Source organism: Bradyrhizobium sp. CAR08 (assembly GCF_052871955.1).
The window spans coordinates 1-57,671 of the sequence record NZ_JBIXJX010000031.1; the positions used below are offsets into that span (position 1 = coordinate 1).

The window sequence follows — 57,671 nt, forward strand, 5'->3', positions numbered from 1 at the left end:
TGACGATCACGCTGACCGGCACCAACGACACGCCGGTTGCGGTTGCCGACACCAACAGCGGTCTGGAAGACAGCACCATCACGGGCTCTGTGGCGACCAACGACAGCGACGTGGATGACGGCGCGACGCTGACCTATGCGCAGACCAGCGCGGTCGCCGGCCTGACGATCAACGCGGACGGCAGCTACAGCTTCGAGGCGTCGAATGCGGCCTACCAGCACCTGGCCGAGGGCGCGACGCAGGTCGTGGTTGCGAATTACACGGTCACCGACGAGCATGGCGCCAGCGCCCCCTCGACGCTGACGATCACGCTGACCGGCACCAACGACACGCCGGTTGCGGTTGCCGACACCAACAGCGGTCTGGAAGACAGCACCATCACGGGCTCTGTGGCGACCAACGACAGCGACGTGGATGACGGCGCGACGCTGACCTATGCGCAGACCAGCGCGGTCGCCGGCCTGACGATCAACGCGGACGGCAGCTACAGCTTCGAGGCGTCGAATGCGGCCTACCAGCACCTGGCCGAGGGCGCGACGCAGGTCGTGGTTGCGAATTACACGGTCACCGACGAGCATGGCGCCAGCGCCCCCTCGACGCTGACGATCACGCTGACCGGCACCAACGACACGCCGGTTGCGGTTGCCGGTCATACGCTGAACTACACGGAAAACCACGCCGCCACCGCGATCGACCCGGCGCTGACGGTGTCAGACGTCGACAACGCCAATCTCGTCTCGGCGACGGTGCAGATCACCGGCAATTACGTCAACGGCCAGGATGTGCTGGGCTTTACCAACCAGAACGGCATCACCGGATCGTTCAATGCAGCGACCGGAACGCTCACTTTGACCGGGTCATCCAGCGTCGCGAACTACCAGACCGCGCTGGACTCGGTGACCTACTTCAACACCAGCGACAACCCGTCGGGCCTGGCCCGCACCGTCACCATCATCACCAATGACGGGGCCGCCAACAGCGTGGCCGTGACCGACACGATCAACGTGACGCCGGTCAACGACGCGCCGGTGTTGAACGCTAATGGTGGCACGCTGTCCTATACCGAGAACCAGGCGGCGACGGCCATCGACACCGTGCTGACGGCGTCGGATGTCGACAGCACGAATCTGACCGGGGCGACAGTATCGATCACAACCAACTTCGCCTCAGGCCAGGATGTGCTCGGCTTCACCAACCAGAACGGCATCACGGGCAGCTACAATGCGGGGACCGGCGTGCTGACGCTGACCGGTTCTGCGACTGTGGCGAACTACCAGGCGGCGCTACGTTCGGTGACGTATTCGAGCTCAAGCGATAACCCCTCGGGTGCGACCCGCACCATCAGCTATCAGGTGGACGATGGGGCCGGCGCCAATCACGCCAGCAACATCGCGACCTCGACGGTGGCGGTGACGCCGGTCAACGACGCGCCGGTGTTGAACGCTAATGGTGGCACGCTGTCCTATACCGAGAACCAGGCGGCGACGGCCATCGACACCGTGCTGACGGCATCGGATGTCGACAGCACGAATCTGACCGGGGCGACGGTATCGATCACAACCAACTTCGCCTCAGGCCAGGATGTGCTCGGCTTCACCAACCAGAATGGCATCACGGGCAGCTACAATGCGGGGACCGGCGTGCTGACGCTGACCGGTTCTGCGACTGTGGCGAACTACCAGGCGGCGCTACGTTCGGTGACGTATTCGAACTCAAGCGATAACCCCTCGGGTGCGACCCGCACCATCAGCTATCAGGTGGACGATGGGGCCGGCGCCAATCACGCCAGCAACATCGCGACCTCGACGGTGGCGGTGACGCCGGTCAACGACGCGCCGGTGGCGCAGAATGACGCATATATCCTCGACACTTCAGGCGGAAATATCTTGACGGTTACAACGCCAGGAGTTCTCACCAACGACTCTGATCCAGACAGTGCAATAACTGCGGTCAAAGACACCAACCCGACCCACGGAACGGTGACGCTTAACCCCAATGGCTCATTTACTTACACGCGGACAGACTCTTTCTTAGGCACGGATTCGTTCACCTATCATACTTCAGATGGCTCTCTCTCTTCCAATCCTGTGACCGTCACAATAACGTTGGCCGGTAGCGTCAGTGGACACGTGATCAATTTTGGAAACGGTACTGACATTGCCAATTTCGCCAACAATACTTTTGATGGAAATACGCCGGCCCCTTCAGGCAATTGGTCTGTCTTGATGGGCAATGGCGGCGATACTCTGGTGACAGCATGGAATCACATCAACGGGACAACCACCTATAACGGTGGAAATGGTGCAGACGACATCACCCTGGTGTTCTCCTCCACTCAGCTTGAGCAAGTTCTCTCGAATGCAACGTTCGAAGGAGCGTTACAAAACTACTTTAACGGTTCTCCGACAGGAACTCTCGACCTTTTAGCTTCGAGCTGGCAAGCGAGCGCCACCGCTTTCGAAAACGGAAATCTCGCGCTCGCACTCAATGGAGGTGGCGCTGCGACCTATTCCGCGATCGCCGATGACTTGCCCAATCTCCTTGCGGGGTTAACCGGCAATCCTTCGGATAATACCCTGGTTGGAACTGCCAACGGTGAGACAATCTCGGGTAACGACGGCAACGATATCGTGGTGGGTCTCGGCGGCGACGATACCCTGAATGGCGGAAACGGCTCCGATCTGCTTCTCGGCGGTTCTGGAAACGATACGCTCACCGGCGGGGCCGGCATTGATATTCTGTCAGGCGGCACCGGAAACAATACGTTCAGGTATACGGCCGTTACCGACTCAAACCATGCCGGCTTCGATATTGTCACCGATTTTGCGTCGGGGTCTGACAAAATCGCGGCCACCTCGGGCCTTGCAATCACATCGATCGGCACGTCGTTGGCCACGGCGACGAGCTCAGTTGCGGCCCATACATTTGCCTGGTTTGTCGATACTGCCAACAACCAGACGATCGTCTACGGTAACGCCACGAATGGCGCCCTCAACGGCGGCACCGCCAGCCTGCTGGAAATACACCTCGCAGGGGTGACGTCATTGACTGCCACCGATTTTGCGACGGGAGTAGCTCCGGCCGGCATCGCCGGCGAGCAGATCAACCTTGGTCTGACCGATCCCTCGTCGGACCTGAACGACCTGATAACGGTCACAGTCAGCGGTGTTCCGTTGGGGTGGAGTTTGAACGCGGGGACGAACGAAGGCAACGGCACCTGGACGGTGCAAACAAATGATGTCCGGTCGCTAGCAGTTACCACGCTCACCGACTTCGCGGGTGCGGTTGTCCTGAACGTTGCCGAAACGTGGACGGAGGCAGACGGCAGCACGGGAACCAGGGTTGTTTTCGACAATATTGAAGCTTACGCGGCCGGTTCACCAATCTTCGCCATTTCGGGCGACGACAACCTGACCGCTTCGAGCGGCAACGACTTGCTCGTTTTCGCTCAACCGATTGGCCGGGATACGATCTACAATTTTGACACCGCGCACGACCAGATCGATCTGGTCGGTTATGCCGAGTTCACCGGCTTTGGCGACATTCAGGCGCACACGGCCAATGACAGTAACGGCAACGCGGTGATCTCAGCGGGAGAGGGGCAGTCGATCACGCTGCATGGGGTCGATGCCTCGTCGCTCACGGCAAGCGACTTCATCTTCGATCAAACGCCGGTCACTGAAAACGCCGGCCACATGGTGATCGCCGATGGTGCAATCCTGCCGCTCTCCGGCATCATCGACAATACCGGCACGATCGAGTTGAACTCGAGCGGAAGCGAGACCGATCTCGAACTGATCGAGCACGGCATCACGCTGCAGGGCCACGGGCAGGTCATCCTGTCCGACAGCAGTGAGAACGTGATCACCGGAACGGTTTCCGACGTTACGCTGACGAACGTGGACAACACGATCTCCGGTGCCGGCCACCTCGGGGATGGGATGATGGTGCTGGTCAACGAAGGCACGATCATCGCCACCGGCACCAATGCGCTCGACATCGATACCGGAGCTAACGCCGTCACCAACACCGGCACGATCGAGGCAACAGGAACCGGTGGACTGGAGGTCCACAGCGACCTCGTCAACACCGGCGTGTTGTGGGCCAATGGCGGCAACGTCACAATCGATGGCAATGTCAGCGGTAACGGAACGGCTCAGATTAGCGGTTCGGCCACACTCGAATTCGGAGCGGCCTCATCTGCGCATGTCACGCTTGATGCCCAAGCGACCGGGACAATCGTGCTCCATGACTCCTTCGACTTTAGCGGGGTCGTGTCCGGATTTAACGGGGATGACCACCTTGATCTCCTCGATGTGGCATTCGGGGCCGGCACGACCGCGAGCTATGTCGCAAATCAGGCTGGTGCTGGAGGAACCCTGTCGGTGACCGACGGAGTCCATACCGCCAATATTACCCTGTTGGGCCAGTACGACCCCGCGGGCTTCCAAACCGAGGCAGACAAGAACACGGGAACGCTCATCAGCTACCACGACCATCTGGCCTGATGCGCGGCGGGGAAATGGGTCGGGGCGAATGTTGCGGCCCTGACTTTGGATTACGGCGTGATTTTGAAGAGGGGCGGATTTTCCGCTGATCTGTGTGAGTACTCCGTTCAAAAGACCCGACGAACTCCGGCGTTTGCTGCAAAGCTGCCGGGGCTATTTCGTCACTGCCGCGATCTTCAGCTTGGCGATCAATCTGCTTTACCTGGCCGGACCGCTCTACATGCTGCAGGTCTATGACCGGGTGATCGCAAGCGCCAGCGAGATCACGCTGCTGATGCTCACGATCGCGCTGTTGATGGCGTTGCTGGCGCTGGCAGGGCTGGATGCCGTACGCGCCCGCGTGCTGACCCGCGCCAGCATTCGCCTCGACCAGACGATCGCGGCGCGCGTGATGACGGCGATCATTCATCGCTCCGCTGGCGCCGGCGGCGCGCGCAGCCAGCTGCTGCGCGATTTCGACACCTTCCGCCAGTTCGTCACCGGCATGGGGATCCATGCGATCTTCGATCTGCCCTGGGCGCCGATCTACATTGCCGTGATTTTTGTGCTGCACCCGTTCCTGGGGGCGTTCGCATTGGGCTGCTCCATCCTGCTGATTCTTATGGCCCTGTTTAACGAGTGGCGGGTCAAGCTGCCGTTGACGGAGGCCGGCGAGGCGGCTTCCCGGAGCTACAGCTTTACAGAGATGAGCCTGCGCAATACCGAAGTGGTGCGGGCGATGGGCATGACCGAAGGGCTGCTGAGGCGTTGGGCCCGTGATCGCACCCGTATGCTTGAACGGCAGGTCTCTGCGAGCGATCGCGCCGCCACCATGCAGAGCATCATCCGTTTTCTGCGGCTTGCCATGCAGTCGATGATACTTGGCCTCGGCGCCTATCTCGTGATCGAGCGACTTGCAACTGTCGGCGCCATGTTCGCCGCGAGCATTCTGCTCGGAAGAGCCCTGCAGCCGGTAGAGCAGATCGTTGGATCCTGGCGCAATCTTGTATCTGCTCGTGGAGCATTCCTGCGCATCCGCGAGCTCTTGAAAGCCGATCCCCAACGGGAGGTCGGTTTGACGCTGCCGCGCCCGCAGGGCCGACTCTCGGTCGAGGGGCTCTCCTATGTGCCGCCGTTTGGTTCGAAGCCCATCCTGCGCGGGGTATCGTTCGCAATCGAGCCGGGCGAAGTACTAGGCATCATTGGTCCTTCGGGCGCCGGGAAATCCACGCTTTCGCGTCATCTGGTCGGTGTGCTTGCGCCATCTGCAGGCGCGGTGCGACTGGACGGGGCGGACGTCTCGAGCTGGATCAAGACGTCACTCGGCCAGCATATCGGTTATCTCCCCCAGGATATTGAGCTGTTTGCTGACACTGTTGCCGTCAACATCAGCCGATTCCAGGAGGGCGAAGACAGGGAGGTGATTCTGGCGGCGCGGATGGCGGACGTGCACGAGATGATCCTGCGCCTGCCGGATGGCTATGATACGCAGGTGGGAGAAGGCGGCGCCATACTCTCGGGCGGTTATCGTCAGCGTATTGGTCTTGCCCGCGCCATCTTCGCCAATCCGAGCCTTCTCGTGCTCGACGAGCCGAGCTCCAATCTCGACGCCGAAGGAGACGCCGCGCTCGCCGATTGCATTCTTCAACTCAAGAAGCGCGGCACGACGGTGGTGATTATCTCCCATCGGCCGGCCACCATCGGCGTGGCTGACAAGATCCTGGTGCTGCGTGAAGGCGTCGTCGAGATGTTCGGACCGCGCGCCGAGATCCTGGCCCGTCTGACGAGGCCCGTACCGATCCACACGGTCCGCGAGACGACGGGTTAGGACATGGTCATGGCGCTGATGGAGTTTACAAGCTGGTCGAAACCACGCGCATTAGCGCCGAGCTCGACGAGTGATCAACTCAGGAGCGGTGCACCGAGCGACTCGATTCGTCGCGTAGCACTCGCGGGATGGCTGATCATCGCCATCTTTTTCGGCGGATTCGGCACCTGGGCGCTGACGGCACCACTCAACGGCGCCGTGGTTGCAAATGCTATCGTAAAGGTCGACGGCAACCGCAAGAGCGTTCAGCACCTCGATGGCGGCATTGTCAGGGAATTGCATGTCCGGGAAGGGGAGCGGGTGCTGGCAGGCGATCTCCTGATCGTTCTGGACGATACGCAGGTCCGTGCCGAGTATGAGGTGCTCACACAACAATATGCCGTGCTTCGTGCAACGGAAGTACGGCTCCTGACGGAGCTCGATCATGGATCCGAGCTGGCCATGCCGGCCGATTTGAGGGCGCGCTCTGATGACCGCTACTTTAAGAGCGTATGGACCGGTCAGCTCAATCAGTTCGACAGTCGGCGAGCATCGCTTGACGGGCAACGAAGCGTCATTCGCGAGAAGATCAACCAGCTTGGGTCACAGATTGTGGGCGCCGAGGCACAGGTCAAGGCCTTCACCGATCAGATCAACTCGGTCCGCAACGAGGCAAAGGATCTTGCGCCGTTGGTCGAACGGGGCCTGATTGCGCGTCCGCGAATTCTCCAGCTGGAGCGGACGGCGTACGGTTTGGAAGGCCAGATCGCCGATACAAAAGCCGGTATCGCGAAGGCCCGACAGGCCATCGCCGAGCAAGAGCAGCAGATCGCCCAACTCGACAATGATCGGATGACAGATGTCACCAAGGACTTGCGTGACACGCAGGCCAGATTGCTCGAGGTCATTCCGAAGGCGTTGAGTGCAAAGTCGGTCCTGGGTCGCATGGAAATTCGGGCGCCCTATACCGGCCGGGTCGTGGGATTGACCGTGTTCGCCGTCGGCAGCGTCATCCAGCGCGGCGACAAGATCCTCGACATCGTACCGGCCGAGGACGCACTCACCATCGAAGCCCAGGTTGCGGTGGAGGACATCAGCGACGTACATCCCAATATGCGCGCCGAAGTCCATCTCACTGCCTACAAGCAGCGCATCGTCCCGATCATTCACGGCGACGTCATTCAGGTTTCGGCTGACCGCCTCACTGATCCCAAGACAAATGCGCCGTACTACACGGCCTTTGTCCGGATTGATCAGAGTGAGTTGGCGGACATGCCGAACATTCGCCTGTACCCTGGCATGCCGGCGACCGTTATGATCCCGACCGTCCAGCGAACCGCGTTTGATTACATCGTCGGGCCGCTCGCGATGTCATTCAATCAGTCGTTCCGGCAGAAGTAACCGGTCAAGCAACCGATGGACGAGGCAATCCAGTAGCGACGCCGAGCCGGACGACGAAGGATCAAATGGCCTCGTCCCGGAGGCCAACTTCGCTTGACGACGCAAATCGCTGCAAAGCCAGAGGCCGAGGAGGTGCGGTGTGAGAGGCACGAGGCCATCAAGGCATTCATAGCGCTTACCGCACGGGCGATATCAACGGCTTGCAGACGGCGCGCTAGGTCATCCGGCCGACCTCGCGAAATTTGATCCATGCACGCTGGTGTCGTCGCTGCATCCGCCGGTCATATGCGAGTGGATTGAAAGGGTTGGATGCACTCCGACAGCTCATCGGCTTTGCATAAATATCGAATTTCCGAATAATCAAATTATATCGCCGTCCACCCGTAATAATCCGTGATTCTTTAATGACTCTCAGCCAGCGCTCTGCCCAGGATTCCGATTGTTGGCCGGCTATCGTCTTTGTATTACGACGTTTTATCGATTTTTGGGTTGTCACGACGGCGCGTTTTGCGGCGGTTAATTCAGGATGGCATTATATATTAAATATTGACGCTAATAAACATTTAATGGATAGTTTATCGCTGGCGGCCGGATATAATCCGCAGCCGCTGGAAGTTGCCGAGGTGTCTGCAAATTCATCTTGAAAGAAGGGATTCTTCCAATGTTGCAATATTACATCGAGACCAAGGAAGCGTTGAAGCGTCTGCGGACGGACCAGGATGGGGTGGTGTCATTCGAGTACATCATCGTCGCGGTTTGCATCGTTGGCGCAGTGGGTGCTGTGTTCGGTGGCGGAGCCGGTGGACAGATCGGGGCGGCGTTAACGACCGGGATCACCGCAATCACCACCGCTTTCGCCACCGCGATCGCTGGTTGATACGGCCATCTTGGCGCCAGAGGGGGGCAATCCAAGCTGCCCCCCTCCCGCAGGAGTGCTCCCGCTAGTTTGCCTTCCACCTTTTTTGAACCGTGCATTTCATGAGTTGGATTGCTCCCACAGCCTCGATCCTGGAAATCCTGTTGTTGCTCTATGTCGCAACGATGGACGTTGCGACGCGCCTGATCCGAAACGAAATTTGTCTCGCGCTGGCGCTCCTCGGGATCGCCGGTCAATTGCCTAGCCCGATTCAAGTCGCTGTGTCGCTGATCGCAGCCGCGATCCTCTTTCTGCTGCTTTTTGTCCTATACGCGCGCGGAGGAATTGGTGGCGGCGATGTCAAGCTGCTGGTTGCCCTGGCGGTTGGTCTCCCGCCGAGCGGCGTGATGCAGTTGCTAACGGTCACCGTGCTGGCCGGCGGCGTTCTTGCCTTGGGGCATCTGATGATGCGCCACCTGCCATATCCCAGGTTGGCACCCGCCGGATCGTCGCTCGTACGGCGGATCTACGCGATCGAGCGTTGGCGCCATTTGCGACACGCCCCGCTGCCTTACGGAGTTGCTATCGCATGTGGCGGTATCTGGACCATACTGAGCAAAGGATCGTGAAATGTCATCCGCGCTGCGTCTGTCGATCATCGTGGTGCTTTTGCTTGCAACCACAGCGTTCGGACTGATTGCCTATAGCATGAACCTGCCGAAGGCCAGCCCTCCGGTCCCAGTACAGGTGACAGCGACGACCCTCGCGCCGGCGGCGCCGGCGACGGCCGGATACTTTATCGCGGTACGGCCGTTGCCGAGGGGGACGTTGGCCCGCGAAGAGGATTTCGCCGTGCGCGCGGTGCCGCCGGAGCGCGTTCCCCAGGGAGCTATCCTTGAAACCCCCGAGTCCAAGTCCGGACTTCCGGGTTCACTCATCCGCAACTTCGTCGAAGCGGGCAGTCTCGTTACATTGCAGGATATCCTGCGTCCGCGGGACCGCGGTTTCCTCGCCAGTATCCTGGCGCCAGACAGCCGTGCCATCAGCATCAAGGTTGACGAGGAGGCCGGTGTCTCGGGCCTCATCAGGCCGGGCGATCACGTGGACGTCGTGTTGACCCAGGTTTTCGAGAAAGTCGATACCGCGCGTCGCGCCCTGAGCGAAACCGTTCTGCGCAATGTTCGAGTCATCGCGATTGATCAGGAGATCGTGCAGGGCGCGCGACCCATTAGCGGGATGGCAGGTAAGCAAACGCAGACTGTTTCACTGGAGCTTACGCAAGTCCAGGTCAAGAAAGTCACCGTCGCAAAGCAGCTCGGGACGCTCTCCTTGGCCGTACGCGCAGCAGTCGATCAGTGGGACAAGGCAGACACCGGCGCGATGTCGAGCTGTGATGTGTCGCCTGAACTTGCCCGCCAGTATGCAATTTCTGCACAGAGAACGGCAGTAGTCGTTCATTCAGGCGGTGAGGTCAAGCAATACACGGTCAGAAAGCAAGTGGAAGACGCTCTCGTCAGCTGCGACGGTGCATCGGATGCCGTAGGCCCGACTGCAACGGCGGTGGGTTACGATAACAGGTTGTCGGAGAAACGCTGATGAACATTGCCATAGCCACTCCGCCTGAAGAATCGACCTCAATCGTCACGCGTAACCGCATCGTCGGTTTCGTAAATGATGAGCTCAGCGCTGCGGCGTTGCGCAAGGGGCTCGAAGGCGCCAACCTCTCGATCAGGCGCGGCACGATCCGCAATGCCATACGGATGCTTGAAACCGACACCGACCTGTTTGCGCTGGTGGCAGACATCAGTGGCATCGATGATCCTTTTACTGAACTGGAAAGGCTGTCCGGCGTCTGTCCACCCGATGTCCGAGTAGCCGTGATCGGCGATAACAGGGAGATTACCTTCTACCGTGAGCTCCTGGAGCTCGGCTTGACGGAGTATCTGCCGCGGCCGCTCACGCGCGATATGGTCCTGGACAAGCTGCGCCCCAAGCTGCTCGGCGACGTGGCAGCCAACCACATCGATCGTGGCGGGCACGTGGTCTCGATCTGCGGGGCGCAGGGCGGCGCCGGCGCCACGAGCATCGCGATCAATCTGGCGCTGCAACTCGCCGAGACAACCAAGGCCAAAGTGGCGCTGCTTGATCTTCATTTGCAGGGCGGCGAGGCCGCCGTGATGCTGGGTGTTCGTCCCGGGCCGGGGCTGCGCATCGCTCTGGAAAATCCGATGCGGGCGGACACACTCTTCCTCGAGCGCGCGGCAATCGAAGTCAACGAAAGGGTTTGCTTGGTCTCGGCCGACGAGGACCTCGATGCGCAGCTCGAAATTACGGAAGCTGGCATACGACACGTGCTGGGTCTGCTGCGTCAACGGTTCAACTACATCGTCGTGGATGTACCCGTCCCGTTTCCGCCGTCGATCTATCCCGTGATTAAACTTTCCCGTCATGTGATGGTGCTGCTCGAATCCGAGGTGACCGGACTTCGCAATGCCCATGCGCTACGCGCCGCCGTGATCAACATCGCGGGCAAGGACCGGGTCTTTACCTTGCTCAACCGGGCCGGTCGTCCCGGGGGCCTGCCGAGGGCGGCGGTCGTCAAGGCGTTGGGTGCAGAGCCCGACATCGTCATTCCCGATCTCGGCAAGGGCATGACCGAGGCGCTCAATCTGGGCATTCCAGCTCTGAAGCACGTCAGAAAATTGCGGCGCCACCTGGCACCGATCGTACGGGAGATCAGCGGTGTCGCTGCTGAGCGGAGTGGCTGGTGGAGGAGGGTGCTCACAGCACATCTGCGATGAAAAAATTTGGTAGGCGTGAAGACGACGCACCAGCTCACATATCTTCATTGACGACAAGCCTCCCTGCATCTGCGATGGGCTTGCCTTTGCCGCCGCTCAGCACGGCTGTATCCGCACCGAGCGTGCCGTCGCCCGCGCCAAGGCGCGACGAACCGCCGATCGACCAACCCATAATCCCGCCTTCGCTGCGCGAACGGGTAATTGAGCAGATCGAGCCATCGGTGGCCGCAACCGTCTCGCGGGAAGTTCTCCGGCGGCAGATTGAGGAGATCATCCATCAAATTGCCAACCAGGAACGGCTCGAGCTGTCGGGCCGTGAGCAGCTGCAGCTCGCAGACGAAATTGCCGACGACATGACGGGCTACGGGCCGCTCCGTCCGCTACTACTGGACCAATCGATCAACGATATCATGGTGAACGGTCCGAGTAATGTCTACGTGGAGCGAAACGGCAAGCTGGAACGAGTTGCGGTGCGATTCCGGGACAATGGTCACATTGCTTCCGTCGCTCAGAAGATTGCCGCGCAGGTTGGCCGGCGCGTCGACGAGTCCAGTCCGATGGTCGATTGTCGCCTGCTGGATGGCAGCCGGGTCAACATCATCCTCCCGCCGCTGGCGATCCATAGTCCGTGCATTTCCATCCGAAAATTTCCAAGCCGCCGTTTGGACATAGCCGGATTGATTGAAAACGGCTCAATGACCGCGGCCATCGGACGTTTGCTGGAGATCGCCGCCCGCTCGCGGCTCAATGTTCTGGTCTCCGGCGGTACCGGATCCGGCAAGACGACGCTCCTGAACGCTATGAGCCAGTTCATCGATCACACCGAACGCATTGTCACGATCGAGGACGCGGCGGAGTTGCAGCTTCAGCAGCCGCACGTGATCAGCCTGGAGACCCGGCCTCCCAGTCTCGAGGGCACAGGGCAGGTGACACAGCGCGATCTGCTGGTAAATGCCCTGCGCATGCGTCCCGACCGGATCGTCGTTGGCGAGGTGCGCAGTGCCGAAGCATTCGACATGCTGCAGGCGATGAACACCGGCCATGATGGTTCGATCTCCACGGTACACGCGAATAGTACCCGGGATGCCCTGACCCGCATCGAAAACATGGTGCAGATGGGACAGGTCAATCTACCGTCGCGCGCCATTCGAAGTCAGATCGTCGCGGCGCTGGACCTCATCGTGCAGGTCGAACGCATGCGGGACGGACAGCGCCGCATCATTCAGATCAGCGAGGTGATCGGCCTTGAAGGGGAGGTGATCACCACCAATGACATCGCAGCCTTCGAGTATCAAGAGGAGGATGTGAACGGGCGGATATCGGGCAGCTATAAGTCCAACCTTGCAACTCCGAAGTTCAAGAGCCGTCTTGTCTATTTCGGGCTAGATGGTGCTTGGGCCGAGGCCATGAGGCAAGTATGATGCTGGAGTCCGTGATCGTCACTGTTCTGGCCCTCGCGATGTGTGCAGCAGCCATCTCGTTGTGGCTCGACGCTCGGGAAAGACGCATCAATCGCCAGTTGGCGATTGCTCTGCCAACGTCGCATCCGGCTAACCTACCATCCATTCGCCGCTTGGAGACCGGGTCCCAGGCTCAGTTTCTCAATCGGCTGTCCAATTACAATCCCGATATACCCTACGTGTTGCATCCGGCCTATGTGCTGCTCGCCGGTGCATTCGGAGCAGCAGCGATCCTTTATGCGAACAGCCAGCTGGGATATTCCCTGGTCTACGTGTCCATTGTCGCCGCAATCACGGCCATTATTGTGATACGAGGCCTGTTCGGATGGCAGAAACGTCGGTTCGCTCTTCAGCTTTTTCGACAGCTGCCTGACGCGATCCAGCTGGTGACAAGTACCGTGCGATCAGGCCTGCCTGTGCACGAGGCATTTCGTGCCCTCGCGCGCGATATGCCGCAGCCAACGGCTGGGCAGTTTGCCATCGTATGCAGCGAAGTGAATCTGGGTAGACCTCCAGAGGAAGCTGTCCAGGCTGTCTATCGGCGAACTCAGGTGGCGGAGTATGCGATCTTTGCGGTGACACTTGCCGTTCAGATGAAGTCCGGTGGCAGCCTGGCCGAGACCTTGCAGAACCTGGGAGACACTGTCAGGCAACGTGTGGCGCTGGCTGCTCGCGCCAAGGCACTGGCGGGAGAGGTGATCTTTTCCTCACGAGCGCTGACGGTCTCGCCATTGATTGCAGGTGGGGTCCTATACGCAGCCAATCCGCAAACCGTCGATCTGTTGTTCACCGATCCGGTCGGAAACAAGCTGCTGGTCTACGCAGTCGTTTCGGTGCTTGTTGGAGCCCTGGTGATAAGTTGGATGGTCAGAAGGGAAACAGCACTATGACCTCTGGTCTCAGTCTGGTGGCCCTCGCAGTCGTGGCTGGGACTGCGTCCTGCATGTTGATTATCCGCGAAATACACGTTCGTACATTGGACGCCCGGGTGTCGAACGCTGTGATGGGCGTTGCTGGCCAGTCTGCCCCCTTCCAGGATGTGACCGGTTGGTTTTCGTCACTCGGCATGCGGTATCGTCGCTTCTATGCTGAGGAAAATCTGGATCAGCTACGAACCATCCTTCAATCATCAGGTTTCAATCATCATCGAGCCTTGCCGACCTGGATCGGTGTCAAAGCCGTCAGCATGGCCCTCTGCCCGATCATCGCCGGGTGTGTCGCTCAGCTTTTCGGGAAGGCACTGCTGGATGTGCTGGTCTTCACACTTATTGGCGTGGCGATCGGCATTTTAGCGCCGCGATTGATACTGGCGGTGCTGAAGCGGCGGTTTGATGCCGCCATTCGACTGGGCACGCCGGATATGATCGATTTGCTGGTTGTGTGCAGCGAATCGGGAATGGGCCTGGAAAGCGGGCTGGCACGCGTAGCGCAAGAAATGCATGAGACCAATCCTGCTATAGCCCGGGTCATGAGCGGCCTTCTTGATGATCTCCGAATCCTGCCAAGGCGCAGCGACGCATTCGATAAACTGGGATCTACGTCGGATGGGCTCCGGCGGTTCGGACTCATGGTCGCCCAAAGCCTGCAATACGGAACGCCGGTGGGCCAGGCTCTGCGGAGTGTCGCTGTCGACCTCCGGCGCGAACGTATTACCAAGCTTGAAGAAAGAGCACACAAGTTGGGCGCCAAGCTGACTATTCCGATGGTGTTGTTCCTGCTTCCAGCCATGTTCGTCATTTTGGGAGGAAGTCCCATTCTGCACCTCGTGCGTTCGTTCGCCAGCTTCGGTAAGTAGCCATGAGCACGATTGCCCTGTCGAAAACCTCCTCTTACGATCGGACGATGCAACTGTTCGGCGGCATGTGGTTCATGTTGCTGGCGCTTGGCGTCGCCATCAAGATCGGATCGTCGGCTCATGATCCCTGGCCGTCGCTCCTGTCGAGTGTTTGCCTCGCTGTCTTCTACGTGCTCCTGGCGCTGTTGATCATCACGCGGCCTCCGGCGAAGGCGCAAGCGAACGGCCGTCTGCCAAGGATAGCGGCGTTCGTCGGTACCTACATGCCGTGGACGATCGCCTTCTTCGGCGAAACCGACAAGGCGTTACCAAACCTGGCGTCCACCGCGTGCGTGTTGATCGGCATGATCATGATGCTGGTCACCATCCGACATCTTGGCAGGTCGTTCAGTCTGGTGCCACAGGCGCGCAACGTGGTGCAAACGGGCCCGTATCGGTGGATCAAGCACCCGCTCTACCTTGCGGAGGAAATCGCCGTGTTGGGCGTGGTGCTGAGAAGCCCGACGCCGCTGACAGCGGCCTTGCTCGTCTTGCATATCGGCGTTCAGGTTTGCCGCATTTATTACGAAGAGGACCTGCTTCGTCGCAACTGCCCGGAATATTCCGGTTACGAAGCATCGCGCTGGAGAGTGGTCCCTTACGTTTGGTGAGTGCTGTTCCGGTCGACGACCGGATGGGTGACTATCGGTGGAGGTCAACTCATGAGCCGCAAGAAGTCTTTGATCGTGGATCAACGCGGCGCCGTCGCACTTGAGACCATGATCGTCTACATTTTCTTGGTGTCGTTCCTGCTTGTGCCGCTCGCCGACTTAGCCGCCGCGGGCTTCCAGTTTATCTCCGCATGGAGCGCATTGCGCTCCTTCGGGCAGTATGTGCAGTACGCTAATCCGCTCGCCCCTGACGGCACGGTGAGCTGGAAGACAGGGCTACAGACCACAGTCGCAGGTCATGCGATCAGCAACCTTCAGGTTTTGTGCGGCGACGCAGGGGCCACCTGTTCGCCGAGCAATCTTGCTTCTCCGAAGTACATTACATTTTCGACAACCATCACTTTGGCTCCGCTTGGGGCACGCCCGCCTTTTGTGGGTTCGCTGCTGTGTCCCACCACCTGCACGTACACGCTGCGTCACTCAGAACGCTTCCAGTAGGGTGTTTCCATGCGTGATCTACTCCATTCCCAACGAGGCTCCGTCGCATTCGCAACAGTCATCGCTCTCGTGCCACTGATCGGAGTGGTCGCACTCGGGGCCGAGGCTGGATCGTGGTACGTCACCCGCCAGCACGCGCAGAACGCCGCCGACTCAGCGGCCTATTCCGGCGCATTGCGGCTTTCATGTACAATGGCGGGTGCGGCCTGCGAGACGCAGTCAGTGGATTATCGCGGCAAGGAATTCGCGGCTCAGAATGGGTTTTGCAACTACAGTCCCAATGACGCTACCGCCTATCCGGGCAGGAATTGTCCGACGAGCCTTCCGACGAGAACCTCGCGGGTCGTGCAGATCGATATCGGCAACTACAATGCGGGCACGTTCACAACGCCCGTTGCGGGCACGGGCAACGCTGTGCGCGCCAGAGTCAGCCAGCAACAACCGGCGTACCTGGCGGCAGTGCTGGGCTTGACCACCGTCAACATCCCCGCCCAAGCCATTGCAATGGTCCAGCTACCGAGCAAGGTGTGCGCCCTAGCGCTGGGACCTGATCCGAACGGTGGGGGAGCGCTCAAACTCGCTGGTAATCTCAGCAACAACGGAACGGGTTGCCCGCTGATGTCTGATTACAGCGTTCAACTTGGCAGCAGTCCAACTTTTACCCCCCCGGATGCGGGGTGGGCCCTGTTCGGTACAACTGGCTGTAAGCCTGGCGGCACCTGCGCCAACCCCGGCGTAACGCACAACTACTTTATGCCTCCCGCCTTGGATCCACTTCAGGGATTGAACAATCCTACCTCGTCGATCAACACGAGAACCGGAACCACCACCAGTGCATCTACGAAGGTTACATGCCCCGCCATCAACCCAATCACCGGACTACCGTATCCCAATGGCAGCAAGTGCTGGAACGTTGCACCCAACACCAGCAGCGGCGCATATACCGGAAGCTTTAACTGGGGGAACCAAGATTATGTGACGTTTACAGGGTCGGGAACGTATTTTTTCTATAATGCATCGGTGAACATCACCGGCGCAACCGTCACGGGCACAGGTGTCAACATTGTGCTGCTCGGCAGTTCGAGCCTCACGATCAACGGCGGGAATGTCAATCTCTCGGCCCTTTCTAGCAACCCGACATTTCCTGCTTTGAATGGGGTTCTGATTGACGATCAAACGACTGCGAACGTCAACATCGGCGGCAATGGTGTGATCAAGCTTGCAGGCGCGATGTATTTTCCCAAAGCGAATGTGTCGTTCGGCGGGACGACTCAACCTAGCAATACGACCTGCTCGGAAGTGATCGCCAAAACACTCACCATGACCGGTGGCGGCTACCTCAGCACGCAAGGCTGTGCTCCGACCACCATCGTTTACACCCAAGTTGTCGCTTTGGTGCAATGATGAGAAAGCTCGACAATCGCGGTGTCGCGCCGTTTGAATTTATCATGGTGGCCGTGGCGCTTTTCACGTTGATGTTCGTCATATTCGATCTTGGGCGCTATGCCATCACGATGCAATCCTTGCGGACGCTCGCGAGTGCTGGCGCCCGTGCGGTCATGATCAGCTGCTATACGCCTGCCTTGCTTCAAAGCCCGCCGCAGTCGCCGGCCGGCTGCACCGGGGATCCCCTGTCCACCTCCGCAAAGCAGAACGCGGCACCCTTCCTGTTTTTCGGAGGTCTCACGCCAACGCTGACCGTGGGGGCCAACAGCAACAGCTTGAGTGTTACAGCTTCCCAGGCAAGCTTTACCATGCTGATGCCCATATGGGGCACAGCGCTCAATGCGCCGAGCGCCTCCAACCAGATTCCCTTCTAGGGGCGAATATGGCAGCACGCCTGACATGTTTCGCCCGACAGCGCTACGTGGCCACGCCGTCCGGGCGTCCGCTTTTCGATCGGGGATCAAGAAGTTGGTCGAGTTTGGTCAAACGCGCGGGTGCGGAATTTCACCAGAGGGATTTGCACTCGGCCAAGCGAATCTCCGAGCGTGCGACCGAATGTCCTTCGATAGCAAAGCCGCGACGCAAGCGCGCGCCAATTGCACTCGTGCTGCGGGATAGTTCCCCACAGCCAGTGGGAATGATGCGCGCTGGCAACATTGAAGAGTTTTCTTTCCGCTTGCGGCGGTGCGGTAAGTATCTCGTCTTGCAAGCTGCCTGCATCAGGGAGGATGATCTTGGAAACACGAAGTAACGAATTGTAGTGGGACAGATTGTAAGCTCTGCGACGTGGTGCGCAGAGGGGAAATGTTGAGGACGTCGAGCACGTAGATTTGCGGGAATCTTCGTGGATCGCAGTGGGGGACTCGGATGAGTGGCGATGGCGTTTCGGGTAACAAGGTCGGGAGGCTTCTCGCCTTCGGCGTGATGGGTCTGGGCGCGGCGCTCGCCTCGTCTGGGTTCGCTGACCGCGCGGCGGCTGCAGACCGGCGGGGCTCATCCGGCGGCGTCATCGTCAGCGAGATGAACGACGTCCAGCGGGTCAAGCTCGTCCTCAACAAGTCACGTACCTTCAAAGTCGACACGGCCTTTGCGACGATCGTGGCGGGCTCGTCTGACATCGTCGACGTGAAGTCGCTGAGCGATCACCTCATCTACGTGCAGGGCAAGCAGACCGGCACTACCAACGTCATCCTGTTCGACAGCTCGATGAAGCAGATCGGGATTCTCGACGTCGAGGTCGTGATCGATACCGGCAATCTGCAGCAGAACATCCGGACCAGCACCGGCGGGCAAGGTATCCGCGTGTCGGCTTCCGAGGGCCAGGTGGTGCTCAGCGGGGTCGCGGCCGACGCAGTTACGGCCGAGCGGGCCATGGCGATCGCCACCAGCACGGTCGCGAAAGGGGGGGTCGTCGTCAACGCGATGAGCGTCGCGGCCCCGCAACAGGTGATGCTCGAGGTGCGCTTCCTCGAGGTCAACCGAGAAGCCGGCCGCAATCTCGGCGTCAATCTTTATGCGGCCAATGCCAACGGCACGAACGTTGGTAACACCGGGCTGGGTCGTGTGACCGCCGCCGGTCGATCACCGATTGGTGGGATCAATACCGCCAACGGTCCTCTCGGTGCCGGGGGAGGGGATGTCGGCGCTCCCCCGACGGGTAGCCTTCCGGTACTAGGAACTCTGGGAACGCTCGCCGGTACAGCGGGGGGCATCGCGCCGGCCCCGTTCGGAAGCTTGTTGACCAGCATTGTCAGAACCAGCAGCGGCGGCTCGGTGGACCTATTGATCTCGGCGCTGGAAACCAAGGGGTTGGCACGCCGGCTGGCGGAGCCAAATCTGACCACGCTGTCCGGCGATGCCGCGCGCTTTCTTGCCGGCGGTGAGTTTCCGGTACCGATACCGACCCAGACAACAAACGGCTTTCCCACAATCACGATCGACTACAAGAAGTTCGGTGTTGAGCTCGCCTTCGTCCCCACTGTGCTCTCGCGCGGTGTGATCAATCTTCGGGTCGAGCCGTCGGTCAGCGAACTTGATTTCGCCAACGCGGTCACGATTCAGGGGACGACCGTTCCTGCGCTGACCCGTCGCGACGCGCGAACCACGGTGGAGTTGCGCGATGGCCAGAGCTTTGCCATCGCCGGCCTGTTGCAGACCCGCAATCGCCAGGACGTTTCGCAGTTACCTTGGATCGGCTCGGTGCCGGTGATTGGAAGCCTGTTCAGCAGCAAATCTTATCAGCAGGAAGAAACCGATCTGGTGATCATCGTGACGCCGCGCCTGGTCGCGCCGGCGGCGCCCGGTCAGCAATTGGCCTCGCCGCTCGACTCCCGCCTGCCGGCCAACGACGTCGATTTCTTCCTCAATGGTCAGATGGAAGTCCGCAAGCGTTACAATGACTACGTCAATTCCGGAGGCGAAGTGAAGGGACCGTATGGCCACATCATCGCGCCTGAAGTCCGGGCCCCCATCGTCGTCCCGGCCGCTAGTGCCGATCAGACGGTCGTCAAAACTCTAAACTAAAGGACGCGCGAGATGACGATCAGGCATCTGGTTCTGTTTGCGCCCATCCTGCTCGGGGGATGTTACGGCGTCGCCGGTCATGACGAGGTGGACCGCTACTTTCAGCGTTCCAACAGCATCACGATGACCGCCGGCGATGCCAAGCAGGTCAACGCCGTGACCCATACCATCCACCCATGGCCGCGATACGTGGGCGATCGCCGGATCGCGTATGACGCGCGACGTGTGGGCTCGGCCGTGACGCGCTACGGCAACCAGCAACAGCCGGTGGATCAGCTTCCCGATAACGGTGATCCGACGAAACTAATGGGCCAGCGCCCGCCCGTCACGCAGAATGTCAACGTAACTGGATTGGGAGCGGGAGCATCGTCGGGCATATCGGTGCCAGTCGGCGGGGCAGGGGGCAGGTAGCGGCTTTTGGTAGTTGAGTTCAGCGACGGGACATTGAGTGCGGTGCAGTGAGTCCGCTGGGCCGGGCGGGGGACAAAAAATTATGCGACGTGCCATTCTACTGCTGACCTGTTGCTGGCTGGCGCCAGGCCTTGCGGCATGTGACCAGACCACGAGGGTGGCTGCCGTCGTGGCTCCCGTAGACCCACCGGGTGGGGACCCGGTGCAGGAGCCGACCGACGTCAAGTACTACCCGTCGGACGAGCCTGTGCGGCTGGGGCTGGAGCATTACAATCGCGGCAGTTACGGGCTCTCACAGCGCTATTTCAAGGACGCCGTCGAGAAATCACCCAAGGACGTCACCGCCTGGATTGGTCTCGCAGCGAGCTACGACAAGCTGCGTCGTTTCGATCTGGCCGATCAGGCCTATGCGCAAGCGATCCGGCTGGGAGGCGAAACCGTTCAGATTCTGAATGACCAGGGATATTCGTACATGCTGCGCGGCAATCTGAATGCAGCGCGACGGAAATTCGAGAAGGCCTATTCACTCGACCCAGGTAATCCGGTCATCGCCAATAACCTCGAGCTTCTCAATGGCAGCCGGCGGTTCATTGAAAGACCACCAAACAACCAGCCATAAGCAATCGACCGGATACTGCGATCACGGCCAGTTCTCGTCAATTTGGCCCAATCACAGCATCAGCGTTACGGCTGCCGCTGCGGACGATGACAACAACGCCATTGCGAACGGTAAATCGTGCGCCGAGCAGTTTCCGCACCTTCTCCGTGATCGGAGAGGGAAACGGAACGGTGTCTCCCACGACGGGTTCGCCGACCTTGATCGTCTCAGTCGCGGAGCCTGCAACTGGTGCAGGCTTGATATAGTCTCGGATAAGCTGAATCTCTTCACGAGATAGGATGAGCGGAGCCTGGTCAGGACGGGTCTCCGACGGCGGCTTGGATGTTTCACTGCTTGCTTTTTCACGTATCTCATTGGTGCTTGCGATCTGATCGAGCCTGGCTACGCGTAGCTTGAGCGCGATGATGTCACGTTGCAGTGCTGCGATCTCCAATTTGCGCGCGTTGGCCTGCATGAAGACAATGATCGCGCAAACGCAGCCCACGACAAAGCCGACGCTCAGCAATGCGATCAACCACCGCTCAAAGTTTCCCATCGACCGTCCGGCCGTCCGGGGGAGTTGTTCGCGCTGGAGATGGCTCCGCCAGATGCGGCGTGCTCGGTGCATCCAGTCGGTAGAGCCCGTTACGCTTGCCGCCGGCCGGCCTGACCCAAAATGCGCGGGCGACGAGGCGGCTTCCTCTCGGGCCGGATCAACTAACGACGCCGTGTCGACTTGCTCAAGCTCTAGATCCTCGGGGACGCGATCCTCCGTAGTCAGATGAGCGGCAGGGTGGAAGGGATCCATCTGCTTATCGAGCCGGCCCATCTCCATTCTCCGTGGAGCCATCTATCAACTTCAGCAGTTCCGCCGACGCGGATAGAATAGGGTACCCGAAGATTGGATCAATCGGAACGAAAAAGGCGCCAGGCCGCGCCGTGAACCGTTCTGAGGATAGCTTCAGGAGATAGGGCACCAACAGATGCCAAGGTTCGCCCCGCGAATGCACGTTCCGACCACGCGGACCATAGACAGTGCAATGAGGCACCATGTCGTGCGACGAATGCCCAATTTCAGCTGGTTAAGCCCAGGGTGCGACCGGTACGTTATTGGTTGTTCTACCGCTGTGGCTGTCTCTTAATGAGCCGCTTTATCGGGTTCTTCAGACGCTTACGCCAAGGCGCTTGCATGCGTGATAGCGCGCGCCATGACTAAGCGAATCTGAAGGGCAGCTGCGTTGCTCGATCGATCGCTAGCTGCCCCCTTTTCATTTGGAAACACTAGCCAACCTACTGAAATTACTGGAGCGTGTTTCGACCATTTTTTCCAAATGCGCCTTGAAATCACTATATAATCGAGCAGGTTTTGATTCCGCCATTCGGAGGTTCGATCCCTCCCGCCCCAGCCAGCGCTTAGCTCTCGGCGCTTACTCGGTCGCTTCCATATGGTTTTGGTCCACGACCCGCAGCGTCCGTCGCACCATGCCCTCGACAATGACCGCCGATTCGCTTGGACGCAGATGGATCGCCGTGGACCTGAGCAGCCATGGCAACACCGCCTGCTCAAGCCGCTCCTCATAGGCGTGGCGCATCATGTCGAATGCCATCAGGCCTGGACCCGCCAGGATGACATGGTGCGGCCGCAGCACGGATATCGTTGCTGCGACCGCCTCGGCGAGCGCGCGACCCGCCTGCAGGAATAGGTGCTCGAGACGTGGATCGCCGCCCAGCGCGCGCTCGCGCAACAGGGCCATCTGTCCCTCCGATGGCTGCTGCGAGTCCGCCGGCGGCAGATCGAGAAAGGTGCGGGCGTCGCGGTAGAGCGCGTAATCGGCAAGATAAGCCTCGATACAGCCGCGCTGGCCGCAGCGGCATTGCGGCCCGTCCGGCGCCAGCTTGACATGGCCGATCTCGCTGCCGGCGCCCCAGCGTGCTTCACCATCGGCAACGACGCCCATCCCGATGCCGTGACCGACCATGATCGTGGCCGAGAGGCCTTGCGCCAATGCCGGTTCGGCGGCCGTGAGGGCGAGCGCGACCGCGACAGCGTCGTTCGCCATGACGACATCGACGCCGAACGCCTGACGTATCGGCGTCGCCAGATCGACTTCGGTGATCGACAGCGCGGGACTCCACAGTGTCGTGCCGGTGTCGACGTTCACGATGCCTTGCAGCGCAATCCCGATTCCCAACAGCCGATGGCGCGGCGTCGCCGTCGCATCGAGCAGCGCATTGATCTGCGCAATCACGAGATCGCGCAGCGCGCCTGCATCGAGCGCGCGCGTCGACAGTGCAAGTCGCGACTGCGCGACGCCGGAGCCCCGGAAATCCGCGATCAGCGTCTCGATCAGGTTCATGCGCACGGAGACCGCGGCGATGCGCCCGAACTCCGGATTCAGGGTCAGCAGCACGGCCGGCCGGCCGCGGCGGCGGCCATTCAGCCCGTCCGCATCTTCTTCCTCGCCGTCCTCGGACCACGGCGTTGCCGCCGTCTCGCTCTCACAGAGCAGCTCTTCTGCGATCAGCCGCGACGTCAGGCCGGAAACGGCCGGGAAGCTCAGCCCTGTACTCCGGGCGAGCGCCACGCGCGGCAGCGGCCCTTGGCGTCGCAAGACATCGACGAGACGGCCGCGGTTGGATTCACGGGCGGTGTTTGACACGCGTCTGGACGGCTCAATTTGGTCAACCATGCTGCCTCTTTAATTCATCAGGTAAATTTAATTGAGGGGATGGGATGCGTGTGTGACCGGAAAAGCACAATCGGATTCGGTTTTCAGGAGCCATATTTACTATTATCGTACCATCTGTACTATTTAGACTTGAAGAAGGGGCAAGTACATCCTGATCCGGCTGGTTTGCCCTGCGGCATTTGTTCGCGACGTAAATAAAAGATAGCGCATAAGCGCTGTGAAACCCCTGAACGGGGGTGACCCAAGGGAGGTGTACATGAACGAATCGCTGAAGAAACTAATGGTGTCGCTGTTTGCGACCGCAGCTGCGCTGGCCATCGCCACGGGGGCGGCGCAGGCCCAGCAGAAAAAGACCATCGCGCTGGTCACCAATGCCGCGGCCGATTTCTGGACGATCGCCGGCCGCGGGCTCGAAAAGGCTCAGAAGGAGCACCCGGAATACGACATCCAGTTGATCGTCACCAACGAAGCGACGGCGGCGGGCCAGCGGCGCGAGCTGGACGACCTGCTGGTGCGCGGCGTCGCCGGCATCTCCATCTCGGTCGACGATGCGCCGCACGCAACCGAAGAGCTCAACAAGGTTGCGGCCAAGACCGTGTTGATCACGACGGATAGCGACGCGCCGCAGAGCAAGCGTCTCGCCTATATCGGCACCGACAACGTCGCGGCCGGGCGCCAGGCAGGCGAGGAGATCAAGAAGGCGTTGCCGAACGGTGGCAAGATCGCGCTGTTCGTCGGCACGATGGACGCGGACAACGCCCGCGAGCGGGTGCAGGGTATCAAGGACGCGATCGCCGGCACCAAGGTCGAGCTGGTCGACGTGTTCACCGACCAGGTGGACTTCGCCAAGGCCAAGGCGAACATGGAGAACGTGCTGGTCAAATATCCCGACATCGCGCTTTTGTCCGGCCTCTGGAGCTACGAGACTCCGCTGATCTATGACGCAGTCAAGGCGGCTGGCAAGGCCGGCAAGGTGAAGATCGTCGGCTTCGACGAGGATCAGCGCACGCTGCGGGGAATATCCGACGGGACGATCGAGTCCACTGTCGTGCAGCAGCCGTACGAGTTCGGGTATCTCTCCGCCATCAACATCATCAAGACGCTGAACGGCGACAAGTCCTGGATTCCGGCTGATAGCAAGCTGATCGTGCCGACCCAGGTGGTCAGCAAGTCCAACGTTGCGGAGTTTACCGCTCATCTGAAGGAGCTGCTGAAGAAGTGACTTCAGCGTGCTTCACGGCCCGGCCGCCGCGGTGGCCGGGCTTTGGGCGGGAGGGAAGCGGAGACATGGCAGAGACACTGCTGGAGCTCAGCGGGATCAGCAAGACCTATCCCGGGGTCAGGGCGCTCGACGACGTCAATCTGCGCGTCTATCGCGGCGAAGTGTTGGGTTTGATCGGCGAGAACGGCGCCGGCAAATCGACGCTGATGCGCGTGCTGGGTGGCGTGATCGCGCCGAGCGAAGGCGTGATCCGCATCGGCACCAGCGAGTATGCCCGAACCACGGTGACCGAGGCGACGCGGGCCGGCATCGCCTTCGTGCACCAGGAGCTGAACTTGTTCGAGAATCTCGACGTCGCAGCCAACGTGTTCATCGGGCGCGAGAAGCTGATGGGCGGGCCGCTGAAGCTGGTGGACAATGCCGAGATGCGTGCTCGGGTGACCCCGCTGCTGGAGCGGCTGGGTGCCGATTTCGCGCCGGATACGCTGGTCGAAGACCTCTCCATCGCCGAGCGGCAAATGGTGGAGATCGCCAAGGCGCTCTCGATCGACGCCCGCGTGATCATCATGGACGAGCCGACCTCCAGCCTGACGATCTCGGAGACCGAACGGCTGCTGGAGGTGATTGCCGATCTGAAGGCGCACGGCATTTCGGTGATCTATATCTCTCACCGGCTCGGAGAGATCATGACCTGCGCCGACCGCGTCGTGGTGCTGCGTGACGGTCGCACCGTGGGAGAGCTGGCGCGGAACGAGCTAAGCCATGCCGCGATGATCCGGTTGATGATCGGTCGCGACCTCAAAGCGCTGCATACCCCGCCGAAACAGGCGCCGCAGCCGGGCGGCTGCGATATCGTCGGCGTCGTGACGTCGGCCTTTCCCGACCGGCAGGTTGATCTTTCCGTGCGGCATGGCGAGATCCTGGGACTGGCGGGGCTCGTGGGCGCTGGCCGCACTTCTCTTGCCCGCGCCGCCTTCGGCATTGACCCGCTGCTGGGCGGCGAGATCAGGATCGACAACGCACCGGTCGCTGTCGCATCGCCGCGCGACGCGATCAGCCAAGGCATCTATCTGGTGCCGGAGGACCGCAAGAAATCCGGGCTCGTGCTGGAGCTGCCGATCCGCGAGAACATGACGCTGGCGAGCCTGCTGGATCATGCGCGGATGTGGCTGGTCAGCGGCGCGGCCGAGCGCAAGGTCGCGAAACAGCAGGTGAGGCGCCTCTCCATCAAGGCGCCAAGCATCGATATGGAGGCCGTGACGCTCTCCGGCGGCAACCAGCAGAAGGTCGTGCTCGGCAAATGGCTGTCCATGCAGCCGCGCGTGATGTTCTTCGACGAGCCGACCCGCGGCATCGACGTCGGCGCCAAGGGCGAGATCTACGCGTTGATGCGCGAGCTTGCCGACCAGGGCGTCGCGATCGTGATGATCTCCTCGGACATGGAGGAGGTCATCGGCGTCTCCGACCGCGTGGCGGTCATGCATGAAGGCGGCGTCAGCGGCGTGCTCGAGCGGGAGCAGTTCAGCGAATACAACGTGTTGCGACTGGCCATGGGCCAGGCGCTGGAAACCGCGGAAGCGGCCGCGCCATGATCAGGAAAGAGCTCGGTCTGGCATTGCTGCTGGTGGTGATCGCCGCCATCACGGGCGCGATCAATCCCGCCTTCCTGTCGCTGGTGAACCTCTTGAACATGGCCAATCTGATCGGCCTCTTCGGTGTGTTCGCGCTCGGCGAGGGGCTCGTGATCATCACCGGCGGCATCGACCTGTCGCTCGGCTCGATGTTTGCGCTGCTCGGCGTCGTGTTCGTCGATCTTCTGACGACCTACCAGGTGCCGTGGCCCCTGGCGCTGCTGGCAGTGCTGCTGGGCGGGCTGGTGCTCGGCGGCATCCAGGGGTTCCTGATCACCCGCCTGAAGATGCAGCCCTTCATCGTGACGCTGTGTGGGTTGCTGATCTATCGCGGCGCCGCGCGCTATTACACGAGCGATTCGACCCGCGGCTTCGGTTACGGCGACGAGGCGGCGACACTGAGCAACATCGCCTCGGGCAATTTGGCGGGAATCCCGAACACCTTCATCCTCCTGATCATCCTTGCGCTGATCCTTGGCGTGCTGCTGCACCGCTCGGTCTACGGGCGCTGGCTTTATGCCGTCGGCAAGAACGAGGAGGCGGCACGCTTCTCGGGCATCAACACCAATATCGTGATCGCAACCGCCTATATCATCAGCGGCGGGCTCGCCGGAGTTTCGACGGTCTTGTTCGTGTTCTACACGAACTCGGTGTCGCCGAGCTCCTTCGGCAATTTCTACGAGCTCTACGCGATCGCGGCCGCCGTCCTGGGCGGGTGCAGCTTGCGCGGCGGCGAGGGGTCCATTCTCGGTATCGTGCTGGGCACGGCGCTGCTGCAGGTGCTGCAGAACCTGGTGAATATCCTGGGCATCCCGAATTCGCTGAACTTCGCGGTGATGGGCACGGTCATTCTGATCGGCGTGTTGGCGGATCAGCAATTGCAGGCGCGACGGCGGCGCAAGCTGGCACTGGCCGGCGTCGCCCGCACCGCGCCGAAATCGACATTGGCGGAGCAAGTCCAGGGCGCGTCACCGCGCCCCGCGGATGCATTGCCGGCGAGAACGGTTGATCGGGCATGACAGATCCACGCTCCAGTTGACACAAGGCTGCCTGGTCGGCGGCCGCTGGGGGAGGGAGCGCGTTCCAGGCTCGAGGGCTTTGGGCAGGGGCGTGAGGCGAAACAAGCAAAGCCTGAGACGGCGGGAGGACGAGTAAAATGTTGCGCAGGTTTATGAACACCGCAGAGGTGTGCGGTGTGGGGATTGCTTTCTCATCGCTGTTTTGCGGTGGAGTGTATGCGGCCGACTTTTCGACGAAAGCTGCGCCTGTTCCGTATGCTACGGCTGACGACTTCTGGACGAGACCGTATCTGTTCGGCGATCTCGGCAGGACCAGGCTGAAGGAGCAGGGCATCGACATCGGCCTGACGCTCGGCAACGAATCCGTCGGCAACGTCTCGGGTGGAAGCAGGAACACCGCAGCCAACGCCGGCCAGTTGTGGTTCGGCGCGAAGCTGGACATGGGAAAACTCGCCGGCATTCCCGGCGGCACCGTCGGTCTCACGCTGGTCGACCGCTTCGGCAAGAATCTGAATACCGAAGCGGACATTCCCGCCCTGCAGCTGACCAACGAAGTGTTCGGCCGCGGCAATATTCTGCGCCTGACGCAGCTCTATTACTCGCAGAAGCTTTTCGATGACAGCCTTGAACTCAAGGGCGGCCGTCTTCCGGTCGGCTCCGACTTCTTCTTCGGCCTGTGCGAGTTCATCAACCTGACCTTCTGCGGCGGTCAGCCCGGCAACATCCAGGGCGGCTACATCTACAATTGGCCGGTGAGCCAGTGGGCCGGTGTCGTCCACTACAAGATCGCGCCGGAATTCACGGTGTCGGTCGGTGTCTACGATGCCAATCCGGGTTACCTGACGACGTCAGACCCGGGCGTCTACTTCTTGCCCGGCATTCCCGCCTCGAACCCCGCCAGTGGCGTGATGGTGCCGGTGGAGTTGGTCTGGACGCCGAAGGGCCCCTTGACCGGGACCTGGAGACTCGGCGGCTGGTACGACAGCGCCTCGTCCATTGATGGCGGCCTTCCGGGTGTTATCGGCACCATCCCGGGCGTCGGTGGTGTGCCCGATCAAAATATCAGCGATCAACGCGGCCGCTACGGTGTCTACGAATCGATCCTGCAACGATTGACCGTTGACGGTCCCGGTGCGGTAGGTTGGTACACCTTCCTCAATACGACCGTTGCCGATCACCGGACCTCGTACCAGGATTACCAGATCGCCCTGGGCTTCAGGCATACCGGAACGTTCTCCTGGCGTCCCCAGGACGAAGTCGGCTTCGCGGTCGGCACGACGCACGTGAACACGGCTGCCCTCAGTCCGAACGCCGGCGGCAACGAAGTGCCGCTTGAAGTCTGGTACGGATGGCAGGCGACCGGCTGGCTGAACCTCAAGTTCGACGCTCAGTATGTCATCAATCCCGGTGGGCGCGGCTATAACGCGGCGGGCGTGAAGACCGACAACGCCGTGGTTCTTGGCATGCGCACCGAGGTCCACTTCTGACGGGACGCTCACCCGTCTGATGCGAAAGGTGGGGCATGCCCGTCCCACCGGAGCGCACGCAACGTGTGGCGGCTCCACTCAGCGGAGCCGCCCGGGACTTGGTTATCACCTATCCCTCGTATTGATCCGGTCCCATCGCCCAAGACGCCTGATCGTGACCGAACGCGTAATTGCGGTTGTTGATCGCCGGATTGCGATTGACCATCGGCCGCATGAACATCGGGTGGGTGGCGCTGCGCACCTCGTGCTCGACCGTGAACAGCGGCTTGCCGCTGTCGAGATCGACGATGTCGCAGAAGCGGTACTGGTACTGATTGTCCTCGCGCGAGATCAAATCGCGCGCCAGCAGCTTGCGGTAAGGGCCGGAAAAATCGGTGATGTACATCTGCACATGGTGGCCGTCATAGTCGCCTTGCGGCCGATCGGTCTCGCGAAACAACAGATGCTGGTCGCGGCCGGTCTTCACGGCGGCAACCGTACCGTCGCCGTTCCATAACTCGGATGGCATGCCCATGATCTCGGGGTAGAAGGCGCAGATGCGAGCGGCCGATCCCACCGGCACGTCGAACTCGACATAGGGAACGCCGAGCGCGACACGGCCGAAGCGCGCGGCGTCGGGCTCGTAGCAGCGCAGGCGGTTGCCCCACGGACAAATCGCCTCGACATGGTCGTTATGCTCGGCGAAGGCGAACGCGGTGGCCTCGAGCTTTTTGGCGACCGACGCCAATCGCGCCAGCAGCGCCTCGCGGCCCGCGATGACGAGTCCGACATGACCGCGCAGCACCTGCGGCCGGCCGCTCGGCAAATGAAACTGGCTCCGTCCGGCGTTGATCCACATGTTGGTGTCGGACACCATCAGATACGGATCCCGGGTGAGCCCGAGACCTGCGACATAGAACAGCGTGGCGAGGCGCTGGTCCGGGACCTGGATGTTGACGTGCTCGAAATGGATCGCGTTGCCGAGATCTTCTTTGGATCGATCGAATTGTTGCGGCATGGACGGGGCTCTGATGGGGGAGGGACAGGTCCATACTAGAGCACAATTTCCGCCAGTCGAAATGATTCGCCGATCACATCTCGAGGGTGGGGCATGGCGTCCATTGCCACCTTGCCGCAAATGCCAATCCCTGTAAGCTGACAAAAAGCACAAAGGAAAGAGATCGATGGGAGGGGTTCTGGCGGGCGTCCGCGTTCTTGATTTCGGGCGCTATATCGCGGGGCCCTATTGCGCGACCTTGCTGGCCGAATTCGGCGCCGAGGTCATTCGCGTGGAGAAGCGCGACGGCAGCGAGGATCGTTTCGTGGCGCCGGTCGGCGAAACTGGCGAAGGCGCGCTGTTTCTTCAAGTCAACCGCAACAAGAAGTGCCTCACGCTCGATCCGATGAAGCCGGAAGGACAGGAGGTGATGCGCCGCCTGATTGCGACCGCGGACGTGGTCGTCGCCAATTTGCCGCCGCAGACCTTGGGCGCGATGAAGCTCGACTACGATTCGCTCAAGGCGATCAAGCCGGACATCATCCTGACGACGGCCACCGCGTTTGGCGGGCCGGGGCCATGGTCCGACCGTGTCGGCTTCGACGGTGTCGGCCAGGTCATGTCGGGCTCGGTGTACATGACGGGCGCCGGCGATCCACCCTACCGGGCCGCGGTCAACTGGGTCGATTTCGGGACCGCGCTACATTGCGCGTTCGGCACGCTCGCCGCACTGATCGAGCGCGGCAAATCCGGGCGCGGGCAGATCGTCGAGGGCGCGTTGCTCGCAACCGCCTTGTCCTTCACCAACGCGACGCTGATCGAGCAGGCCGTCATCAACGTCAATCGCGTGCCAACAGGCAATCTCGGCCAGACCGCGGCGCCCGCCGACATCTACCGCACCAGGGACGGCTGGGTGCTGTGCCAGGTCACGGGGCATCCGCTGTTCAAGCGCTGGGCGAAACTGATGGGCGAGGAGGAGGTCTGGCTGAACGATCCGCGCTTTGCCGACGACATCAGCCGCGGCAACAATGGCCCTGTCATCAGCGAGCGCATGGCGCGCTGGTGCGCCGAGCGCACCACGCAGGAAGCCGTCGACACCCTGGGCAAGGCCATGATTCCGACCGGCCCCGTGCTGAGCCCGCAGCAGGCGCTGGATCATCCGCACGTCCGCGCCGCCGGATTCATGCAGGACGTCGACTATCCAGGTCTGCCGAAGCCCGCACCGGTGGCACGCGCCGCCGTCCGCCTGTCGGAAACGCCCGGCGAAATCGCGATGCGCCCGCCCACGCTCGGCGAGCATACCGATCTTATCCTGACCGAGCTCGGCTACGACAAGGCCGCGATCGCGGCGCTCCGGCAAGGCGGCATCGTCTAGCGGTGAACAACGGCACCTGCACGGCGGCTTGCCGTCGTGATCGCCGCGCTTTGCCGCACGCTGAGCAATTGCTTCAACGCCTGTGCATCGGCCGGCGCCGCGCTCTTCTGGTCGTTGTCGAAATAGACGTAGACGTCGCAGCCCTGCCGCTTCCAGGATTTGATGCGCCGCGCCCATTGCGCCAGCGTGGGTTTCGTATAGTGCCCGTGATAGCGCCCGCTGGGCCCGTGCCCGCGCACATAGACGAAATCCGCCGTGCGCTTCCATGGCGCGGGCGCGTCGTGATGATCGGACAGGCACAGCGAGATGTTCTCGTCGGCCAGCATCCGCAAGATGCGCGGCTGATACCAGCTCGGATGACGGAATTCGAAACTGTAACGCCGCTTCCGCGACAACAGCTTGAAGAAGCCGGCGAGGCGGTCCGCGTCGGCCTCGAATTGCGGCGGGAGCTGGAACAGGATCGGGCCGGCCTTGCCGCCGAGCCGTGAGATGCGATCCTCCAGCAGTTCGAGGCTGTTCACCGAGCGATCCGACAGGCGCTTCCAGTGCGTGATGAATTTCGAGGCCTTCCAGGCAAAGACGAAATCGCGGCCGGTCTGCTCGCGCCAACCCTCGACGGCCTCCGGCGTCGGGGTGCGGTAGAACACCCCGTTCAGCTCGGTGGTGTCGAACTGTCCGGCGTAGTAGCTCAGCTGCTGCTTCAGCGTCACGCCCTTGGGAAAGAACGGGCCTCGCCAGGAGGCGTAATGCCAGCCGGAAGTTCCGATCAGAACGCGCGCCATGTTCGACGTGTCCATCCATTGCGATTTGCCGGATGGGAACGTCCGTGCGGCCGATACGTTGCTCGTGAGCTTGATCAACGCAGGACCGGAACCGATGTACGCGCTGTTCGAAGGCAACAAGCAGATCGGCGATCCCTTTCCGACGGAGAAGGAGGTGTGGGAAGCCGCCTTGATCGAGGGGCTGGTAACCGACGTACCGGTCGCGGACGAGGAGGGCGGCCGCCTTCTGCCCGCCGGCTATCACGTCGCGCAGGTCGATGAGACGTTCGAGCCGAAGCCCGGCTGGAAGTTGCCGCGCGAGATCTCGTGAGCGGGCCTAGTTCGAGGCCAGCGCCGCCTTGGCGACTTCCGCCATCCAGCTCGATGCCACCGGCAGGATCGCGTCGTTGAAATCATAGCGCGGGCCGTGCAGCTCGGCGCCATCCCGCAATTCGCCGTTGCCGATCCAGACGAAGGCGCCCGGACGCCGCGAGAGATAGTGGGCAAAATCCTCGCCGGCCATGCTGGGCGCGAGGTCGCGCCGCAACTCGGCCCGTACCTTGTCCGCCGCGAGGCGCGCGAGATCCGCTTCTGCCGGCGTGTTGATGACCACGCCGACGCCAATGACGATCTCGGGCGCGACCTTGACGCCGAAGCTCGTGGCAATCCCGGCGCAGATCTGTTCGATCCGCGCCAAAACGGTGTCCTTCACCGCATCGCGATGGTAACGCAGCGTGCCGCCGATCGAGACGCGTCCGGCGATTTGGTTGCGTGCCGTGCCGCCTTCGAGCGTGCAGAGCGAGAGCACGGCGGTGTCGAGCGGATCGACGCTGCGCGAGACGATCGATTGCAGCGCCACGATCAAATGGCCGGCCGCCATCACCGGATCGCGCGTCAGATGCGGCATGCCGGCGTGACCGGCATGGCCATCGATGGTGATGGTGATGCGCCCGCCGGAGGCCATGACGACGCCGTCATGGACCGCGATGGTGCCGGCGGCGAGCCCCGGCCAGTTGTGAAAGCCGAACACCCGTTGCATCGGAAAGCGGTCGAACAGCCCGGCCGCGACCATCGCGCGCGAGCCGCCATAACCTTCCTCGGCCGGCTGGAAGATGAAATCGACCGTCCCGCTCCAGCTGGTGTCGGCGGCGAGCAGCGCGGCCGCGCCGAGCAGCGAAGCGGTATGCCCGTCATGGCCGCAGGCATGCATCACACCGGGGTTTTGCGAAGCGTAAGCTAGCCCCGTATCTTCGGTGATCGGCAGCGCATCCATGTCGGCGCGCAGGCCGACGCGGCCCTGGGCGTGGCCGCGCGTCAGGGTCGCGACGATGCCGTGACCGCCGATGTTGGCCTCGAAGGAAATGCCGAGCTCGGTGAGCTTGCCCTGCACGAAGGCCGCGGTGGCTTTCTCCTGGAGCGACAGTTCGGGATGCGCATGCAAATGCCGGCGCCACGCGGTCAGTTTCTGGTGCAGCTCGGGGGTCAAGGCGGGAATCTCTCGGCTTGTGTGTCGGCGTCGACACCATAGCCGAATAACCGCAGCTTGCATCAAGCCTCAGCGAATGCCTCGCGTGCAGCAACGCGCTCCGTCTACGCCGACAGCTTCGCCAGCCCGTCCCAATCGAAGCTGATGCCGTGGCCGATACGGTCTGGCGCGAGCGCAAGCCCGTCCTGCAGCACCAGTGGATGCTCGATAAATTTGTCGAGCCCAAAACCGTGCGCCTCCAGATACGACCGGTTCGGGCAGGCCGCGAGCAGGTGCACGGTGACGTCATGCGCGCCATGGCTGGTGACGGGCAGGTTGAACGCCTCCGACAGCCGCGCGATCTTCATGAAGGCGGAGACGCCGCCGCAATTGGTGACGTCAGGCTCGGGATAGGACACCGCGCCCGCGACGATGTAGTTCTTGAACTCCCAAAGCGAACGTAAATTCTCGCCCGCCGCGATCGGCACGCCGCCGGCCTGCATGATGCGAGTGTGGCCCGCGACGTCGTCGGGAATGATCGGCTCCTCGAGCCAGGTGAGGTCATACGGTTGGAACGCGCGGGCGGCGCGGATCGCGTCCTCGACCGTCCATTTCATGTTGGCATCCACCATCAACGGAAAGCCGTCACCGAGATGCTGTCGCATCGCCGCGACCCGCGCCACATCCGATTTGAGATCGGGGCGGCCGGCCTTCATCTTGATGGCGCGAAAGCCCTTGCTGAGATTGCCGTCAGTCTGCGCGAGCAGTGCTTCGACGGAGAGATCGAGATCGATGCCGCCCGCATAACACGGCACGCGCGCGTCGAATCCGCCGAGCAACTGATACAGCGGCAATTGCGCGCGCCGCGCCTTCAAATCCCACAGCGCGATGTCGAGTGCCGAGAGCGCCAGCACCGCTGGCCCGCCGCGCCCGCCATAATGCAGTGCCCACCAGACCTGGTGCCAGATCGCCTCGGTATCATCGGCCTCGCGGCCTTCGACGAGCGGCGGGATCTCGCGCTTGAGGATGTCGGCGACGGCGCCGCCATTGCGTCCGACCGTGTAAGTGTAGCCGACCCCCTCGGCGCCATCGGCATCCCGGATGCGGCAGGTGATCAGCTCGAACGCCGCCATGTCGCCATGCATCGAGTCCGACAGCGTGACGGGAAGGGGAATCCGGTAGAATCCGGTCTCGATGGTCGAAATGCGCGGCATGCGGCCTCCCTGCGTTTTCTTTGCAGGCTAGGCCGACGCGCACCGCCCGGCAAGCGCGCGCCATGCAAGGCAGCTCACCGCATCGTCGCGAGCTGCACGGCCAGCGCGCAGGCGCGGTCGTATTCGTCGAGATTGATCCACTCGTCGATCGTGTGCACCTCGTTCTGGCCGGCGCCGAAGGTCACGGTCGGAACGCCGTGGCGGACCATCCAGTTGGCATCGAGGCCGCCATTGGCGGTGCGCACGTTCGGGGTGCCGCCGACGGCGGACACGGCCTCCACCGCGCGTCTGACGACAGGAAGGTTGTCCTTCATGCGGAACGGGAAATAGTCGGTCTCGGCCTTGAACTTGACCTTGCCGGACTTGCCTTGCGCGTTGGTGACTTTCTTGGCCGCCTTCTCGAACGCGGCCTTGTAGGCTTTCGTGATCTCCTTGAAGAACTTTCCGTCATGGCTGCGGCTTTCGCCGCGCACATGCACGTAGTCGGTGACGACGTTGGTGGCGTCGCCCGCAGGCCGCCCTTCGCCGCCGGTGACGGGGCCGACATTGCTGGTGCCTTGCTGCTTGCGCTTGACCACCTTGCCGAACCAGCCGCCGGCCTTCACATCGGCGAGCGCAAGCGCGAGGATCATGGTCGAGGAGATGCCGCGCTCCGGCGCGACGCCGGCATGCGAGGCGCGGCCGAAGATTTCCACGGTCCAGCGGTCGGCACCGACCGCGCCGATGACGACGTTGGAAGCCGAGCCGCCGTCATAGTTGAAGGCCATCACCGGCGAGCCGAGTTCGTCCAGCTTGACGTGGCGCGCGCCATAGAGCCCGCTCTCCTCGCGCACGCAGAACAGCAGCGTGATCGGCGGATGATCGAGTTGCTGCTTTTCGAGCTCGGCCGCCAGCGTCACCAGCACGCCGCAGCCGCAGCGATTGTCGCCGCCGAGCGCGGTCTTCGCATCATTGACGATCTTGCGACCCGACTTTTTCGGCTTGGCGCCGGCGCATAGCGGCACGGTATCCATGTGGGTCATGAACATGATGCGCGGCTGGTTGTGCAGCGCGCCGCGGCCGGGCAGGTCGACGATGAGGTTGCCGGTCTCGGTCGGCACCGGAATGCGGGTATTGGCGTCGTCGAGCCGGATCGCTTTCGCCGGCACGCCGCTCTCCTTCAGCGCAGCCGTGAGCTCACGCCCGATCGCGGCCTCCTGTCCGGTGACGCCCTCGACGGCGAGAAAGCGCAAGAGGCGGTCGGTGGCGGCTTTGGTGTCGACAGGCATGAGATGTCCCCTTGATGCAGGGCTCTACTCTATCGTCGGTCTTGGCGAGGTATAGACCAAAAAGATCAGCGCGCCGATGCCAAGCATGGCTGCCATGAAAAGCAGCACCGCCGGCAACCCTGCAAACGCCGCCACCGCACCGGTGATCGATTGCATCAGCGCCGCGCCGAGGAAGAAGGCGAGGTTGATCGCCGCGAGCGCCTTGCCCGCAACTTGGGCGTCGACCAGCTGCCGCGACATGCCGAACAGCAGCGGCTGTGCGGAAGTGGCAAGCCCGATGAGCACGAACAGCACGAGGTCGTATTGCGGCGGCATCACCGCAACACCAGACAACACGGAAATGGCATAGCGCGGGGCCCCTAACGCCATCAGCGCCAGCAGCAACGCCCCGACGAGGTGCGTTCCCGCCACCAGCGCGCGGCGGCGTCCCAGCCTGCGGTCGATCATGCCGATGACAAGCGGACCTGCGATCATGGCCAGCGTGAACGCGCCGAGCTGGTTGCCGGCCTCGACCCGCGACAATCCCTTGACCTGCATCAGCCACGGTCCGCCCCACAGGCCGCGCAGCACCAGCGAGGTCGCAAGCGACACCAGCGCCAGCGCGATCAGGCCGCGCAAGGGCCGCGACAGTCCGAGCCTGAGCACCTCGATCATCTGCGACAGCGGCGAGGACTCGTCCTTGTGCTCGGCCGGCTGGCTCGGCACCAGCAGGAACACCGCGAGCGCCGCGGCGACGCCGCCGAGCGCCGAGATCCAGAACCCGGCGCGCCAGCCGTAAGTGTCGACCACGAAGGCGAGCGGACTCGACGACAACAGCATGCCGATATTGCCGATCGAGAGGATCGCGCCCGACCACAGCCCAAAGCGCGCGGCCGACAATTGCTTGGCCGCCAACGTCATCGGGCACATCAGCATGCCGGAGGTGGCAATGCCCAGCAGCACCTGCCCGATGGCGAAGCTTTCGGGTCCCGTTGCGAACCCCGACGCGATGGCGCCGACCACGGTTCCCGCGAGCAGGCTCAGCGACACCGGCCGCACGCCAAAGCGGTCCATCGCCGCACCGACCGGGATCTGCGCGGCCGCAAACGCGAACGGGTAGACCGAGGTGAGGCTCGCCAGCGCCTGCGGTTCGATGCCGAAATCCGCCGCCATCAGGTCGAGGCTGACCGCCGGAATGGTGCGCAGCAAGGTCGAGAGCATGTGCCCGCAGGCCAGCGCAAGCAGCGCAAAGATCAGCGCGCGGGTGGCTCCCGCGTCGTGGGTGGCGGCGGTGGTCATGGGCGTTGCGTCCCGGCAAGGTTTCGGGTGGGGTTACATGATTGACGGGTGCATGCCAACATCGGGACCGCCATGGCCGCAATGTCGTGGATGCACAAGGCAACGGACGCGCAAGATCCTAAACGTGCAAGGCTAGTGACATCATGTATCTCGGCATCGACCTCGGCACCTCCGCCGTCAAAATCGTTCTGGTCGACGACGCGCAGCGCGTGGTGGCGAGCCGCAGCCGGTCACTGACGGTCTCCTCGCCGCGTCCCGGCCATTGCGAGCAGGACCCGGCACAGTGGATCGAGGCGACGTTCGCGACGCTGGACGCGCTGAAGGCGGATCACGCGCGCGAGCTGGCCGAGGTCGAGGGCATCGGCCTGTCCGGCCAGATGCACGGCGCGACGCTGCTCGACGCCAGCCACAGGCCGTTGCGGCCCTGCATTCTCTGGAATGACGGACGGTCCTTTGCGGAATGCGCCGAGCTGGAGCGGCGCTGGCCCGCCTTGCGGTCGACGACAGGCAACAAGGCGATGCCGGGATTCACCGCGCCCAAACTGCTGTGGGTCGCCAGGCACGAACCGGAGATCTTCGCGGCGACAAAACTCGTGCTGCAACCAAAAGCCTATCTGCGCCTGGTGCTGACCGGCGAGGCGATTGAGGATGTCTCGGACGCCTCGGGTTCGCTGTGGCTCGATGTTAGCAGCCGCGATTGGTCGGATGAAGGACTCGCCGCGACCGCGCTATCGCGCCAGCAGATGCCCCGTCTGGTCGAGGGCTGCGCGCCGGCTGCACGGCTGCGGAGCGAGTTGGCGCTGCGCTGGGGCATGACCGGGCGGCCGATGATCGCGGGCGGGGCCGGCGACAATCCGGCGGGAGCCATCGGCATCGGCGCCATCAATCCCGGCGCAGCCTTCATTTCGCTCGGAACCTCCGGCGCATTGCTGGTGCCGATCGAGACGATCGCGGCCAATCCGGAGCGGGTCGTGCACACGTTCTGTCACGCCGTCCCCGACAGGTGGATTCAAGCCGGCGCGATCCTCTCGGCGGCCTCGTGCCTGGCCTGGATCGCGCGGCTGTTGGGGCCCCCTGAGACTGAGCTGCTGGCGCCGCTCGGGTTGCGCCCGCGGGCGCCGTCGCCGGTCAGCTTCCTGCCGTACCTCTCCGGCGAACGCACCCCGCACGATGACCCCGACGTGCGCGGCATGCTCGATGGGATCAGTCACGCCACCGATCGTGACGCGATCGTGCAAGCCGTGCTCGAAGGCGTCGCCTTCGCGCTTGCGGATTGCCGGGACGTGCTGGCCGAGACCGGATTGGTGATCGCGGAGGCGGATGTCATCGGCGGCGGCTCACGGTCGCGGTTCTGGCTTTCGGTGCTGGCCAATGTCCTGAACGTGCCGGTGCATCGCTTTGCCGACGGCGATACGGGCGCGGCGTTCGGTGCGGCGCGGCTTGGCCGCCTCGCCGTCACCGGTGAGGCGATCGACGCCGTCTGCACCGCGCCACAGCGCGTCGAGACCTTCGAGCCCGACGGCGCGCTTGCGCAGGCCTATGCCGAGCGGCTGCCGCAATGGCGCCGCCTGTACCGGCCGCGGCGCTGATCGCGATACGCGATGATGTGGCGAAGAAAAGGCATCACGCGCGAGATCGGTTCCGTCTGCAAAAGATAAAAGCAGCGCCGGACCGTTGGTTGGCATGCCGGAGGTATTGCCCTGCGCCACAACCTTTTGTTTAATGCTTGCGCGCGCGCCAGGGACCAACGAGACGCGGGTGAGATTGCGGCCGCCGTCGGCGCGTCGGGGGAGGTGTGATGAGCGAGCCCATCCTCGAGATGCGCCGGGTCTCTAAATCGTTCTTCAGCATCAAGGCGCTGCGCGACGTCGACCTCACCGTCTACGCGGGCGAAATCCACGCTTTGATGGGCGAGAACGGCGCCGGCAAATCCACCCTGATGAAGATCCTGTCGGGCGCCTACCGGCCGGACCCGGGCAGCGAAATCCGCATCGACGGCCAGCCCGTGCAGATCAGCGGTCCGCTCGGCGGCCGCGCAGCCGGCATCGCGATCATCTATCAGGAACTCTCGCTCGCCCCCAACCTGAGCGTTGCGGAGAATATCTATCTCGGTCGCGAGGTCTCCCGCGGCGGCTTGCTGGCGCGCGAGGCGATGCAGGCCGGCGTCGGTCCGATCCTGGCGCGGCTCGGCGCGGATTTCACGCCGCAGACGCAGGTCGCCAATCTCTCGATGGGCCAGCGCCAACTGGTCGAGATCGCGCGCGCGCTGCACGCCCGCTCCAGGATCCTGATCATGGACGAGCCGACCACCGCGTTGTCGGCCGGTGAGAGCGAAAGGCTGTTCGCGCTGATCCGCCAGCTGCGCGCCGAAGGTCTCGCCATCATCTACATCTCGCATCGCATGGACGAGGTCTATGCGCTCGGCGACCGCGTCACGGTGCTGCGCGACGGCACGCTGGTCGGCTCGCTCGACAAGGCAGACATCCGTGCCGACACCATCGTCCGGATGATGGTGGGACGCGACGTCTCGTCCTTCTACAAGAAGGAGCATGATCCCAGGAACGATCCCAACGCGCGGTCGGGAGCTCCCGTGCTTGCGGCCGTCGACATCGCCGACGGCAGGCGCCTCAAGGGATGTTCGCTGGCGGTGCATGCGGGCGAGGTGGTAGGGCTTGCCGGCCTGGTCGGCGCCGGCCGCACCGAGCTTGCGCACCTCATCATCGGCGCCGCGCCCATGATCTCCGGCCATGTCGAGATCGACGGGCGCGCGGCCTCCATCCGCACGCCCGGTGAGGCGCTGGACGCCGGCATTGCCTACCTCACCGAGGACAGGAAGGCGCTCGGCCTGTTCCTCGACATGTCCTGCCTCGACAACATCAATCTCGCGGTGCTCGGCCGCGATGCGAAATTCGGCGGCATTCTCGACCGCGACAAGGCCCGTGACCGCGCCAAGCGCGCGTTCGCGGGGCTCGGCATCCGCGCTGCGAATGTCGGTGTTCCCGCTGGCGGGCTCTCCGGCGGCAACCAGCAGAAAGTGCTGCTGTCGCGGCTGCTCGCGATCGGCCCGAAGATCCTGATCCTCGACGAGCCGACGCGCGGTGTCGACGTCGGCGCCAAGTCCGAGATCTATTCGATCATCGACAATCTCGCGAAGTCGGGCACCGCGGTTCTCGTCATCTCGTCCGACCTGCCCGAGATCATCGGCATCTGCGACCGCGTCATCGTGATGCGTGCAGGACATATCGCCGGGCAGATCCGGCGCGACGCGACATCGCCACTCAGTCAGGAGGAGATCATGGCACTCGCCACCGGAACGGAGCAGCTCGATGCCTGAGAACGGCGCTTCCGCCAACACCGCCCCCGCCAAAGCCGTCCCCGTCGCGCCCGGTCTTGCCGCCGCGCAGGAGACGAAGCGGCAGCGGACGCGGATGATCATTCGCGCGGTCGGCATGCTGCCGGTGCTGCTGCTCTTGTGCATCGGCTTTCACGTGCTGTCGGACGGCCGCTTCTTCACCGGCCAGAACATCGGCATCGTGGTGCAGCAGTCCGCGGTCAATACCGTGCTGGCCGCAGGCATGACCTTCGTCATCCTCACCGGCGGCATCGACCTGTCGGTCGGCTCCATCTTGGCGGCGGCGGCGATGGCCGGGCTGATCATCTCCAAATTTCCAGATCTCGGGGCGCTGTGGTTGCCGGCCGCGGTGCTCACCGGCACCGTCTTCGGCATTCTCAACGGCGGCTTGATCGCGCTGTTGCGCCTGCCGCCCTTCATCGTCACGCTGGGATCCTTGACCGCCGTGCGCGGCGCGGCGCGCCTGCTCGGCGCCGACACCACGGTGTTCAATCCGTCGATCCCCTATGCCTTCATCGGCAACGGTGCTCTGACCCTCATTCCCGGCGTATTGTCGATTCCCTGGCTCTGGGTGATCGCGTTGCTGGTCATCCTGGTGTCGTGGCTGGTGCTCAAGCGCACCGTGCTCGGGGTGCACATCTACGCGGTCGGCGGCAATGAGAGCGCGGCGCGGCTCGCCGGCATCAAGGTCTGGGCCGTGTTGATTTTCGTCTATGGCGTGTCCGGCCTGCTCGCGGGCCTCGGCGGCGCGATGCAGGCAGCGCGCCTCTACGCCGCCAATGGCCTGCAGCTCGGCCAGTCCTACGAACTCGACGCCATCACCGCCGTGATCCTGGGCGGCACCTCCTTTGTCGGCGGCATCGGCTCGATCTGGGGAACGCTGGTCGGCGCGCTGATCATTGCCGTGCTGTCGAACGGCCTGATCCTGATCGGCGTGTCCGACGTCTGGCAATATGTGATCAAGGGTCTGGTCATCATCGGCGCGGTGGCGCTGGACCGCTATCGGCTGCAGGGCTCGGCTCGGACTTGAGAGCATGATCCGAAAAAGTGCGAAGCGGTTTTTCGAAAGGATCATGCTCAAACAAGGAGCATGAAAATGCAGCCGGCACCGCGCCGTCATGTTCATTCCGTCACGGCAACTGGTCGCCGCGCCGGAGCTTCAAACAGACCAGGGAGGAAGCCAATGTTGAAGTCGATCTCGCTTGCCGGCGCCGCGATGGCGCTCGTCCTGAGCTCCGCGCCGTCCTACGCCAAGGAGCTTAAGTCGATCGGCATTTCGCTGGGCTCGCTCGGCAATCCATTCTTCGTCGCGTTGTCGAAGGGCGCCGAGTTCGAGGCCAAGAAGACCAACCCCAACGTGAAGATCACGACGGTGGGCTTCGAATATGATCTCGGCAAGCAGGTCACCCAGATCGACAATTTCATCGCCGCCGGCGTCGACCTGATCCTGCTCAACCCTGGCGATCCCAAGGCGATCGGACCAGCGATCAAGAAGGCGCAGGCCGCCGGCATCGTCGTCGTTGCCGTCGACACCGCGGCCGAAGGCGCCGACGCCACGGTGACCACCAACAACGTCCAGGCCGGCGAGATCTCCTGCCAGTACATCGTCGACAAGCTGGGAGGCAAGGGCGACGTGATCATCGAGAACGGCCCGCAGGTCTCCGCGGTGATCGATCGCGTGGTCGGCTGCAAGAACGTGCTCGGCAAGAATCCCGGCATCAAGGTCCTGTCCAGCGACCAGGACGGCAAGGGCTCGCGCGAAGGTGGCCTCACGGTGGCGCAGGGCTATCTGACCCGCTTCGCCAAGATCGACGCCATCTTCGCCATCAACGACCCGCAGGCGATCGGCACCGACCTCGCCGCGCGCCAGCAGCAGCGCACCGGCATCGTCATCACCGCGGTCGACGGCGCCCCCGACATCGAAGCGGCCCTCAAGGACCCGCAGGCGACGCAGATTCAGGCCTCCGCCTCGCAGGACCCGTTCTTCATGGCCCGCCGCGCCGTGCAGGTCGGCGTCAGCATTCTCAACGGCCAGAAGCCGGCGTCCACGGTTGAGCTGCTGCCGTCGAAACTCGTGACGCGCGACAATGTCGGCGAGTACAAAGGCTGGACCTCGGATCGGTCGCAGTAGCGGGCGAGAGGCGGCCGGCGCCGGATGCGGCGCTGGTCGGCTCGCGTGGCGCGGTATTGGCTAGGCGTGCAGCGGTATCTGCCGCTTGCGATAGCCAAGGTTTCCGAGTTCCTCGGCGAATGTGGTCTTGTTGGCCGTGGCTGCCTCCCTGCTTCGACTCACTGATGCCCGATGGCGGGGCCTGACGCACCAGCGGAAGATGTGGCAGCGATACCTGCAGGATGGCCCCGTTCGCATATCACCAAAGCGGCCTGCGGAACCCGCAGGAGGTCCGGGTCTCCTTGGCGGCGCCGCGCATGCGGAAGGCTGTTTGCCAGCATTTTCGCGCGTAACTTAACGTATACTTTATAGTTCACTGCCTATTGGAGGTTGCAGAGGATTCCCGATGACCTTGAGCCTTTCTTCCGCCGCCACCACGTTGGGTCGCCTAGCCCGGGACGAGCGCTGCAATATCGCCGTCATCTTCGCCATCGCCTTGTTGCCGGTCTTGTCATTCGTCGGCGCTGCAGCGAAATCGACGCCGCCTTCACCCAGATCGGCACATCCATTTCCAAGCTGCGCGTTTCGAAGTAGCCCCACATATCCATTTTGCTTGATATTGGCCCGGGGAAGCAAAGGCTGAAACAGCAGGCAGAGCCCGCCAAGGGCGAAATCGCATCCTCACGTGAGCGCCAACGCGCGTCACATGTTGGCTCGGCGGCTGACCTTCGCGCGAGCGATCGTGACGTCCGTTCGCGAGCTAGACCGGACCGTCGCTCATGCAAAGCGGAGTCGCAGTTTTGACCCGAAGCGGACGTGAGCTCCCTCGGAGCCTACGGTCAGCCGATGATTCAATGCGAACACGCGTAGTCAGATTTGATGAGCAGCGCGGAACCCATCGAGTTCAACACGCGGAAATTGTGTGAGCCAAATTAAACAATCATTAGATGAGCACCAGATATTGATGCTCCAGAAGGGGTCAGGGATCCCGAACGATGCGATAGATGGACAGAGTGATGCGAAATGAAGGCTTTGTCTTTGCCGTCCTCAATGCTTATCGGTTCAGCGAAATTCTGCGCTTGTGGATCGCAATTGCGATTGTTGCAGCCGTTGACCTCGTATGGCTTCGCGCCGCTGGGATGACGATGGCTATCGATCCGACGCAAGCGATTGCGTTCTGTGCTGCTGCTCTTCTCTCCTTTGTTTACACGAGGTTGAGGCCGGATCGGCGTATCGCTGAGCTTGCCACGGCTTTGGCTCAGATCATTGCCTTTACGGTCGTGGGCGCGATCCTGAGTTATCTAACCATCACGGCAAAGTTTCCGTTGGTCGATTCCCAGCTGGCCGGCGTCGACACCCTGCTGAGACTGAATTGGCTGGCTTTCTTTGAGTGGGTTGAGGTCAGACCAATTATCAAAGCGGTCCTCGCAGTCGCGTATCACAGCTGTATGCTGCAGGTCGCCATCTTGTTGGTGTGGCTGAGTGCGTGCGGGCGATTTGAAAGGATGCGAGAGTTTGTTTGGCTGTTCGTAACATCGCTCCTCGTGATTCTTCCGATCTCATGGAGACTGCCGGCAGCGAGCGCATGGGTCTACTTTGGCGTCGTCGAACGCGTCGACGCGTATCATTTGATCGATTTCAACGCACTCCGAAGCGGCGAGATGACACGCATTTCGTTGACGCACGTGAATGGTCTGATCACATTTCCTTCGTTCCACGCTGCGCTGGCCACAATACTTATATACGCCAGCCGAGGCGTGAAGATGCTTTTCCCACTATACCTTTTCTTGAACTTGCTGATGCTTGCTGCAACACCTACTGTAGGCGGCCACTATTTCATCGATATCATCGCCGGTGCGGGCATCGTTCTCTGCCTCGCTTGCCTTCGACAGCTTCGCTGGGGCGTTTTGTTTGCGCGATGGAACACCTCGCCATCGCACGCGGCCGGATAGTCATCCACGCTCTGCAAGCGACAGAGCGATTTGTCTTGGCAGAGGTCATCAAACGACAAACAGATTGAAGTTCGCTTGTGGCCCGAAGGCGAAGGTCGCCATCGCCTGCGGTACACCGGAGCGGGGGCCAGCCGACATCGAGAACACGCGGGCAAACTGACCCGGAACGGACATCGCCAGGGTCTGGTCGATGTCGCCGGCGCGCCCGGTGTAGTGGCACCCCCATCTGGCCCGAAACTGATCTATCGCAGCGCCCGGCGTGGACCGCTTTGACCAACCATCGACATTGCATTGCCGAGAATTTTGGCTTTACGCTTGGGCAACGTGTCAGGAGTTGCGCGCATGGGCGGGGACACAGGTAGCCTTTTCTTGTCGGGGGGCGGCGAGATGGGCGCTCTCACAAGAGCGTTTGACTGGTCAAAAACATCGCTCGGCTCGCCGGAAGCGTGGCCGCAAAGTCTTCGGGTCACGGTGCGGCTCGTTCTTACCTCACGCCACCCGATGTTCATTTGGTGGGGACCGGACCTCATCCAGTTCTATAACGATGCGTATCGCGAAACGATGGGTCCCGAGCGGCATCCGAGCGCCTTGGGCGCGGGCGGCCGTGAATGCTGGGATGAAATATGGGACATCATTGGTCCCCAGATTGAATACGTCATGGCAGGTAAGGGGGCGACGTGGCATGAGGATCAATTGGTGCCTGTAACCCGCCACGGTCGGCGCGAGGATGTCTGGTGGACGTACAGCTTCGGTCCAATTGACCTTGAAGATAAAGTCGGCGGCGTACTCGTTGTCTGTAAAGACGTCACCTCCGAGCACATGGCAAGGGAAGCCCTGAGGCTTATCAACGAAGAGCTAAAGCACCGGTTCAAGAACACCTTTGCTGTGCTTGGTGCTGTTGCCAGCCAAACATTTCGTGACGTATCGAGCCGCGCCGATCTTGAAAAGTATAAGGCACGACTTGCCGCGTTCGGACGAGCACACGCCTTGCTGACTGCGGCGAATTGGGCTGCTGCCCCACTTCGAGATGTCGTCGACACGGCCCTGAGCCCTTACAGAACAGGCGAAGGCCGGATTACGACGTCCGGTCCTCCGCTTGTTCTCAGATCGCAACAGGCTCTCGCCCTTTCCTTAGCGGTTCACGAGCTCGCCACCAATGCAGTAAAGTATGGCGCTCTGAGCGTGACAGGCGGCCGGGTGTCCATCGTGTGGTCAACCGAAGATCAGGCGGGTGATCAAAAATTCGTCTTCGTCTGGCAAGAATTCGGCGGTCCATCTGTGTCGGAGCCCGCCGATAAAGGCTTCGGTTCGCAACTCATTTCGGGGGCGCTGGAATACGACTTCAGAGGGTCGGTTGCGGTGTCCTATGAATCGACCGGACTCACTTGCCGCCTCACGGCTCCGCTCGAAAATCTGGAAATGTCACCACAATAGTGGGAGCTTTTACCCGACCCATGTTGACTGCCGCGAGGACGAGGAGCCCCTCACGGGCCCGCCGTCATGTCGTGTCCTGTCCCGTAGCTGACCTGCCGCGCGCAGCCGGTGGAGGACCGCTTGTGACCCATTGGAGACGTCCGCCATATCAGCCCGGCGCTCATTTTTCGATGTGCCGCGACCCGTCCCAGTCGTTTGGAGGTGGTTCTGCTTTGAAGCTTCCGATGGGCTCGATTAGGGCCCTTGCAGGCCCGTCGTCGGGCATCGCTTCAAGCGACGCATTGAACGCAGCAAGCGCATCATCCCATCGCCGGTTGCGATAGTTCGAGAGCCCTTCCAGATACTTGTCCCGCAATACCAGTTGTTGTGGCGTGACATCAGCTCGGCTTCCGAGGATTTCAAAAACGGCCTCGAAACGAGTTTGACCCGCCACCACAATGCGATCGATCTCCCGCGCCTCAAGTGAAGTGCCCACGGCAGCAATAGTTCTTTCGGAAACGAGATTGCGGGTGCCGTACACCTTGTTCGCGCCTTCCAGCCGCGAGGCGAGGTTCACCACATCGCCCATGACGGTGTAGCTCATCATCACGTCGGAGCGGATGCTGCCGACCAGCGCCTCGCCGGTCGCGATCCCGATCCTTAGATCGCATTGCTTCATTGGAGTTGCGCGAACGCCAAGTAGCTCAGGAATCTCCTCGCGCAATTTTCCGATACGTTCGATCATTTCCAGGGAGGCGAGGCATGCAAGGCGGGCATGATCGGCCTCGTCGACGAAAGGTGGGCCCCAATAAGCCATGATGCCGTCGCCGATATACTTGTCGATGATCCCTCGGTTGTTCCGGATTGGTTCGGACATGACCGAAAGGCAGTGGTTCATGACCTTGACGAGACCTTGCGCGGTCACGCCTTCGCTAAGGCTGGTGAAGCCCTTCAAGTCGCAGAACAACACAGTCATCACCCGGCGCTGGCCTTCGGCGGCCGCCAAATTTGGGTGATCGATCAGCCTTCAACGACGCGCGGATCGATGTATTTTCCGAATGTTTCCTTGATGCGTTGGTTGTTGCGCAATTGCACAATCATTCGATTGAAGGCGGCAGCCAGTTGTCCGATTTCGTCAGTCGCCCTTACATCGATTGATTGATCGAGCTGACCCGCTTCCACCGCGCGGGCACCTTCAAGCGATAGTCGGACAGAGCGAATGATGCCGCCGCTGACCAGATTGGCGAAGATCAATCGACGATCGCGGCAAGCAGCGTCACGATGGCCGAGGTCAGCGCCACCTGGGTCTGTTTCGACCTCACTTTTGCGATAGCCCCCTCGCTGACGGTCAGCATACTCAATCGAATAGCACTGACCTTCTCATCCAGTCGTCGCGAACAGCGTCTGCTCGCGCAAGGCTGCGTCTCGCCGCTGGAAAGTCTCTCGCCTCAAGGTGTGAAAGTAGCTCTCTGGTCTCCTGCTTCAGCTGGCGGCGAGTATCGTCCAGATTTTCAATCCGGTTGTCGATGCGCGCCAGGGCTGCGTTGTCCGATGGTGTACTTGTGTCTTCAATGATCGAATTGATCAGTGTCCGCGCGGCTTGCGCTTCGCTTTCGACCTCGGCTCCCTTCTCGTTGTAGAGCTCCAAGCGGGCTCTATATCCGAGCACATCGGGCGGCTCCTGCATCTTCGCGATCACCATGCGGCGGAGCCCGAGGCCTCGTTCGAGCGATAGAGTATTGATCCGTGTCAGACGGGGCGTTGATAGGTGCGTAACGTGCAGAGAGCTCATCAAGCAGGTAGCCGACTCGCCTGACCATCGCGATCGATAGGACCGACGTCACGAGCATGAGGATGATCAGTCGACAGCGATTGCTACAATTCGCTGCCGGATTGACTGCTTGATCGTCGATCCGGAGAATTTTTTCAGTCCGTTAAGAGCGAGGATCCGTTGTCTCGTGCTCCGTAGAGGCATATCCGACGTACTCACAGTCGAGCTTCCTTTCGGTCAGCCCCGTCAGGCGGTCCAACTCCATTCATTCTTCAGTCAGGCTGAAATCGAAAGTTTCGGCAGGCGGGTCTTGGTGAACAGCCCCGAACTGGCTCAGCGGCAACTTTATCGTCACCGAAGAGGAGTAAAGGTCTGTGAGTTCGAGTTTGAGCTGTTGGCCGGCTTCCATTTGAGCCGCCACCGTTGGTTCAATTCCACGTGCTGCGATGCAGATGTTGGTGAGACACCAGGTGAAAGGAACCTGGACAGGACTGCCTTGATCTACCGTCACCTTGACTCCCTGCTGCAGATTTGCCCCTTGCGGAACGAACAGCTGCAGGCGAGCGGGACCGTCAGCTCGTTCGATCAGATCGACACGGGCCACGATCTGATCGAGATCGTCCGTGGCGGTTGACGTCGATCGGCATATGTTGGTTCGATCGGATGAGGCGAAACAAAGCTTTTTCCAGGTTGAGAAATGGATGTTCTCAGGCAGCCGCAATCGTGGCGGCTTCGACGGAGGCTCCCGCTGGGCAGAAGGGCCGTTGACTGGCTGCCCAAGCGGCGGAGCGGTCGCTGAATGCTTCTCCAGAAATTGCGATACCAAGGGCGACCAGATCGGCACCGCGTCGGCGAAATCGATCATGAAGTGCCCGTCGGTCCCAAAGGACGGGAGCATACGATAATCGGCATTTCCGCCCGCTTCGACAAAGGCCTGATGCATCCTCATCGTCAATTCCGGACCGAAGTAGCTGTCGTTTTCCGCGTAGATCCAAAGCATCGGTACGCGTGCGGTGCGGCCGAATTCGCTGGTGGCGGCAACGAGCTTGTCGGGAGCACAATTGTTGTTGGGTTTGCCGTCAACTCGGCCTCCGCGTCCCGCTGCAAAGGTAATGATGGCCTGAACTGATGACGGGTTTAGGCTCCCAAGAGCAATCGAGCCCCATCCGCCGCCCGACTGGCCAACGACGATGACCTTACCCGGCTGGATCATCTTCTTCTTGCTCATGTAGTCGATGACCCACTCGTTCAGAGTGGCGATGGCGAGCCCGGGACCACGGAAGTTTGGGCTGTCGCAGCTACCGACGTGGGCAAAGACGGCTCCGTAGAGACCCTGATCTTTATCATCGAGACTGCTGGCCCCGTACCTGATGGGCGAGATGACCACATAACCGCGACGTGCAAACCAACGTGCCGCGTCCCGATACTCGATCGCCGGAAACATCGTCCGCTGGTTGGCTTCCAGCGAAATTCCATGGTTCATAACCACTAGCGGAAACGGACCATCTCCGACCGGCCGTACCAGGAAGGCAAGCACCGGCAGTGGAAACGGCAGCGCCCAAATTTCCTCTTGGATTACTTGTCCCGCAGTTCGGTCATCTGCCGCGGCTGGGGAATGGACTGCCGAGGGGAAAGCCAGCAAAAGAAGAATGGCCAGCAAGTGCTTCAGCATCTTCTTTCTCCGACGATCTGGTCTGGGTCTGACGCTAGGTCTCGGAGGCAGGAATCCGTTGATTTGGATCAAAGCGACCAACCGCAAGTTCCCGACGTCGTGCGGCTTAGTGGCCTAGCAAAAAAAGCGTCGTCGGAAACTCGGATGAGCGTGCACGGCCTTTCATGCGGCTCCTGGCTTTTTGACGGCCTTAGGGCCTGTTTCGAGCTTTAACCCCGCCGCCGCTATCGTCGTTGGTCTGCTTGTGGGCCTGAAGGCGAAGTATCCGGCACGCCGGCAGCTAGGGCCATAGCGGACATCGAGAATACGCGGGCAAATCGGTGCGAATGACCCGAAGCGGAGCACCTTGAAAGTGAGGTCAAGTCATGAATCCGGGCATGAAGCATCGGACGCGCGGATGGCCGTCTATGTAATGCCTCCAGACCATTGTACGGCCGAAGCGGTTTGGTTCTGTGACAACCGCACCGTCAGGTACGAGCACCCATTCGCCGTCGATGAGGACGCGGTAACGGCCCCGACTGGACTCCCAATCGGCATCGGACACTATGTATCCGTCGGCATCAGTACAGCACTTTCCAAATTCGCTCTGCAAGCTTTCAAACCAAGACTTCAGCGGAGAGTGGTCGTATCGGCCATCGTCGCGTGCAAGGACCGGCGTCAGTAGCAACGCTGAACCCAGCAACGATGCCGCAAGTTTCGCTGGAAACATCTGTTTGCCTCCGCGATATTCGCCGGCCGATCCGCTGGCTTGGTGCGGCTTAGGCTGGCAACCCGGAAACTAAATCCGTTGCAACTGCCGCTGACGATCGCTCGATGCTGTGATGGGACAGTTCATTCCCATCCCCACTGAGGTGAGTCCGGAAATTCGAGCGAAGGTTCAAATACGACAACGCTTCAACTAAAGGTCAGTGCAGCTGCTTCTTTGGCCTAGCCTGCCCTTAGCCGACCTCTCAGCTGGCGCCGAGCTTGTCCGCTCATGACGGCGTAGCCGACCAAAGCCCTCACAGACTTAAGGAAATGACCCACGGTGCATGAGTCTGCAGGGCATCTGTTGCGGGTCTCCACAACCGCGTTCGTCAACGACGATTGCGATCTACGGTGCATCGCCTTTATGGCCTATTCGGCAACTCGCGACAGCTCCGCAAGGAGCTTCAACGCATCATTCAGCACGGCCCGATCCTGCGCTCGTTCAGCGGCCGCATCACCCGTGAATTCGCCATGCGTCCGCGCATTCTGATTTCCCTTCGGCGCGCCTGATCTCCGTGCGCCGCCGTGCATGCGGCAGCGAGACTTGCCGTGCACTGCAGGCGCGCGGCAGGTGGTGCCGTTTCGCGTTTCGGCGCCACAGCGCGGGCTCGTCCACATCGCACGCGTCTTGCGAATTTGGTCGCCGCTCATGCATTGCTGCCTTGCCTGGATTCGGCCTGTTCGCATGCGCCGGCCTCACGCGGCGGGACCAGTCCTGCGACTGTCGCAGCGTGCGGCTCCGCGACGATCATGCTCGCGTGCTGGGTCACGTTGCCCACGATCGCCCTGCCGCCATCCTGCACCGACAAGTTCCGGACCGTGATCGCACGCTCGCCGTTGTTGCGGTGGCGGCTGAGTGCCTCGATCTGGCTCGCGAAGGTGCGGGCCAGCCGGGTCAGCACGCGGGTGAGGCTCTCTTGCTGCGGAACGTCGTCGGTGAGGGAGAGGCGGCAGGCAGAGCGCATCGTGGCCGCGTGAACGGACGCCATTTGCACTGCGAGCATCGCCTCGATCGAGTCCTTCGGCGCGATGCTCTTCACCAGCGAGATCATGAAGGCGAGATTGGCTTCATCGGGCTTGCGTCCGGTCACGCTGGCCTTCACCAATTGCTTGAGGAGACCATGCAGCGCGTCGCGGTCAGCGGCGCCGAGCGCCTCGGCCAGCAGCCGTTCGCCGGCTTGCGGGTCCGCGTGGAGGATCGCAATTCCCCGCTTGTAGAGCTTGATCCGCGGGCTCGCGTCGGGGCCGCTGCGATCGTTTGCCGCAACCGGCAGCGTGCCGTGGCGTTTGGCAGATGTCGTCATGTGCTGTGTCCTTTGCCCGCGCGGGCTCATTGCGCGCGACATCGATCGCTCGGCTTGCGCGCCTGTGGGATTTTCGGGATGTTGATGAAGGGCTTACGCGCAATCGCAGCGCGACGCCCCGTGGTCGGGCGGCGTGGACGCTGACGATTGTTGCGATGATGGCATTCTGCCGGTGTTTTGCCCGACGTGTCAAACGAAGATTGCGAAGCGCGCAATCCTCGTTCGTGCAAATCCTCGTTCGTCCAAGTTCTTGATCTCGCAAGCGTCGGCTACTGTGCATGGGGTTGTTTTTGCGTTTTTTGTTTCGAACCGGCTCCGACCTGCCGCGCGACGGAATGCCGGCCCGCAAACGCGATTGCGAAATCCGCCGCGGCCGCTCATCATGATCCGCGAATGCGCCGCGGCCCGCAGAAGTGGCGCGATTCGTCTGGGGAGAGAACGAATGCAACGAACGCTTCGCCTGCTGGCGATCGTCGCCGGATTGTGCGTGACGACGGAGGCCTTCGCGCAAAAATATCCGGTGCGGCCGGTCAAGATCATGGTCGGCTTCAGCGCGGGCGGCCCGGTCGACGTCGTCGCGCGCATCGTCGCCGATCGGCTGAGCAACAAGCTCGGACAAGCTTTCGTGGTCGAGAACCGCGCCGGCGCCAACGGCATGATCGCGGCCGAAGGCGTCGCGCGTGCGGAAGGCGACGGCTACACGATGCTGGCCTGCAACTCCTCCACCATCACGCTCAACAAGACGCTGTTCAAGGATATCCGCTACGACCCGGAAAAGGACTTCGCGCCGCTCACCACCGTCGTGTCGGCGCCGCTCGTGCTGGTGGTCAATCCGGAGAATTCCAAGACGGCCAACATCAACACCGTCGCCGATCTCGTCGCCGCGGCAAAGGCTGCGCCCGGCGCGCTTGCCTACGGCTCGGGCGGCAACGGCAACCTTGCCCATCTCGCCATGGAGCTGCTCAGCGAGAGGGCCGGCGTCAAGATGATCCACGTGCCCTATCGCGGTGGTGCTGCGTCCGAGGTCGGTATCCTCGCGCAGGAGGTCCTGGCAGTGTTCGATCCCTTGTCCGCCGTGCCGCTGGTGAAGGCCGGCAAGCTGCGCGCGCTCGCGGTGTCCTCCGCCGAGCGGCTGCCGGCGTTGCCTGATGTGCCGACCGTCGCGGAAGCCGGCTACCCCGGCTTCGACATCTCGTTCTGGGTCGGCTTCTTCATGCCGAAGGCAACCCCCGCGCCGACGCTCGAGATGCTGCACCGGGAGATCGTCGCCGCAGCCAACGATCCGCTGTTACGGGAGCGGCTGGAGACGCAGGGCGTCGTCAGCGTGCTGAGTTCGGCCGACTACGCCGCCAAGATCGCGAAGGAGATCAAGGAACTCGCCGAAGTGGTGGCGGCGGCGAACATCAAGGCGGAGTAGGGCGTCTGCTTGGCGTGCTGCCGGCCACCTCAGCCAGCCGCTCGAGCAGCGGGCGCTGTCCTGGGTTGATCTTCTCGTGCGCTGCTGCGAGCGTGAACCATTCGGCACGATCGACCTCCGGGAAGGTCTGACGTTTGCCGCTGCGTGGCGGCCATTCCATCTCGAATGTGTTGCTGCGAATGCTGCGCAAATCGACGTCGAACTCGGCCGCGAACGCGGTGACGATCTTGCCGCCGCGCTGCCTGACCTGGCCCCAAGCGAAGTCAGCGGCGTGGACAGCTCAAGCCCAAGCTCCTCGGCAAACTCCCGTCGCGCGGCGGTTTCTGCGTCTTCGTCTGCGTACTCGCCCTTCGAAATCGACCATGCCCCGAGGTCCTTGTTGCGCCAGAACGGTCCTCCGGGATGAACGAGCAGAACCTCGAGCTCCCCACGTTTGCGATAGGCAATGATCCCGGCGCTTTTCGATGGCATCGCAGGTTCCGTTCAGGCGGCGCATTCGGCCGGGAAAAAGTGGAACAGACGCTTTTAGCGCAGGTTAATAGCCAACGCTTTGACCGAACAAGGGAGTGAACCATGATCCGCCTGTTGGCAACGACCGCCTTAGGGCTGGTGCTGGCGAACGCCGCCTTTGCGCAATCGCCAAGCAGCAACACCAAGTCTGAGCAAACGCCGCAATCCCAGTCCAATTCCGCAGCTCCGTCCAACACGTCGCCGTCTGGCGCGGCACAAACACAGCAGTCGCGATCGCAGCCGCAGCAATCATCAACGCCCGGAGCGTCGACACAGAATACCCAGGCGACCACTCCGTCTTCCGGATCGGCCAATTCCGGCTCCGGGACCAACGCCACCAACAGCGCGGACACGTCCTCGCGGCCGCCCAGTGGTACGGCAAATTCCAACGCGGCCGGTAACCAGCCCGCCTCGCAGCAGAGCGCCAATCCGCCGGCGGCGAACTCGAACCAGACGCAGGATCGCTCCAACCCTCCGTCGAACAATACCAATCAGGCGCAGCAGGCGCCTGGTTCATCTGGTACCAACCAGGCCCAGCAATCGCCAAACACGCCGAGCAGCAATCAGGCGCAAGAGCAGCGGACCGGTGCCAATTCACAGGCCGCCGCCCGCACTGACGTCAACCTCAACAAGCAGCAGGAGACCAAGATCAGCGCGTCCATCTCGCATCTCAACGTGCGGCCGCTGACCAGCGTCAATTTCTCGCTCAACGTCGGCACGGTGGTGCCGCGCGATGTCCAGCTATCGACGCTGCCACCCGATGTGGTCGAGATCGTGCCGCAATATCGCGGCTACAGCTTTGCGCTGGTGAAGGATGAAATCGTCGTGGTCGATCCGGCGACATACAAGATCGTAACCGTGCTGCCGTACTCGGGACAATCCACCGCGACAACGACGACCACGCGTGAGCGCAGCGCCAGCAAGTTTTCGGATCGCGATCGCGAAGTGATCCGCAAGCATGCGAAGACCCGCACCGAGGGACGGAGCGAACGACAGACCACCGGCAGCACCGCGCGGTCCGAAATCCATGTTGGTGACCGCGTTCCCGAGAGTGTCGAGGTCGAGGAATTCCCGAGCACCGTCTATCGGGACGCGCCCGACCTGCGCGAGTACCGCTACATCCACCGCGATACGCGGACCTATGTCGTCGAGCCCCGCGAACGCCGCATCATCGAGGAGATCGACTAGTTCGCGGCCACTGGAAGCCGCTCCATCGAGCGGCTTCCGGATTTGCGCATCAGCCCGAAGATCGTTCGCGCGCTGCAAAACGGATGGCGCGGGCCTTCGCGCTCTTTCCCGCCGCACGCGCGGCGATCATGCTGCGTGCCTTGCCGTGGGTGTTCTTCCGGATCAGAGACGCGAGCCGCTTGCGTGCGTGGCTGGCGGTCAATCGCGCCGCCAGTTGCTCGGCCTTGCGAATGATGGTGGCGACCGAGGGCGTCAGGTTCACCGGAACCCAGGCGACGTCCTTCGTCTTGGACAGGCTGCCGATGCCCTCGCAGGGTGCTTCGCGCGGCAGGTCGATCCGGATCGCGAGGGCTTCCGCGCGTTCGGTCCAGTCCTCGGCCCTGGTGCCGGTGATGATGCGGACATAGTCGCGTGTCTCACGCGGCAGCTCGCTCTCTTTGGCGAGCCATTTCTGGATTCGGCCGGGACCTGCGTTGTAGGCGGCTGCGGCAAGGCCGAGATTGCCGAAATCGTCGCGCAGCTTGCGCAGGAACTTGGCCGATGCCGGCAGCGCCTTCATCGCATCGAACGGATCATCTAGCCCGACCTCCGCTGCCGTTTCCGGCATGAACTGCGCGACGCCCTGCGCGCCGGCCTGGCTGACCTCGTTGGACTTGAAGCGGCTCTCCTGCCAGATCAAACGCGCGAAGAACGGCACGGGAATGCCGCTGGCTTCGGCAGCTCCGCGAAGCGCGTGGCAGAAGCGTTCCGTCGGCGAAACCGGCGCCTGCGCGACGGGTTCGACCGTATCCGGCGGCTCGGGGGTCTCCTCATAGGCCGCACGCGCATTGGCGAGCTCGAGGGCCTGCACGCTTGCAAGGAACAGCTCGACCACCGGAACAAGTGACGAGGCCTGAGTGTTTTGAAGAACGGCGTGATCGAAAGCTGATGGTTGGCGGGACGCCGACGGATCGAAGTCGCACATCAGAATCATGAACGCGGCGCACGCCGCGACGACAAATCGCATTGCTGGAGCAACCTCGAACTGTGGGTGAACGGCCAGCGATGCGCCGGCGATAAGGAGTTATTAACCGAGCGATTGCGGCAAAGCTGCGGTCTCGTCGGTTCCCACGGTGTTACTACGGTGTTCCCGCCGGAAACTCTTTGCTCCGCGAATTTGCGGGGGCGTTGGCGAATGGGGACGAGCGAGATGATGCGGTGGATGCTTGGCGCGGTGATTTCGCTGGCGGCGATCTCTTCGGCGCTTGCGGGCAATCTCGATGCGGCAGCGGTAAACGATGCTGCGCGTCCCGCAAAGCAACCTGCTAGCGACAAGCTCAACGCCGCGATCGTGAAGCTTCAGATTCTGCTCGACCGTGCGCGGTTCTCGCCCGGGGAGATCGACGGCAAGCTCGGAGAGAACGCGCAGAAGGCACTGAAAGCATTCGCCGAGCAGAACGGCGTTGCATCGGATAAAACGATCGCGCCCGAGCTTTGGGACAAGTTGAACGCCGCGAGCGAAGGCGCCGTCCTCGTCGAATACAAGATCACGGACGCGGATGTGAAGGGCCCGTTTCTGAAGGAGCTGCCCGGCAAGCTTGATGACATGAAGCCGCTGAAGGCGCTGAGCTACACCAGCCCGCTCGAAGGGCTTGCCGAGAAATTCCACATGAGCGCCGATCTGCTCAAGGCGCTCAACCCGGACAAGGCCTTCGACAAGGTGGGAGCGACCATCGTCGTTGCAAACGTTCCGGCGCGGCGAGAGCTTCCGAACATCGCGCGGCTCGACGTCGACAAAAGGAACGGGACGCTGAAAGCATTCGACCAGGGCGCCACCCTGATCGCGTTCTATCCCGCGTCAATCGGAAGTCCGGATCGTCCGACGCCGAGCGGTACGCTCAAGGTCACCAGCACCCACGAGAATCCGGTTTATCACTACAACCCTGACTACAAGTTCAGAAGCGTCAAATCGAAACAGCCGTTCGATGTTCAGCCGGGCCCGAACAATCCGGTGGGAGCATACTGGATCGGCTTGTCCGCACAGGGGTACGGCATCCACGGAACGGCGGAGCCCGACAGGGTTAGCAAGTCCGCGTCGCATGGCTGCGTCAGGTTGACCAATTGGGACGTGCGCGCGCTGGGCGAGCACGTCAAGCGCGGCACACCGGTGGTCTTTCTGGATGCGCCGACGGACTCCTCGTCCGAGCAGCGGCGGAAGTCCGGCGGTAGGCGCGCCTCGAACTAGTCTTTGGGAAAGTCCTTGCGCATCGCGATTTCGGCGGCATCACCGGGCGACAGCACGGTCTGGTCGAACGCTGCTTGCCCTCGTCATGATATCGTAGAGCGAGATGCCCTTGATGGCTTGCCCATGAGCTCGCGGACGCAGTCGGCGAGCGTGCCGTTGTAGACGGGATAGGGCGGACCTCGATCCTTTTGCCTCTGGCCCTTCAGCGACGGTCACTTCTTCAGTTCGGCCGGCGCGTCATAGGCGATCGGCGATTTCTCTTTGAACATGCGCTTGGCCGCGGGTAGCCCCGAAGCCTGGGGCCGCCCTGTAGACGCTCGTTGAACAATTAGTTCAAATCAGCCGGCAACAAAGGCGAGCAGGGTGCCGTTCGCCTTGGCCGGCGGCACGCAGATCGCAGGTCCGCTGCGCACGGCTGCCGAACCAAGCGCCTTGTCGGTGGCAGCGAGATCGCCGCTGACAAGCACCAGGGCAGCGCCACCGCGTTCGGAAAGACCCGCGAGCGGCACGCCGGGATAACGTTTGCCGAGCTGCTCCAGCGTCAAGTAAACGAAATCGGCACGATCGCCACCGGAGGGCACGGTCACTGCGCCGTCGGCTTCAGCCTTCGGCTCGCGGTCGATCAGCTGTCCCAGATCCGCGGCTTCCTTCGCGGGCTCGGGCGTCGCGATCAATGTCTGCTTGATCCGCTTGGCCGCATTGGCGTGCTTCATCAGCTCGGGAATCCACACCGTCTCTGGCGTCTTGTGCTGGCAGGCAAAAATGCGCACGCCGCCGGGCGCTTCTGCGGTCGGCCACATGAAGGTGCGGAATTTCGCCACCGAGATCGTGCCATCAGGCAGCGTCACGGGCCGTTCGAAATCGGTCGGGCCGATCGGCTCCAGGCCACGCG

At 62.0% G+C, this 57,671-nt stretch carries 50 protein-coding genes and 1 pseudogene (1 of these 51 running past the window's edge); 33 read left to right on the forward strand and 18 right to left on the reverse strand.

Translation table 11 applies throughout. The features are described 5' to 3' along the window. Window positions 1–11: 11 nt before the first annotated feature. From ACIPUD_RS37020 to ACIPUD_RS37105, 18 genes are all read left to right on the forward strand, one after another. The gene (locus ACIPUD_RS37020; protein ID WP_446482674.1) at window positions 12–4,508 is read left to right on the forward strand and encodes a beta strand repeat-containing protein; all 4,497 of its coding nucleotides are present in this window, start codon (window positions 12–14) and stop codon (window positions 4,506–4,508) included. A 94-nt stretch (window positions 4,509–4,602) separates the two neighbouring features. Further along, the gene (locus ACIPUD_RS37025) at window positions 4,603–6,315 is read left to right on the forward strand and encodes a type I secretion system permease/ATPase (RefSeq protein WP_231188757.1); all 1,713 of its coding nucleotides are present in this window, start codon (window positions 4,603–4,605) and stop codon (window positions 6,313–6,315) included. Window positions 6,316–6,324: 9 nt separating this feature from the next. Continuing rightward, entirely contained in the window at window positions 6,325–7,695 is a 1,371-nt protein-coding gene (locus tag ACIPUD_RS37030) for an HlyD family type I secretion periplasmic adaptor subunit (protein ID WP_026233538.1), read from the forward strand. A 404-nt stretch (window positions 7,696–8,099) separates the two neighbouring features. After that, complete coding sequence (locus ACIPUD_RS37035; RefSeq protein WP_143273384.1) at window positions 8,100–8,339, forward strand: hypothetical protein; 240 nt, start codon at window positions 8,100–8,102, stop codon at window positions 8,337–8,339. Window positions 8,340–8,356: 17 nt separating this feature from the next. Continuing rightward, complete coding sequence (locus ACIPUD_RS37040; protein ID WP_085352040.1) at window positions 8,357–8,572, forward strand: hypothetical protein; 216 nt, start codon at window positions 8,357–8,359, stop codon at window positions 8,570–8,572. Window positions 8,573–8,673: 101 nt separating this feature from the next. Next, window positions 8,674–9,180 carry an A24 family peptidase gene (locus ACIPUD_RS37045; protein ID WP_018458241.1) on the forward strand — a complete coding sequence of 169 codons (507 nt, stop codon included), beginning with the start codon at window positions 8,674–8,676 and terminating at the stop codon, window positions 9,178–9,180. Window position 9,181: 1 nt separating this feature from the next. Beyond that, window positions 9,182–10,147: a Flp pilus assembly protein CpaB gene (gene cpaB / locus ACIPUD_RS37050; RefSeq protein WP_085352041.1), complete on the forward strand. Its 966-nt coding sequence runs from the start codon at window positions 9,182–9,184 to the stop codon at window positions 10,145–10,147. Further along, a complete protein-coding gene (locus ACIPUD_RS37055; protein WP_018458243.1) occupies window positions 10,147–11,352 on the forward strand; it encodes an AAA family ATPase in 1,206 nt (401 codons plus the stop codon). The genes cpaB and ACIPUD_RS37055 overlap by 1 nt, the downstream gene beginning before the upstream one ends. Next, the gene (locus ACIPUD_RS37060) at window positions 11,349–12,773 is read left to right on the forward strand and encodes a CpaF family protein (protein WP_446482649.1); all 1,425 of its coding nucleotides are present in this window, start codon (window positions 11,349–11,351) and stop codon (window positions 12,771–12,773) included. Before ACIPUD_RS37055 ends, ACIPUD_RS37060 begins: the two co-directional genes overlap by 4 nt. Continuing rightward, window positions 12,770–13,702: a type II secretion system F family protein gene (locus ACIPUD_RS37065; RefSeq protein WP_018458246.1), complete on the forward strand. Its 933-nt coding sequence runs from the start codon at window positions 12,770–12,772 to the stop codon at window positions 13,700–13,702. Before ACIPUD_RS37060 ends, ACIPUD_RS37065 begins: the two co-directional genes overlap by 4 nt. Continuing rightward, a complete protein-coding gene (locus ACIPUD_RS37070; protein ID WP_018458247.1) occupies window positions 13,699–14,607 on the forward strand; it encodes a type II secretion system F family protein in 909 nt (302 codons plus the stop codon). The genes ACIPUD_RS37065 and ACIPUD_RS37070 overlap by 4 nt, the downstream gene beginning before the upstream one ends. A gap of 2 nt (window positions 14,608–14,609) precedes the next feature. Beyond that, window positions 14,610–15,257, forward strand: coding sequence for a methyltransferase family protein (locus ACIPUD_RS37075; RefSeq protein WP_018458248.1), 648 nt, complete (start codon window positions 14,610–14,612; stop codon window positions 15,255–15,257). A 51-nt stretch (window positions 15,258–15,308) separates the two neighbouring features. Further along, window positions 15,309–15,755 carry a hypothetical protein gene (locus tag ACIPUD_RS37080; RefSeq protein WP_085352212.1) on the forward strand — a complete coding sequence of 149 codons (447 nt, stop codon included), beginning with the start codon at window positions 15,309–15,311 and terminating at the stop codon, window positions 15,753–15,755. A gap of 9 nt (window positions 15,756–15,764) precedes the next feature. Beyond that, the gene (locus ACIPUD_RS37085; RefSeq protein WP_446482650.1) at window positions 15,765–17,159 is read left to right on the forward strand and encodes a TadG family pilus assembly protein; all 1,395 of its coding nucleotides are present in this window, start codon (window positions 15,765–15,767) and stop codon (window positions 17,157–17,159) included. Beyond that, entirely contained in the window at window positions 17,156–17,575 is a 420-nt protein-coding gene (locus ACIPUD_RS37090) for a TadE family protein (protein WP_446482651.1), read from the forward strand. The genes ACIPUD_RS37085 and ACIPUD_RS37090 overlap by 4 nt, the downstream gene beginning before the upstream one ends. A gap of 493 nt (window positions 17,576–18,068) precedes the next feature. After that, window positions 18,069–19,724 carry a type II and III secretion system protein family protein gene (locus ACIPUD_RS37095; RefSeq protein WP_018458252.1) on the forward strand — a complete coding sequence of 552 codons (1,656 nt, stop codon included), beginning with the start codon at window positions 18,069–18,071 and terminating at the stop codon, window positions 19,722–19,724. A 12-nt stretch (window positions 19,725–19,736) separates the two neighbouring features. Continuing rightward, window positions 19,737–20,135, forward strand: coding sequence for a hypothetical protein (locus ACIPUD_RS37100; protein ID WP_018458253.1), 399 nt, complete (start codon window positions 19,737–19,739; stop codon window positions 20,133–20,135). A gap of 202 nt (window positions 20,136–20,337) precedes the next feature. Then, window positions 20,338–20,754, forward strand: a complete 417-nt coding sequence (locus ACIPUD_RS37105; protein ID WP_018458254.1) for a tetratricopeptide repeat protein — start codon at window positions 20,338–20,340, stop codon at window positions 20,752–20,754. Window positions 20,755–20,791: 37 nt separating this feature from the next. On the opposite strand, the gene ACIPUD_RS37110 is transcribed toward ACIPUD_RS37105, so the two are convergent. Together ACIPUD_RS37110 and ACIPUD_RS37115 are read right to left on the reverse strand one after the other, a co-directional pair. Beyond that, the gene (locus ACIPUD_RS37110; RefSeq protein ID WP_446482652.1) at window positions 20,792–21,562 is read right to left on the reverse strand and encodes a hypothetical protein; all 771 of its coding nucleotides are present in this window, start codon (window positions 21,560–21,562) and stop codon (window positions 20,792–20,794) included. 598 nt (window positions 21,563–22,160) lie between these two features. Next, entirely contained in the window at window positions 22,161–23,423 is a 1,263-nt protein-coding gene (locus ACIPUD_RS37115) for an ROK family protein (RefSeq protein ID WP_026233544.1), read from the reverse strand. A gap of 256 nt (window positions 23,424–23,679) precedes the next feature. On the opposite strand from ACIPUD_RS37115, the gene ACIPUD_RS37120 reads away from it, so the two are divergent. From ACIPUD_RS37120 to ACIPUD_RS37135, 4 genes are all read left to right on the forward strand, one after another. Next, window positions 23,680–24,645, forward strand: a complete 966-nt coding sequence (locus ACIPUD_RS37120) for a sugar-binding protein (RefSeq protein ID WP_085352214.1) — start codon at window positions 23,680–23,682, stop codon at window positions 24,643–24,645. Between the two features lie 65 nt (window positions 24,646–24,710). Next, the gene (locus ACIPUD_RS37125) at window positions 24,711–26,237 is read left to right on the forward strand and encodes a sugar ABC transporter ATP-binding protein (RefSeq protein ID WP_085362206.1); all 1,527 of its coding nucleotides are present in this window, start codon (window positions 24,711–24,713) and stop codon (window positions 26,235–26,237) included. Continuing rightward, on the forward strand, window positions 26,234–27,295 hold the full coding sequence (locus ACIPUD_RS37130; protein WP_085352051.1) for an ABC transporter permease: 1,062 nt from the start codon (window positions 26,234–26,236) through the stop codon (window positions 27,293–27,295). The genes ACIPUD_RS37125 and ACIPUD_RS37130 overlap by 4 nt, the downstream gene beginning before the upstream one ends. Window positions 27,296–27,432: 137 nt before the next feature. Continuing rightward, a complete protein-coding gene (locus ACIPUD_RS37135; RefSeq protein ID WP_446482653.1) occupies window positions 27,433–28,782 on the forward strand; it encodes a carbohydrate porin in 1,350 nt (449 codons plus the stop codon). Window positions 28,783–28,891: 109 nt separating this feature from the next. On the opposite strand, the gene ACIPUD_RS37140 is transcribed toward ACIPUD_RS37135, so the two are convergent. Next, window positions 28,892–29,779: a VOC family protein gene (locus tag ACIPUD_RS37140; RefSeq protein ID WP_446482654.1), complete on the reverse strand. Its 888-nt coding sequence runs from the start codon at window positions 29,777–29,779 to the stop codon at window positions 28,892–28,894. A gap of 166 nt (window positions 29,780–29,945) precedes the next feature. Here ACIPUD_RS37140 and ACIPUD_RS37145 point away from each other — a divergent pair, with 166 nt between their 5' ends. Then, window positions 29,946–31,133: a CaiB/BaiF CoA transferase family protein gene (locus ACIPUD_RS37145; RefSeq protein WP_018458263.1), complete on the forward strand. Its 1,188-nt coding sequence runs from the start codon at window positions 29,946–29,948 to the stop codon at window positions 31,131–31,133. On the opposite strand, the gene ACIPUD_RS37150 is transcribed toward ACIPUD_RS37145, so the two are convergent. Beyond that, entirely contained in the window at window positions 31,130–31,915 is a 786-nt protein-coding gene (locus tag ACIPUD_RS37150; RefSeq protein WP_085352054.1) for a DUF72 domain-containing protein, read from the reverse strand. The two genes, ACIPUD_RS37145 and ACIPUD_RS37150, sit on opposite strands and share 4 nt — an antisense overlap. Here ACIPUD_RS37150 and ACIPUD_RS37155 point away from each other — a divergent pair. Further along, window positions 31,914–32,225, forward strand: a complete 312-nt coding sequence (locus tag ACIPUD_RS37155; protein WP_377827758.1) for a hypothetical protein — start codon at window positions 31,914–31,916, stop codon at window positions 32,223–32,225. The genes ACIPUD_RS37150 and ACIPUD_RS37155 overlap by 2 nt on opposite strands. Window positions 32,226–32,231: 6 nt before the next feature. Here ACIPUD_RS37155 and ACIPUD_RS37160 read toward each other — a convergent pair whose 3' ends face one another. The 4 genes from ACIPUD_RS37160 to ACIPUD_RS37175 all read right to left on the reverse strand — a co-directional run bounded on the left by ACIPUD_RS37160 (window position 32,232) and on the right by ACIPUD_RS37175 (window position 37,119). Then, complete coding sequence (locus ACIPUD_RS37160) at window positions 32,232–33,380, reverse strand: amidohydrolase (RefSeq protein ID WP_446482655.1); 1,149 nt, start codon at window positions 33,378–33,380, stop codon at window positions 32,232–32,234. A 104-nt stretch (window positions 33,381–33,484) separates the two neighbouring features. Continuing rightward, window positions 33,485–34,573 (reverse strand): mandelate racemase/muconate lactonizing enzyme family protein, encoded by a 1,089-nt coding sequence (locus ACIPUD_RS37165; protein WP_247394699.1) that lies wholly within the window; start codon window positions 34,571–34,573, stop codon window positions 33,485–33,487. A gap of 74 nt (window positions 34,574–34,647) precedes the next feature. After that, entirely contained in the window at window positions 34,648–35,841 is a 1,194-nt protein-coding gene (locus ACIPUD_RS37170; RefSeq protein WP_204510528.1) for a M20/M25/M40 family metallo-hydrolase, read from the reverse strand. A gap of 24 nt (window positions 35,842–35,865) precedes the next feature. Continuing rightward, window positions 35,866–37,119 (reverse strand): MFS transporter, encoded by a 1,254-nt coding sequence (locus ACIPUD_RS37175; protein WP_446482656.1) that lies wholly within the window; start codon window positions 37,117–37,119, stop codon window positions 35,866–35,868. 143 nt (window positions 37,120–37,262) lie between these two features. Here ACIPUD_RS37175 and xylB point away from each other — a divergent pair, with 143 nt between their 5' ends. The 6 genes from xylB (at window position 37,263) to ACIPUD_RS37205 (ending at window position 45,967) form a co-directional block, all read left to right on the forward strand. After that, complete coding sequence (xylB, locus tag ACIPUD_RS37180; protein ID WP_446482657.1) at window positions 37,263–38,708, forward strand: xylulokinase; 1,446 nt, start codon at window positions 37,263–37,265, stop codon at window positions 38,706–38,708. Window positions 38,709–38,917: 209 nt separating this feature from the next. Then, complete coding sequence (locus tag ACIPUD_RS37185; RefSeq protein ID WP_446482658.1) at window positions 38,918–40,453, forward strand: sugar ABC transporter ATP-binding protein; 1,536 nt, start codon at window positions 38,918–38,920, stop codon at window positions 40,451–40,453. Then, window positions 40,446–41,501, forward strand: coding sequence for an ABC transporter permease subunit (locus ACIPUD_RS37190; RefSeq protein WP_018458272.1), 1,056 nt, complete (start codon window positions 40,446–40,448; stop codon window positions 41,499–41,501). Before ACIPUD_RS37185 ends, ACIPUD_RS37190 begins: the two co-directional genes overlap by 8 nt. Before the next feature lie 153 nt (window positions 41,502–41,654). Then, entirely contained in the window at window positions 41,655–42,602 is a 948-nt protein-coding gene (locus ACIPUD_RS37195) for an ABC transporter substrate-binding protein (protein ID WP_018458273.1), read from the forward strand. A 983-nt stretch (window positions 42,603–43,585) separates the two neighbouring features. Then, the gene (locus ACIPUD_RS37200; protein WP_446482659.1) at window positions 43,586–44,533 is read left to right on the forward strand and encodes a phosphatase PAP2 family protein; all 948 of its coding nucleotides are present in this window, start codon (window positions 43,586–43,588) and stop codon (window positions 44,531–44,533) included. Window positions 44,534–44,920: 387 nt separating this feature from the next. Further along, complete coding sequence (locus ACIPUD_RS37205) at window positions 44,921–45,967, forward strand: sensor histidine kinase (RefSeq protein WP_446482660.1); 1,047 nt, start codon at window positions 44,921–44,923, stop codon at window positions 45,965–45,967. Window positions 45,968–46,127: 160 nt separating this feature from the next. Here the strand turns inward: ACIPUD_RS37205 and ACIPUD_RS37210 are convergent, their stop codons facing one another. From ACIPUD_RS37210 to ACIPUD_RS37240, 7 genes are all read right to left on the reverse strand, one after another. Next, entirely contained in the window at window positions 46,128–46,952 is an 825-nt protein-coding gene (locus tag ACIPUD_RS37210; protein WP_446482661.1) for an adenylate/guanylate cyclase domain-containing protein, read from the reverse strand. Window positions 46,953–46,966: 14 nt separating this feature from the next. Further along, the gene (locus ACIPUD_RS37215; RefSeq protein ID WP_446482662.1) at window positions 46,967–47,200 is read right to left on the reverse strand and encodes a HAMP domain-containing protein; all 234 of its coding nucleotides are present in this window, start codon (window positions 47,198–47,200) and stop codon (window positions 46,967–46,969) included. Between the two features lie 103 nt (window positions 47,201–47,303). Then, a complete protein-coding gene (locus ACIPUD_RS37220; RefSeq protein WP_085362217.1) occupies window positions 47,304–47,648 on the reverse strand; it encodes a hypothetical protein in 345 nt (114 codons plus the stop codon). A 334-nt stretch (window positions 47,649–47,982) separates the two neighbouring features. Beyond that, the gene (locus ACIPUD_RS37225) at window positions 47,983–49,389 is read right to left on the reverse strand and encodes an invasion associated locus B family protein (protein ID WP_446482663.1); all 1,407 of its coding nucleotides are present in this window, start codon (window positions 49,387–49,389) and stop codon (window positions 47,983–47,985) included. Between the two features lie 358 nt (window positions 49,390–49,747). Continuing rightward, window positions 49,748–50,098: a hypothetical protein gene (locus ACIPUD_RS37230; protein ID WP_039799972.1), complete on the reverse strand. Its 351-nt coding sequence runs from the start codon at window positions 50,096–50,098 to the stop codon at window positions 49,748–49,750. Between the two features lie 407 nt (window positions 50,099–50,505). Next, window positions 50,506–50,823, reverse strand: coding sequence for an HGGxSTG domain-containing protein (locus ACIPUD_RS37235; protein WP_338014102.1), 318 nt, complete (start codon window positions 50,821–50,823; stop codon window positions 50,506–50,508). Further along, complete coding sequence (locus ACIPUD_RS37240) at window positions 50,784–51,440, reverse strand: hypothetical protein (RefSeq protein ID WP_446482664.1); 657 nt, start codon at window positions 51,438–51,440, stop codon at window positions 50,784–50,786. The genes ACIPUD_RS37235 and ACIPUD_RS37240 overlap by 40 nt, the downstream gene beginning before the upstream one ends. A gap of 442 nt (window positions 51,441–51,882) precedes the next feature. On the opposite strand from ACIPUD_RS37240, the gene ACIPUD_RS37245 reads away from it, so the two are divergent. Continuing rightward, on the forward strand, window positions 51,883–52,857 hold the full coding sequence (locus ACIPUD_RS37245) for a Bug family tripartite tricarboxylate transporter substrate binding protein (RefSeq protein WP_026233321.1): 975 nt from the start codon (window positions 51,883–51,885) through the stop codon (window positions 52,855–52,857). 210 nt (window positions 52,858–53,067) lie between these two features. Here ACIPUD_RS37245 and ACIPUD_RS37250 read toward each other — a convergent pair. After that, a pseudogene (locus ACIPUD_RS37250) lies at window positions 53,068–53,328 on the reverse strand (NUDIX domain-containing protein); the annotation flags it as partial. A gap of 102 nt (window positions 53,329–53,430) precedes the next feature. On the opposite strand from ACIPUD_RS37250, the gene ACIPUD_RS37255 reads away from it, so the two are divergent. Further along, window positions 53,431–54,555 (forward strand): DUF1236 domain-containing protein, encoded by a 1,125-nt coding sequence (locus tag ACIPUD_RS37255; protein WP_446482665.1) that lies wholly within the window; start codon window positions 53,431–53,433, stop codon window positions 54,553–54,555. 49 nt (window positions 54,556–54,604) lie between these two features. Here the strand turns inward: ACIPUD_RS37255 and ACIPUD_RS37260 are convergent, their stop codons facing one another. Next, window positions 54,605–55,561 (reverse strand): lytic transglycosylase domain-containing protein, encoded by a 957-nt coding sequence (locus ACIPUD_RS37260; protein WP_018457183.1) that lies wholly within the window; start codon window positions 55,559–55,561, stop codon window positions 54,605–54,607. Window positions 55,562–55,744: 183 nt separating this feature from the next. Between ACIPUD_RS37260 and ACIPUD_RS37265 the strand changes: the two genes are divergently transcribed. Further along, window positions 55,745–56,779: a L,D-transpeptidase family protein gene (locus tag ACIPUD_RS37265; protein ID WP_026233320.1), complete on the forward strand. Its 1,035-nt coding sequence runs from the start codon at window positions 55,745–55,747 to the stop codon at window positions 56,777–56,779. 338 nt (window positions 56,780–57,117) lie between these two features. On the opposite strand, the gene ACIPUD_RS37270 is transcribed toward ACIPUD_RS37265, so the two are convergent. Beyond that, window positions 57,118–57,671, reverse strand: the 3' portion of a protein-coding gene (locus ACIPUD_RS37270; protein WP_446482666.1) for a VOC family protein. The gene runs 304 nt beyond the window's last position; only the last 554 of its 858 coding nucleotides appear in the window; the start codon falls outside the window, past its right edge — the gene reads right to left on this strand; its stop codon occupies window positions 57,118–57,120.

What these genes read in the sequence shown, in the direction of transcription:
- ACIPUD_RS37030 (WP_026233538.1), top strand. Translation starts at nt 6,325, where the DNA reads ATGGCGCTGATGGAGTTTACAAGCTGGTCGAAACCACGCGCATTAGCG.
- ACIPUD_RS37035 (WP_143273384.1), top strand. Translation starts at nt 8,100, where the DNA reads ATGACTCTCAGCCAGCGCTCTGCCCAGGATTCCGATTGTTGGCCGGCT.
- ACIPUD_RS37040 (WP_085352040.1), top strand. Translation starts at nt 8,357, where the DNA reads ATGTTGCAATATTACATCGAGACCAAGGAAGCGTTGAAGCGTCTGCGG.
- ACIPUD_RS37045 (WP_018458241.1), top strand. Translation starts at nt 8,674, where the DNA reads ATGAGTTGGATTGCTCCCACAGCCTCGATCCTGGAAATCCTGTTGTTG.
- cpaB (WP_085352041.1), top strand. Translation starts at nt 9,182, where the DNA reads ATGTCATCCGCGCTGCGTCTGTCGATCATCGTGGTGCTTTTGCTTGCA.
- ACIPUD_RS37055 (WP_018458243.1), top strand. Translation starts at nt 10,147, where the DNA reads ATGAACATTGCCATAGCCACTCCGCCTGAAGAATCGACCTCAATCGTC.
- ACIPUD_RS37060 (WP_446482649.1), top strand. Translation starts at nt 11,349, where the DNA reads ATGAAAAAATTTGGTAGGCGTGAAGACGACGCACCAGCTCACATATCT.
- ACIPUD_RS37065 (WP_018458246.1), top strand. Translation starts at nt 12,770, where the DNA reads ATGATGCTGGAGTCCGTGATCGTCACTGTTCTGGCCCTCGCGATGTGT.
- ACIPUD_RS37070 (WP_018458247.1), top strand. Translation starts at nt 13,699, where the DNA reads ATGACCTCTGGTCTCAGTCTGGTGGCCCTCGCAGTCGTGGCTGGGACT.
- ACIPUD_RS37075 (WP_018458248.1), top strand. Translation starts at nt 14,610, where the DNA reads ATGAGCACGATTGCCCTGTCGAAAACCTCCTCTTACGATCGGACGATG.
- ACIPUD_RS37080 (WP_085352212.1), top strand. Translation starts at nt 15,309, where the DNA reads ATGAGCCGCAAGAAGTCTTTGATCGTGGATCAACGCGGCGCCGTCGCA.
- ACIPUD_RS37085 (WP_446482650.1), top strand. Translation starts at nt 15,765, where the DNA reads ATGCGTGATCTACTCCATTCCCAACGAGGCTCCGTCGCATTCGCAACA.
- ACIPUD_RS37090 (WP_446482651.1), top strand. Translation starts at nt 17,156, where the DNA reads ATGATGAGAAAGCTCGACAATCGCGGTGTCGCGCCGTTTGAATTTATC.
- ACIPUD_RS37095 (WP_018458252.1), top strand. Translation starts at nt 18,069, where the DNA reads ATGAGTGGCGATGGCGTTTCGGGTAACAAGGTCGGGAGGCTTCTCGCC.
- ACIPUD_RS37100 (WP_018458253.1), top strand. Translation starts at nt 19,737, where the DNA reads ATGACGATCAGGCATCTGGTTCTGTTTGCGCCCATCCTGCTCGGGGGA.
- ACIPUD_RS37110 (WP_446482652.1), bottom strand. Translation starts at nt 21,562, where the DNA reads ATGGGCCGGCTCGATAAGCAGATGGATCCCTTCCACCCTGCCGCTCAT.
- ACIPUD_RS37115 (WP_026233544.1), bottom strand. Translation starts at nt 23,423, where the DNA reads ATGGTTGACCAAATTGAGCCGTCCAGACGCGTGTCAAACACCGCCCGT.
- ACIPUD_RS37120 (WP_085352214.1), top strand. Translation starts at nt 23,680, where the DNA reads ATGAACGAATCGCTGAAGAAACTAATGGTGTCGCTGTTTGCGACCGCA.
- ACIPUD_RS37125 (WP_085362206.1), top strand. Translation starts at nt 24,711, where the DNA reads ATGGCAGAGACACTGCTGGAGCTCAGCGGGATCAGCAAGACCTATCCC.
- ACIPUD_RS37130 (WP_085352051.1), top strand. Translation starts at nt 26,234, where the DNA reads ATGATCAGGAAAGAGCTCGGTCTGGCATTGCTGCTGGTGGTGATCGCC.
- ACIPUD_RS37135 (WP_446482653.1), top strand. Translation starts at nt 27,433, where the DNA reads ATGTTGCGCAGGTTTATGAACACCGCAGAGGTGTGCGGTGTGGGGATT.
- ACIPUD_RS37140 (WP_446482654.1), bottom strand. Translation starts at nt 29,779, where the DNA reads ATGCCGCAACAATTCGATCGATCCAAAGAAGATCTCGGCAACGCGATC.
- ACIPUD_RS37145 (WP_018458263.1), top strand. Translation starts at nt 29,946, where the DNA reads ATGGGAGGGGTTCTGGCGGGCGTCCGCGTTCTTGATTTCGGGCGCTAT.
- ACIPUD_RS37155 (WP_377827758.1), top strand. Translation starts at nt 31,914, where the DNA reads ATGTTCGACGTGTCCATCCATTGCGATTTGCCGGATGGGAACGTCCGT.
- ACIPUD_RS37150 (WP_085352054.1), bottom strand. Translation starts at nt 31,915, where the DNA reads ATGGCGCGCGTTCTGATCGGAACTTCCGGCTGGCATTACGCCTCCTGG.
- ACIPUD_RS37165 (WP_247394699.1), bottom strand. Translation starts at nt 34,573, where the DNA reads ATGCCGCGCATTTCGACCATCGAGACCGGATTCTACCGGATTCCCCTT.
- ACIPUD_RS37170 (WP_204510528.1), bottom strand. Translation starts at nt 35,841, where the DNA reads ATGCCTGTCGACACCAAAGCCGCCACCGACCGCCTCTTGCGCTTTCTC.
- ACIPUD_RS37175 (WP_446482656.1), bottom strand. Translation starts at nt 37,119, where the DNA reads ATGACCACCGCCGCCACCCACGACGCGGGAGCCACCCGCGCGCTGATC.
- xylB (WP_446482657.1), top strand. Translation starts at nt 37,263, where the DNA reads ATGTATCTCGGCATCGACCTCGGCACCTCCGCCGTCAAAATCGTTCTG.
- ACIPUD_RS37185 (WP_446482658.1), top strand. Translation starts at nt 38,918, where the DNA reads ATGAGCGAGCCCATCCTCGAGATGCGCCGGGTCTCTAAATCGTTCTTC.
- ACIPUD_RS37190 (WP_018458272.1), top strand. Translation starts at nt 40,446, where the DNA reads ATGCCTGAGAACGGCGCTTCCGCCAACACCGCCCCCGCCAAAGCCGTC.
- ACIPUD_RS37195 (WP_018458273.1), top strand. Translation starts at nt 41,655, where the DNA reads ATGTTGAAGTCGATCTCGCTTGCCGGCGCCGCGATGGCGCTCGTCCTG.
- ACIPUD_RS37200 (WP_446482659.1), top strand. Translation starts at nt 43,586, where the DNA reads ATGGACAGAGTGATGCGAAATGAAGGCTTTGTCTTTGCCGTCCTCAAT.
- ACIPUD_RS37205 (WP_446482660.1), top strand. Translation starts at nt 44,921, where the DNA reads ATGGGCGCTCTCACAAGAGCGTTTGACTGGTCAAAAACATCGCTCGGC.
- ACIPUD_RS37220 (WP_085362217.1), bottom strand. Translation starts at nt 47,648, where the DNA reads ATGGTGATCGCGAAGATGCAGGAGCCGCCCGATGTGCTCGGATATAGA.
- ACIPUD_RS37225 (WP_446482663.1), bottom strand. Translation starts at nt 49,389, where the DNA reads ATGCTGAAGCACTTGCTGGCCATTCTTCTTTTGCTGGCTTTCCCCTCG.
- ACIPUD_RS37230 (WP_039799972.1), bottom strand. Translation starts at nt 50,098, where the DNA reads ATGTTTCCAGCGAAACTTGCGGCATCGTTGCTGGGTTCAGCGTTGCTA.
- ACIPUD_RS37235 (WP_338014102.1), bottom strand. Translation starts at nt 50,823, where the DNA reads ATGCGAACAGGCCGAATCCAGGCAAGGCAGCAATGCATGAGCGGCGAC.
- ACIPUD_RS37240 (WP_446482664.1), bottom strand. Translation starts at nt 51,440, where the DNA reads ATGACGACATCTGCCAAACGCCACGGCACGCTGCCGGTTGCGGCAAAC.
- ACIPUD_RS37245 (WP_026233321.1), top strand. Translation starts at nt 51,883, where the DNA reads ATGCAACGAACGCTTCGCCTGCTGGCGATCGTCGCCGGATTGTGCGTG.
- ACIPUD_RS37255 (WP_446482665.1), top strand. Translation starts at nt 53,431, where the DNA reads ATGATCCGCCTGTTGGCAACGACCGCCTTAGGGCTGGTGCTGGCGAAC.
- ACIPUD_RS37260 (WP_018457183.1), bottom strand. Translation starts at nt 55,561, where the DNA reads ATGCGATTTGTCGTCGCGGCGTGCGCCGCGTTCATGATTCTGATGTGC.
- ACIPUD_RS37265 (WP_026233320.1), top strand. Translation starts at nt 55,745, where the DNA reads ATGATGCGGTGGATGCTTGGCGCGGTGATTTCGCTGGCGGCGATCTCT.